The following is a 57,671-nucleotide window of genomic DNA, read 5'->3' as shown; positions in this document are numbered from 1 at the left end:
CCCGGGCGGGAGCCACAGGTCGGCGGCGGTCTCCAGCAGGTTCTCCGCCTCGCCGAGGATGCTGTTGGGTAGCTCCGCCCGCCGCCCCCGCTCCTCGAACGTCTTCTGCAGGTCCCCCATGCGGTCGTCGCCGGGTTGGTGGCCGGCGCCGTTGGGCCCCTTGCCCACCTCGGGAATGTTGTTGTCCAGCTTCCAGTCGCCGCAGCTGCATCTGCCCGGCGGCCGGGTGCCGGTCGTCGACTCGGGCAGGACGGAGGGACCGTGGACGGGGCAGCCCGCGTCGGTGTTGTGCACCAGCAGGTCCAGCGCGCCGGCGAGCACGTAGAACGTGTGCGTCGTGTCGACGGTGAGGTTGTAGACCCGCTCCCGCTCGGTGCGTTCCCGGGTGGCCAGCACGGTCGTGGTCCCCCCGCCGGAGGTGCCCAGTTCCGCGCCGGCGGCCAGGTCGCCGGCCTCGACCCAGGTGCCCTGCTCGGTGGACCAGAACGGGTGGCCGTCGGTGGCGGTGATCGTGGCGGTGGCCGAACCAGCCCCACCGTCGGTGTCCACCTCGACGTCGACCAGTTCCTTGCGCCCCTCGCCGACGATGACGGCGGTGACCGCGAAGGCGCCGGTGCGGCCGGTGGTGGGGTCGGCGGAGAGCACCTTCTCGCCCACCCGGACCTTGCTGATCGGTCTCGTCGAGCCGTCGGCCATGCGCACCAGCGTGTCGCCCGTGAAGCTGTTGCCGGTGGCACAGGAGGCGAGGTCGGCGGCGTCGTCCGCGCGCCTGGTGGCGGGCAGCTTCGATCCGCCACGGACGACGTCGGCGATGTCGTCGCCGTACTTGACGGCCAGGCTCGCTCCCCGTGCCGCGCGCACCGCGCCGCCGCCGACGCCGCCGAGGGCGTAGCCGGCGATGGTCGCCGCGGTCCAGGCGCACGCCTCGAGGTCGCCCTTGGTCACGCAGTCGACCAGGTCGGTGACCCCGACGGCCGCGGCGGCGACACGCAGCGCGTCCTTCACGTACGGCGCCGCCGCCTGGGCGAAGTCCACCACCGCCTCGGTCGCCCTGGAGACCGCCTCAACGACCACGCCGGCCGCCTCGACGGCCGCCTGATAGATGACCTTGGCCGCCTGGACCGTGTCGGCCACCACGTCGCGCACGGTGGCGACCACCGCGGCCGGGATGTGTGCGGCGACCGACACCACCGCCTTGATCGTCGACACGACCGGCTTCAGCACGGCGGCAATGGCCGGAATCGGGTTGTGCCGCGCCACGTACTCGATGGCGGTACGGGCGGTCTGGGTGATCCGCGTCTTCATCTCGTGGACCGCCCGGATCGCCTGCGCCGCCTTCGCCTTCGCCCAGGCCCTCCCCGCCGAGACGGTGCTACGCACCGTCTTGATCGCGCGCGACACCTTGCCGGCCACCCACGCCGTCGCGGATCTGACCTTCTGGCTGACCCAGTTCACGGCCGACCGGGCCTTGTTGTAGAGCCACTTCGCGCCGTTGGAGATCGCGGTGGCCGCCGCCTTGATCGCCGAGCCGATCCGGCTGGCCACGGACTTCACGCCGGCCCAGACGGCGCTGGCCGCCGTCTTCACCCCGGACCAGACCCTGGAGGCGACACTGCGCACCGCGGACACCACTCTGGAGGCCGTCTTCTTGACCTTGTTGACCACGGACTTGCACCAGCCGCAGGAGGGCCAGTACCCGTCCGGGTCGACGTGGGCCAGCGGATCGCCCGCGGCGTAGGTGTACCGGTTGGCCAGGATCGCGTCGCCGGTGCTGTAGTTGGCCGTGTCGCGGGAGACGAACGCGCCCGTGCCGGGCTCGTACCAGCGCGCGCCCATGTCGACCTGACCGGTCGTCGGGTCGGTCCAGTCACCCTGGTAGCCCAGGTCACCCGGGTCGCCCTCGGTCGCGACGACCTTGCCGAAGGGGTCGTAGGCCTTCGAGTCGGCGAGCTTGGTCAGCGTGGTGTCGGCGGGGTCGATGCCGGCCACCACGTCGCCGTGCCCGTCGGTGAGGGCCAGTAGCTGCTCGTTGCCCTGGCCGACGCCGAGGACCTCACCCGTCGGTCCCCGCGAGTAGCGGCCGGCGCCGTCGGTGACGACGTCGTCGGTCATGCCCGCGTAGCCGAAGGAGGACCCGCCACGGGTCGCCACCCGGTTGAGCGCGTCGTAGGCGTACGTCACGCTGCCGGCGGTGGTGAGCCGGTCGAACGCGTCGAAGGCGTACTTCTCGGTCAGCCCGGAGCTGGTCCGCGAGGCGAGCGTGCCGCGCGCGGTGTAGGTGTAGGTGTAGTCCGAATCGGACAACAGGCGGTTGCGCTCGTCGTAGCTGGCCGTCTTCGTGCCGGCCCGGATCCGGTTGCCGGAGGCGTCCCAGGCGTACGCGACGGTGCCCTGCGGGCCGGTCCACGAGGTCAGCCGCCCGGCCAGGTCGTAGGCGTAGGTGTTCCTGCCCGCCCCGGCCGTTCCGGTCGTGGTCTTGCCGACCAGCTTGTCGTCGACGTCGTAGGCGTAGCTGACCGAGCTGACCGACTGCCCGGCCTGGTTGCGGGTGACGTCGGTGCTGACCCGCGCCAGGTTGTCGTAGGTGAACGCGCGGGTGCGGCCGGAGCCGTAGTCAATGCTGGTCGGCTGACCGGCGGCGTCGTAGGTGTAGCGCTGGGTGACGCCGGTGACGCCGTCGCGGACCGCGCTCAGCCGCGTCCTGGTGTAGGTGTAGGAGGTGGTCCCGGACCCGTCGGTGCGGCTGGCGAGCTGGCTGTCGGCGTCGTAGCTGAAGCTGGCGGTGCCGGCCCGGCCGGTGGAGCCGAGCAGGTTGCCCCGGTCGTCCCAGCTGTAGGTGTCGGTGCCGACCGGTGCGGTGGCCCGGACGAGCCGACCGGCCAGGTCGTAGCCGAGGGCGCGCTCCGGGGTGCCGGCCCCGCTGCCGGTCTCGCCGGTCAGCCGGCCCGCCAGGTCGTAGCTGCGGATCCGGGTCACCGCGCCGGGCGAGGTGAGCCGGGTCGGCTGCCCGGCGATGTTGTACGCCACAGTCCAGGTGCGGTCGGCCGCGTTGGGGTGGGCGGTGGTGGCCGGCTCGACCTGCGACTCCAGCAGCCCCCACGTGTTGTACGTGGAGATGGTGCGGTTGCCCCGCCCGTCGGTGTAACGGGTGGGGTTGCCCGCCACGTCGTAGCCGAAGCTGGTGCTGATCGAGGTGCTGGCGGTGGCCGGCTCCACCTGCCGGGACAGGCGGCCGAGCGCGTCGTACTCGTAGGTGGTGGTCACCCCGCCGGGGCTGGCGGCCGAGGTCAGGTTGCCGGCGGCGTCGTAGCCGTAGGTCTGGGTGCGCAGGAGCGAGCCGTCCGGTGCCACGTCCGACTCGGCGGTGATCGACCCGAACTGGTCGTAGTCGATCCGCTCGGTACGGCCCAGCCCGTCGCTGACGCGCACCTGCCGGCCGGCGTGGTCGTAGCCGTAGCTGGTGGCCACCCCCGCCGGGTCGACCACCCGGGTGAGCTGCCCGAGCGCGTCGTACACGTTGGAGGTGGTGGCGCCGCCGGGCGACACGATCGACGTGACGTTTCCACCGTCGTCGTAGCGGTAGTTCGTGGTGAGCGCGCGGGCGGTCGGATACCGCTCCAGCACCGTCGCGGTCACCTGCCGGTCGAGGTCGTCGTAGGTGGCCTCCTTCCGGTTGCCGGTGGGACCGGTCGTCGACAGCAGTTGCCCGGTACGGGTGTAGCTGTAGCGGGTCACCGCCCGGTCCGTGGCTCCGCTCGGCTCGTCCCGGCTGACCAGCCGTCCCAACTGGTCGTACTGGTAGCGGGTGGCGCTGCCCCGGGCGTCGACGGTCTCGACCACGTTGCCGGCGGCGTCGTAGCGGGCCGTGGTGGTGGGCCGCAACGGACTCACCCCGGCGGGCGGCGAGTACGTCGGGGCGGTCCTGCCGACCGGGCGGCCCAGCCGGTTGTAGGCGAAGCTGGTGATGTTGCCCCGGGCGTCGGCCGTGTGCGCGGTCTCGTCGAAGGTGTTGTAGCCGGTGACGGTGCTCGGCGTGACGGTGCTCGGCGCGCCGCCGTTCTCCTCGGCGGCGACCGGCGGGGAGGTCACCCGGATCTGGCGGCCCAGTTCGTCGTGGGCGTAGCGGATCGTGCGCCCGAGCGGGTCGGTGGCGGCGGTCAGCATCCCACGCTGGTCGTAGGTGCTGGTGGTGACCCGGTTGGCGGTGCCGGCGAAGGCCGTCTGGCGGATCGGGTTGCCGCTGTCGTCGTAGGCGTAGTCGACCTGCTCCGGGGTGGTGGAGAGGGTCCACGGCACGTTGGATCCCCGGCCGGCGCGCGTCACCCGGGTGACGTTGCCCATCGCGTCGTACGTGTACGAGGTGGTCAGCGCGGCGCCGCCGGGGTTGACCACGATGCTGGCGATGGCCCCGGTCCTGGTGTACGTCTGCTGGGTGACCGAGGTGCCGTTGGCCGCGGCCTGCCGGGTGCGGTTGCCGGCACCGTCGTAGGTGTTCTCCTCCACCACGTAGTCACGGGTGCCGCCGTCGGGCTTGCGGAAGTTCCTCAGCACGATGCGGTGCAACTGGTCGTCGGCGTAGTGCTGGTATTCCAGGCGCCGGCCCATGGCGTCGGTGTCGCTGACCATCCGGCCGGCGTGGTCGTACGCGTAGGTGTGCAGCACCAGGTAGTCGCCGGTCGTGGGGCCCTCGTCGCCGGCGTACGCCCGCAGCCGGACCTCGGCCAGGGCGTTGCGCGCGGTGTAGGCGTAGTCGTACCGGTTGCCGTTCGCGTCCACCACAGTGGTCTCGTTGCCGAACCGGTCGTAGTTCTTGACCGTCTCGTTGCCCTCCGCGTCCATGATCTTGATCGGGCGGTTGGACTGGTCGTACTCCCACGTGCTGGCGCGGGTCGGATCGTCACCGCGCACGTCGTCGACCTCGACCCGGGACACGTTGCCGTCCACGTCGTAGGTGGTCGTGGAGCGCTTCTGGTGTGCCTGGCCGGTGACGGCGTCGGTGGTGGCCGGCCCGGTGGTGGCGACCAACCGCGACAGCGCGTCGTAGCTGTGGCTGGTGACCACGCCCGCCGGGTAGGCGTCGGAGGTCTCCGTGGCGGTGAGCATCCGGCCGAGCGCGTCGTAGGTGTGGGTGGTGACCAGCCCGGACGGCTTCGTGACCCGGTAGAGGTCGCCGTTCTGGTAGTAGGCGTACCGGGTGATCTTGCCCCGCGCGTCGGTGCTGGTCAGCAGCAGCCCGGCCGGCACGGTGCCACCGCCGTACGCGGCCTCGCCACCGGTGGTGTAGGTGTGCCTGACGGTGCTGCCGTCCGGGTTGACCTGCGTCGCCAGCTCCCCGAACGACGTGTGGGTGTAGCTGGTCCGGTAGGTGGTGTCGGTGGCACTCGCCGAGCGCCCGTCGCGCGACTCGACCGGCAGGTCGTTGCGCGGGTCGAACCTGTCGGTCACCGTCGCCGGATAGGTGGTGTAGGCGGTGTGGCAGACGCCGGCGGTGCGGCACGTCCGCGTGGAGACGACGTTGCCGCGCTCGTCGTGCGTCATCCGCACGGCGTCGCCGTTCTCGTTCGTGACCACCGTCTGGTTGCCCCGGTCGTCGTACTCGAACGTGCGGATCGCCATCCCGTCCAGCGGGTGCCGCACGAACACCGGCCCGCCCGCGTCACCCGGGATGACGGTGCAGAACGCCGGGTCGCCCGGGTCGGGGGTGGAGCAGACCTCGGTCGGCGGCGGTGGCGGTGCCGGGGTGGGCGAGCCGGGCCGGTCCTCCTCGCGCGTCTCCAGGCCGAGCGGGGTGCCCGAACGCAGCAACTGGCCGCTGAGCGCGTCGTACTCGTACAGGTGCGGCCGGTTGCCCGGGTCCAGCACCTGCACGCTGCGGCGCAGGTCGGTGTCGCCGCCGTACACCAGGGGCGCGCCGATGTTCCACGCGCCGCCGTGCCGGTCGGTGTGCCTGGTGACCCGGTCGGCCGCCGTGTCGTAGGTGAACTGCGCGGCGGTCTTGCCGCTCGGCAGGGTCACCGAGGTCAACTGGTTGGTGCCGGTGGCGTACCTGTGGTGCGCGGTGACCGCCGCCTGGCCCAGCGGGTGGGAGTAGACGGCCACCTCGTCGATCGCACCGGCGAAGTACCGGCGCTGCGCCGTGCCCCAGGCCGGCCAGGACGCCGGCGTCGTGGCGTACGCCGCGCCGAGCTGGTTGAAGGTCAGCAGCGAGTGCTCGACCGTCGTGCCGGTGCGCTCGGCCACCTTCGCGCCGTCGAGGTAGAGCGTCTGCACGCCGCCCATCGCCGACAGCACCACGTGGTGCCAGCGCCCGTCGTTGACGGTGGTGGTCGAGGTCAACGGCGCGATCGTGGGGCCGCCGAACTGCCCGCGCAGCCGGCCGTCGGTGCCCACGTACAACGCCGGCACCCCGGTGGTGGAGGTGGCGCTGAGCGCCTTGTCCTGGTAGCCGAGCAGCGGGCCGCCGCTGCCCGTGGTGCTGGCCTTGAACCACAGCTCGACCGCGCCGTCGCGGGCCTTCTTCACCGCCCCCTTGGGCAGGTCGACCATGGAGGAGGTGCCGTTGAAGCCGGCTGCGGTGTTGGTGGTGCCGGTCAGCGCGCTCGGCGCGCCGAGGGCCACGCCCGTGTGGGTGCCGGCGTCCTTGCCCAGGTTGACGGCGACCTCGCTGCCGGCCGCCGTGCCCTTCGGCTCGCCCAGACGCCAGTACGACTCCGGCTTGGCGTCGAGCACCCCGGTGCGGTAGTTCGAGCCGGCCGCGTAGCCGTACCGGGTGCAGGCGTTGCCGGGGGCGCAGACCGAGGTGAGCAGGTCACCGTTGTAGGTGTAGGTCCACGTGGGCGCGACACCGTTGACCGCGTCCGCGGCGACGCCGCTCACGTGCGCGCCGGACCAGGTGAAGGTCAGCGACCGGCCGGCCGTGTTGGTCTGGCTGTTGGCGACGCGCGCCCGGGCCAGCTTCCCGTCGGTGGCGTTGTAGGTGAGCACGATCGAGCGCAGGGCCGCGTCGGTGATCTTCGTGAGCCGGCCGGCGGCGGAGAACTGGTACGTCATCCTCGACTTGTCGACGAGCGTCCAGGCGGTGCCGTTCCAGGTCAGCGCGGCGGTGCGGCCGGACGGGGCGGCGAAGGTGCCGTCGGGGTTGCGCCCGAAGCGCACCTGCTGCCCGTCCGGGTAGGTGACCAGCATGTTGCCGGAGCCGTCCGCGTCGGCGACGACGCGCATGTCGTAGCGGGTCGACCAGCCGGCGCCGAACGCGCCGTCGCGCCGCGGGTCGAGGCTGTTGTAGGTGCGCACCAGGTGCAGCTCGGGACCGACGGTGGTGACCGTGGCGTCCACCGCGGTGGTGGACACGTTGCCGGTCTGGGCGTCGAACTCGCGCTCGCCCGCCGCCGTCGTCGCCCCCGCGATCCGCGAGGTGATCTCCGGCTGCGGGACGGCGGTGAGCAGCACCGAACTCGGTGACGGGACCTCGTTGCCGGCGTCCTTGACGATCACCCGCCACTGGTAGGTCCTGCTCCAGTGCAGCCGGCCGGCCGGCACGGCCCAGGCGGTACCGGCCTGGAAGCCGGAGTCGAAGCAGCCGGTGGTGCCGCCGGACGCGTTCTGCTCGCAGACCTCGAACTTGTAGGTGAGCGTCAGTCCCGCGGGCGCGTCGATGTCCACCGCCCGCGCCCAGAGCTGCGGGGTGAGCGTGGGTGCGGCGTAGCCGTTCGGCGGGTAGAGCTCCTGCACGACCGGCGGGATGTCGGTGACCTCGAGCACCATCCGGGCGGGCGGCACCTGATGGTCGGTGAAGACCGTGCCGCCGGTGCGCACCATGGTGAAATCGAGGAAGTACCGTCCCGGCGGCAGTGCCTTGATGGTCGCGTCGAGGGTGACCTTGGCCCCGCGGGCCACCGGGGCGGCCAGGTTGGCCGCACGCTGCTGGGTGACCGCCGCGCCGGTCTGCGCGTCGTACGCGCGGTAGGCCAGGTAGTAGGCGCCCACCGCCCATGCCTCGGCGCTGCGGTTGGTCACCGTCACGGCGACCCGGCCGTCCTGGTTCTGCAACACCGGCGGGTTCGGCACCGGCTTCGGGATCTCGTAGGAGGCGTTGTACGGGCTGTGCGTCACGTACAACCTCGGCGGGTTGGCCGTCGCGGGCCCGGTGAACCGCTTGCCGCTGAGCGGGTCGGTCGAGGCGCGCAGCGACAGCCCGTGGTTCGGCTGCTCCCCGTTGACCCACCGCTGCACCAGGGCACCGCCGGCGCCGCCCAGGTCGAACGCCTCGGCGGCGAGGGGGCAGGCCGACGCGTCGTCGCCGAACGCGACGTACCCGTGCGCGAACGACCTGCTGGCGAGCGCCGCACCGACCGCCGGCCCGGGGTACGCGTGGCCCGGGCCGGCCGACCAGTCGGCCGTCACGGGGTGCACGGTCACCTCGCGGGCGCGGCAGGAGTCGGCGTCGTAGTTGACCACCTGTAGCTGCGCGCCGTAGATGGTGTGGTACCGCAGCCGGTCCACCAGGGCGCCGAACCTGACGTACGACGCCGCGTTGGCACCGTCCACCGTGCCGACCCGCAGCTCGCTGCCGCCCGAGGCGGAGCCGTTGCCGTGCACGTACATCGCCGAGTCGGCGGCGCCCTCGGCGACCGGCAGCTCGACGGTCGGGTCCAGGCGCACCGGGTAGACCCGGGCCGGGTCGCGCAGCCAGCGGTCGTCGGCGGTGACCCGCAGGGTCTGCGTACCGCCGACGGTGAGCAGCTGGTAGGTGACGGCCGTCGAGGTGACCGGAACGGGCGCGGAGTCGACGACGTAGCCGGGCGGGAAGACGGCCCGCACCGTCCCGGCGGCGTCGGACAACCGCACCGCGCCGTCGCGTACCGCGGCGGTGAGCCCTTCGAGGCGCAGCGGGAAGTCGTAGACCCGCGGGGCGGCCGCCGAGCGCAACACCAGCGTCTCCTTCAGGGCCCCGGGGCGCGACTCCAGCTCCAGGTCCACGCCGGGCAGCACGCCGGGGTAGGTGACCAGCGCACCGTCGACCCGGCCCGGCACCGGCGCGGCGCCGGCCAGCCGGTAGGACACGGACTTGCCGTCGGCGAGGGCGAAGCGGGCCACGGCCGGGGCGTCGGCCCGCGCGGCGAGGTGGAGCCGCACCGCGTCCGCCGTGTTGCGCCAGCCCGCTGTGGCGTCGGCGGTCAGCTTCGGGTCGATCGGTGCCCAGCCGCCGCCGGCGGTCGGGTAGTTGACCGGGGCGGTGGAGAACACGGTGGTCTGGGTGCCGTCGGTGTTGGCGTAGACCTGCCGCCGGGCGTCGCGCTCCTGCGCCAGCTCCCGGCTGCTGCCCGGCTGGTAGCCACGCGCCGGCTTCGCCGGTGGCTGCTGCACGGAGGCCCTGTTGGGCGGGACGGTCGGCTGCTGGGGCAGCGCGTGCTGCGGGTGGCGCGACCGCTGGGAGGCGGGGATCTTCCGGTTCGCCTGCCGGCGCGAGACCTCGTCGGGGTCGGGGGCGCCGTCCCAGCGCTGCCGTGGTGCGGGGGCTGCGCCGTCCTTGCCCCGGGCGGCGTCGGCTACGTCCGAACCCGCCAGGGGACGCTCGATCGGTGTCGGCAGCTCGCCCACGCCGGTCACGGCGATGACGAGGGCCATCGCCGCGGCCAGCGCGGTGGCCAGCATCCGGCTCAGGGGTGGCCGTGCACGCCACAGGTCGGGGAGGGGCTTCCCGGGTCGGTCCTCTGCCGCGCTCCTGTTGCCGTCGTGCATGGCCGACCTCCGTGGCACACCGATCGATCTGACGGCGACGCGGCTCGCGTTGCCGTGAGATGGATATCGCGGCGTACCACCGCGATTCGGCGTCGATACCCAACCGTTATCCACGATGGACGTTCAACCGCTGCCGGTGGTCGGCTGAACGGCGGTGGATCCAGCGGACCACCCGTGACGGACCGGCGCCAGGTCGGGGTGGCGCCGACGGGACGGCTGCCGGTCGCGCAGGCCGACACCGCGGGCCGAACAGATCACCAAAGCACGTACGCCGGACGAGTTGCATCGGTTGAACGGCGTCTTCTCCTGGCGTAAGTAGATCGCTATATCTACATGCGTGACTACTGTCACGTGATCCCCCAGGAGGGCCAGTGAAGAGATCCCTCGCCGCCGTCAGCGTCGCGCTACTCACCAGCGGACTGCTGACCGGCGTCGCCACCACGGCGTACGCGGCACCGGGCGCTCCCGCGCCGGAACCGAGCGCCGTCGCCCGCGCCGAGTCGGCACTACGCGCGAACAGCGCGGCCGTACGCGCCGCAGCGGGCGAAACGTACGCCGTCCACAGCACCAAGGTCGACCCGAACGGGGCGGCACACACCCGCTACACCCGCGCCTACCAGGGGCTGCGGGTCTACGGCGGCGACTTCGTGGTGCACACCGCCCCGGACGGCAGTTTCGCCGGCACCTCGGTCGGTCTGATCACCCCCCTCACGGTCGGCGCCACCCCGCGGGTCAGCGCGGGGAAGGCGGCGGCCGGGGCGAAGGCGGCGTTCGAGGGCACCCTGACCGCCGTGGGCGCGCCGGAACTCTTCGTCGACGCCAGCTCCGGCAAGGGCCGGCTGGCCTGGGAGACCGTCGTCACCGGCTGGCAGCCGGACGGGCAGACCCCGTCGAAGTTCCACGTCATCACCGACGCCACCACCGGCGGCACCATCGGCTCGTACGACGAGATCGAGGCCGTCGCCGGCACGGGCAACAGCGTCTACTCGGGCACGGTCACGGTCGACACCACGCTGTCGGGCAGCACCTACTCGATGGTCGACCCCACCCGCGGCAACGGCTCGACGTGCGACATGAACAACGGCACGTCGACGTGCACCACGGTCACCGACGCCGACAACACCTGGGGCACCGGCGCCGCCACCAACCGGCAGTCCGCCGCCGTGGACGCGCACTTCGGCGCCGCCAAGACCTTCGACTACTTCAAGAACGTGCACGGCCGCAACGGCATCTTCGGCAACGGCCAGGGCGTGCCCAGCCGGGTGCACTACGGCAACAACTACGTCAACGCCTTCTGGGACGGCTCCCGGATGACCTACGGTGACGGCTCGGGCAACGCCAACCCCCTGGTCTCCATCGACGTGGCGGCCCACGAGATGAGCCACGGCGTCACCGAGAACGTCGTCCCCGGCGGCCTCACCTACTCCGGCGAGTCCGGCGGCCTCAACGAGGCCACCAGCGACATCTTCGGCAACATGGTCGAGTTCTACGCCAACACCACCGCCGACCCCGGCGACTACCAGGTCGGCGAGAAGATCGACATCAACGGCGACGGCACCCCGCTGCGCTACATGTACAACCCGTCGCTCGACGGCTCGAGCGACAGCTGCTGGTCCACCAGCACGAAGAACAAGGACGTGCACTACTCGTCCGGGGTGGCCAACCACTTCTTCTTCAACCTCGCCGAGGGCACCGGCGCCACCCCGTACGGCACCTCGCCGATCTGCGGCTCCGCCCCGGCCGTGACCGGCATCGGCCGCGCCACGGCGGAGAAGATCTGGTTCCGGGCGCTGGACGTCTACTTCACCTCCAACACGGCGTACGTCAACACCGCCAACCCGGCCAACACCGCGCGGGCGTACAGCCTGCAGGCCGCCACCGACCTGCACGGCACCTGCTCCACCCAGTACAAGGCCGTCCAGGCGGCCTGGACCGCGGTGAACGTGGCCGGCAACGACACGGCCTGCCCGGTCGGCAACGACTTCTCGGTCTCGCTCTCGCCGACCTCCGGCGCGGTGAACCCGGGCGGCTCGGTCACCGCGACGGTCGCCACCGCCGTCACCAACGGCAGCGCGCAGACCGTGACGTTCTCCGCCACCGGCCTGCCGACCGGCGCCACCGCGTCGTTCAGCCCCGCCTCGGTGACCACCGGCGGTTCGTCGACCCTGACGATCAGCACCTCGGCCAGCACCCCGGCGGGCATCTACTCGGTGACAGTCAACGGGGCCGGGGCGGCGGTGACCCGTTCCGCCACCTACAACCTGACCGTGAACGGGCCGCCCGGTTGCTCGCAGACCAACGGCACCGACGTGACCATCGCCGACAGCGCCACGGTGGAGAGCCCGATCACCATCTCCGGCTGCACCGGCAACGCCGGTTCGGCCAGCACCGTCGCGGTGGGCATCGTGCACACCTACATCGGTGACCTGGTGGTCACCCTGGTCGCCCCCGACGGCAGCACCTACGTGCTGCACAACCGGACCGGCGGCGGCACCGACAACATCAACCAGACCTACAACGTCAACCTGGCCGGGGAGGTCGCCAACGGCACCTGGAAGCTGCGCGTGCAGGACGCGGCCAGCGGCGACACCGGGTACCTGAACACCTGGACGCTGAACCTCACCGGCTCCGCTCCCCCGGCCTGCGGCGGCAGCAACGCCACGAACGTGACGATCACCGACAACGCGACGGTGACCAGCACCGTGCCGGTCAGCGGCTGCACCGGCAACGCCTCGTCCACCAGCACGGTGGCGGTGCAGATCGTGCACACCTACATCGGTGACCTGGTGGTCACCCTGGTCGCCCCCGACGGCAGCACCTACGTGCTGCACAACCGGACCGGCGGCACGACCGACAACATCAACCAGACCTACAACGTCAACCTCTCCAGCGAGGTCCGCAACGGCACCTGGACCCTGCGCGTGCAGGACGCCGCCAGCGGCGACACCGGGTACGTCGACAACTGGACCCTGACCCTCTAGCCGGCAGGGCAGGCGGCGGGCCGGGACCTCCCGACGGAGGCCCCGGCCCGTTCGTCGTGTCCGGCGCGGGCCGCACGGCGGCGGTCAGGGACGGAACCGGTAGCCCATGCCGGGTTCGGTGATGAGGTGGCGGGGACGGGCGGGATCGTCCTCCAGCTTGCGGCGGAGCTGGGCCATGTACTGGCGCAGGTAGTTGGTCTCGTGCTGGTACTCCGGGCCCCACACCTCGTGCAGGAGCTGCCGCTGGCTGACGAGCTTGCCGGGATGGCGCAGCAACTGGTCGAGCATCCCCCACTCGGTGGGGGTGAGCCTGACCTCGGTCCCGTCGTCCCGGGTCACGGTGCGGTCGGCGAGGTCGACGGCGTGCCGGCCCACCCGCACCACGGCGACCGACCCGGCGTCGGTCGACGCGGCGGCGAGACGCCGCGTGACGGCCCGGATGCGGGCGAGCAGCTCGTCGACGCCGAACGGCTTGGTGACGTAGTCGTCGGCGCCGGCGTCGAGGGCGGCGACCTTGTCCTCGCTGCCGGCCCGGCCGGAGAGCACGATGATCGGGACGGCGCTCCAACCGCGCAGCCCCCGGATCACGTCGATGCCGTCGAGGTCGGGCAGGCCGAGGTCGAGCACGACCAGGTCGGGCGAATGACCTGCGGCGGCCCTCAGCGCGGCGGCGCCGGTGGCGGCGAGGTCCACGTCGTAGCCGCGGGCGCGCAGGTTGATCCGCAGGGCCCGCAGGATCTGCGGCTCGTCGTCGACGACCAGGATGCGGGTCATTCCCGCGCCCCGCCGGGCGACGCGGCGGGCAGCCGCAACACCATCGTCAGGCCCCCGCCCGGGGTGGTCTCCGGGGTGATGGTGCCGCCCATCGCCTCGGCGAGGCCGCGGGACAGCGCGAGCCCGAGCCCGACGCCCGTGGTGTTGTCGCGGTCGCCCAGGCGCTGGAACGGCAGGAAGACGTGCTCCCACTGGTCGGCCGGGATGCCGGGGCCGGTGTCGATGACCCGCAGCTCGACCTGGCCGCCGTGCGCGCTGGCGGTGATCATGGGTGGCTGGCCGGGCGGGCTCTGCCGCAGCGCGTTGGCCACGATGTTGACCAGGACGCGCTCCAGCAGTCCGGGATCGGCCCGCGCGGCGGGCAGGTCGGCGGGCAGGTCGGTGGCGACGTCGGCGGCCGGCGCGCCGAGGTCGTCGAGGGCCCGGGGCACGGCGTCCTCGAGGCCGATCGCGGTCGTGGTGACGCCCAGCACGCCAGCCTGCAGGCGGCTCATGTCGAGCAGGTTGGCCACCAGGCGGGCGAGCCGGTCCAGCGACTCCTCCGCCGTGGCGAGCAGCTCGGTGCGGTCGTCGGCGTCGAACTCGACGTCGGGGCTGCGCAGGCTGCTCACGGCGGCCTTGGCGGAGGCGAGTGGCGTACGCAGGTCGTGGCTGACCGCCGCGAGCAACGCGGTGCGCATCCGGTCGGCCTCGGCGAGCGGCCGGGCGGTGGCGGCCTCCTCGGCCAGGCGTTCCTGCCGCAGCGCGACCGCGGCCTGGGCGGCGAACGCCTCGACGATGCGCCGGTCGGCGGCCTCCAGCCGTCGGCCGCTGAGCACGACGGTGAGCCGTTCGTCCACCGGCACGGCGGTCTCCCCCGCGCTCGGGCTGCCCGCCGGCCGGTCGCCGACGCTGGCCACCACCCGCCAGGCGCCCTCGTCGCGGGCCCGGTCGGGCCGCCCCTCGGCCTCCTCGGACAGTTCGAGGACGCTGACCGCGCGCAGCCCGAAGGTCTCCCGCAGCCGGTCCAGCAGCGCCGGCAGCGGCCGTTCGCCGCGCAGCACGCCGCCGGCCACGGTGGCGAGGGTCTGCGCGTCGGCGGACGCCCGGGCGGCCTCCCGGGTCCGCCGGGCGGCCACGTCGACGACCCAGCTCACCGCGAGGGCGACGCCCACGAAGACGCCGAGGGCGAGCAGGTTGTCGCCCTGGGCGATGGTGAGCGTGCGGAACGGGGGGGTGAAGAACCAGTTCAGCAGCAGGGAACCGCCGAGCGCCGCGACCAGCGCCGGCCACAGCCCGCCGACCAGCGCGACACCGACCACCCCGGCGAGGAAGAGCAGGATGTCGTTGGTGAGGCTCAGGTCCGGCAGCACCCGCAGCAGCAGGGTCAGCAGCGGCATGCCCAGGCCGGCCAGCGCGAAGCCGAACAGCCGCCGGCGCCGCGACAGCGCCGCCGGCATCCCGGTCGCCAGCCGGCCCCGGCCGGCCTCCGGATGCGTCACCAGGTGCACGTCGATCGGCCCGGAGAGCGCGGCGGTGGTGACGCCGACGCCCCGGGAGAACAGTTGCGCGAACCGGCCGCGCCGGCTCGCGCCGAGCACCAGTTGGGTGGCGTTGACGCCCCGGGCGAAGTCGAGCAGCGCCGCCGGGATGTCGGTGCCCAGGACGTGGTGGTACGACCCGCCGAGGCTCTCCACCAGGACGTGTTGGCGGGCGAGCTGCGCCGGGTCGGCGCCGGCGAGGCCGTCGCTGCGGGCGACGTGCACGGCGAGCAGGTCGGCGCCCTTGCTGCGGTCGGCGATGCGGGCGGCGCGGCGGATGAGCGTCGCGCCCTCCGGCCCGCCGGTGAGCGCCACCACCACCCGCTCGCGGGCCTCCCAGGTGTCGGAGATGCCCTGCTGGGCGCGGTACGCGTCGAGCTGGTCGTCGACCTTGTCTGCCAGCCAGAGCAGGGCCAGCTCGCGCAGGGCGGTGAGGTTGCCGACCCGGAAGTAGTTGCCCAGCGCGGCGTCGATCTTGTCGGGCCGGTAGATGTTGCCGTGCGCCATCCGCCGGCGCAGCGCCTCCGGGGTCATGTCGACCAGCTCGACCTGCCCGGCGGCGCGGACCACCTCGTCGGGCACCGTCTCGCGCTGGGTGGTGCCGGTGATCTGGGCGACCACGTCGTTGACCGACTCGAGGTGCTGCACGTTGACCGTGGAGAGCACGGTGACGCCGGCGTCGAGGAGTTCCCGGATGTCCTGCCAGCGCTTCTCGTGGCGGGAGCCGGGGACGTTGGTGTGCGCCAGCTCGTCGACGACGGCGACCTCGGGGCGCCGGGCCAGCACGGCGTCCAGGTCCATCTCGGCGAACTCCGCGCCCCGGTAGTGGACGGTGCGCCGGGGCATCTGCTCCAGCTCGCCGATCATCGCGGCGGTGTGCGGCCGGCCGTGGGTCTCGACGAACCCGATCACCACGTCGGTGCCGCGTTCGGCCCGCCGGTGGGCCTCCTCCAGCATCGCGTACGTCTTGCCGACGCCGGGGGCGGCCCCCAGGTAGATGCGCAGCTCTCCTCGTGGCACGGACACCATCCTCCCTGCTGCGGATGTCGCTGGTCAGCCTGTCAGGGGGCCGGGCCGGTTCCGGCCCGGCCCCCGGTTCACCGCTCAGCCGGCGGGGTGCCCCCGGTCGAGGGCGAGGTTGAGTTCGAGCACGTTGACCACGGGCTCGCCCATGAAGCCGAGCGCCCGGCCGGTGGTGTGCGCGGCGACGAGGTCGCGTACCCGCCCCGGGTCGGTGCCCCGCTCGCGCGCGACGCGGGCCACCTGGAGCTGCGCGTACGCCGGGCTGATGTGCGGGTCGAGGCCGCTGCCGCTGGCGGCGACCGCGTCCGGCGGCACGGCGGGCTCGGCCGGGGCGTCGCCGCGCACCGGGGTGGCAAGGCCCCCGGCGGCCAGGTAGTCCACGCCGGGCCGCGCCAGGCTCACCGCCTTCCCCTCGTACGTGGTGACGAACGGTGTGGCCGGGGCCACCTGGTTGACGCTGACCACCCGGGTCACCGGGCCGGTCAGCCCGCCGGCGCGGAACACGGCCAGCACCGCGCCGACCCCGTCGGCGGTGCAGTAGGGGCGTCGCCCGTCGACGCCGTTCAGCTCGCCCACGGCCTTGCTGCGGGCGCAGACCTGGGTGAGCAGGCTCGGGGTGGACTCCCGCGGGTCGACGGCGATGGTGTCGACCACGCTCTCCGGGCCGAGGTTGCTGGCGGCGCTGGCCGTGGGGTCGTAGCCGTCGCCGGCGGCCGAGGGGCGGGACTGGAAGTAGCGCGGGACGGGGTTGCCGTCGGCGTCGGTGAAGGACTGGCCGAGCAGCGCGCTGCCGACAGTGGTGCCGTTCGCGGTGAGCAGTGAACCGCCGGCCCTGCCGGAGAGGCCGGGCAGGGTGCCGGCGCCCACCAGGGCGAGCGGGTAGGCCAGGCCGAGCAGCACGGTGAGGACCAGCAGCGTACGCAGTGCGGCGAGGTGCTGGGAGAGCCAGTTGGGCAGGCGCATGGTCAGATCCCCGGAATGAGCTGGATGAGCAGGTCGATGAGCTTGATGCCGACGAACGGCACGACGAGGCCGCCGAGGCCGTACCGCAGCAGGTTGCGGCTGAGCAGCTTCGAGGCGCTGGCCGGGCGGTACCGCACACCCCGCAGGGCGAGGGGGATCAGCGCGACGATGACGATCGCGTTGAAGATGACCGCCGAGAGGATCGCCGATTCGGGGCTGGACAACCGCATGACGTTCAGGGTGTCCAGGCTCGGGTAGATGCCGGCGAACATGGCCGGGATGATCGCGAAGTACTTCGCGATGTCGTTGGCGATGGAGAACGTCGTCAGCGCGCCCCGGGTGATCAGCAGTTGCTTGCCGATCTCCACGATCTCGATGAGCTTCGTCGGGTCGGAGTCGAGGTCGACCATGTTGCCGGCCTCCTTCGCGGCCGACGTGCCGGTGTTCATCGCGACGCCGACGTCCGCCTGGGCCAGCGCGGGGGCGTCGTTGGTGCCGTCGCCGGTCATCGCGACGAGGCGGCCACCCTCCTGTTCCTTGCGGATCAGGGCGAGCTTGTCCTCGGGGGTCGCCTCGGCGAGGAAGTCGTCGACCCCCGCCTCCTCGGCGATCGCCCTGGCGGTGCGCGGGTTGTCGCCGGTGATCATGACGGTCCGGATACCCATCCGGCGCATCTCGTCGAAGCGCTCCCGCATGCCGGACTTCACCACGTCCTTGAGGTGGATCACGCCGACGGCGCGGGCCGCCTGGCCGTCGACGTGCTCCGCGACGACGAGCGGGGTGCCGCCGGTGCCGCTGATCGCGTCGACGATCTGGCCGACCTCCTCGGTGGGGTGGCCGCCGTTCTCGCGTACCCACTTCATGACGGCGGCGGCGGCGCCCTTGCGGACCCGCCGGCCCGGCCCGGTCGCGCCGCCGTCCACGCTCGCGTCGGGGGTCAGGTCGACGCCGCTCATCCGGGTCTGCGCGGTGAACGGCACGAAGGTGGCGTGCGGGATGAGCCCCGGCTCGCGCTCGCGCAGCCCGAACTCGTTCTTGGCGAGCACCACCACCGAGCGGCCCTCGGGGGTCTCGTCGGCGAGGCTGGACAGCTGGGCCGCGTCGGCGACCTCGGCGGCGCTGCGTCCGGCGACCGGGACGAACTCCGCGGCCTGCCGGTTGCCCAGGGTGATCGTGCCGGTCTTGTCCAGCAGCAGGGTGTTGACGTCGCCCGCCGCCTCCACCGCCCGGCCGCTCATGGCGAGGACGTTGCGCTGCACGAGGCGGTCCATGCCGGCGATGCCGATCGCCGACAGCAGCGCCCCGATGGTGGTGGGGATCAGGCAGACCAGCAGCGAGGCCAGCACGATCCCGCTCACCCCGCCGTCGGTGATCGCGGCGGAGTCCGGTGCCGCCGCCTGCCAGCCCTTCGCGAAGATCGCCAACGGCTGGAGCGTCACGACGGACAGCAGGAAGATGATGGTCAGCGCGGCGAGCAGGATGTTCAGGGCGATCTCGTTGGGCGTCTTCTGCCGGTTCGCGCCCTCGACCAGCGCGATCATCCGGTCGATGAAGCTCTCCCCCGGCTTCTGGGTGATCCTGACGACGATGCGGTCGGAGAGCACCTTCGTGCCGCCGGTGACCGCGCTGCGGTCACCGCCGGACTCCCGGATCACCGGGGCGGACTCGCCGGTGATGGCCGACTCGTCCACGCTGGCGATGCCCTCGACCACGTCGCCGTCACCGGGGATGACGTCGCCGGCCTCGACCAGCACGACGTCGCCCTGGCGGAGTTCCGCGGCGGGCACGGCCTCGTCCCGGTAGGTGTTCGCGGCGGCGCCCGCCGCCCAGCCGTTCAGCCGGACCGCGATGGTGTCCTTCTTCGCCTGGCGCAGGGTGGCGGCCTGCGCCTTGCCCCGGCCCTCGGCGACCGCCTCCGCCAGGTTGGCGAAGATCACGGTCAGCCAGAGCCAGACCGTGATGGCCCACGCGAAGACGGAGGGCTCGCCCACCGCGAGGACCGTGGTGAAGACCGCGCCGATCTCGACGATCAGCATCACCGGGTTGCGCCACAGGGTGCGCGGGTCGAGCTTGCGCAGCGCGTCGGGCAGGGAGCGCAGCAGTTGCCTCGGGTCGAGCAGGCCGCCGCCGGCCCGGTTGCCCTGGGTGGCGGGGGCGCCGGCGGTCGGCTGTCCGCCGCTGCCGGAGGTCACGGGCGGGACGGGCATCTTCTCGTTCCTCATGGTGGTCACAGCCCCTCAGCCAGCGGGCCGAGAGCGAGTGCGGGCAGGAAGGTCAGCGCCACGAGGATCACCGTTACGCCGACGACCATCCCGACGAAGAGCGGTCGGTGGGTGGGCAGGGTCCCCTCGGAGGCCGGTGTGGGTGCCTGCCGGGCCAGCGAGCCGGCCAGGGCGAGCACGAAGATGATCGGCAGGAACCGGCCCAGCAGCATGCACAGCCCCAACGCGGTGTCCCACCAGGTGGTGTTGACCGTGATGCCGCCGAACGCGGAGCCGTTGTTGTTGCTCGCCGAGGTGAACGCGTAGAGCACCTCGGAGAGCCCGTGCGGGCCGACGTTCAGCGCCGTCGCGTCGTTGCCGGTGGCGAAGGCGGCGGCGGTGCCGGTCAGCACCAGCGCCGGGGTGACCAGGAAGTAGAGGGAGGCGAACTTGATCTCCCGCGCCCCGATCTTCTTGCCGAGGTACTCCGGGGTACGGCCGACCATCAGACCCGCCACGAAGACGGTGATCACGGCCAGGATGAGCATGCCGTACAGGCCGGAACCGGTGCCTCCGGGCGCGACCTCCCCGAGCATCATGTTGACCATCGGCACCATGCCGCCGAGCGCGGTGTACGAGTCGTGGAACGAGTTCACCGCGCCGGTCGAGGTGAGCGTCGTGGCGGCGGCGAAGGTGGCCGAGTTCGACACGTCGAAGCGCGCCTCCTTGCCTTCGAGGGCCGCGCCGATGGCCTGCGGCACCGTGCCGCCGCCGGCCAGCTCGAAGACGTTGGTCAGGGTCACGCTGGCCAGGGCGAGGAGCGCCATCACCGCGACGATCGCGTAGCCCTGCCGGTGCTGGCCGACCATCCGGCCGAAGACCCGGGGCAGGCTGAACGGGATCAGCAGGATCAGGAAGATCTCCAACCAGTTCGTCCAGGCCGTCGGGTTCTCGTACGGGTGGGCGCTGTTGGCGTTGTAGAAGCCGCCACCGTTCGTACCCAGTTCCTTGATCACCTCCTGGCTGGCGACCGGTCCCCCGGTGATCGTCTGCGTGCCGCCGGTCAGGGTGGCCGCCTCGGTGCCGCCGGAGAGGTTCTGCACCACCCCGCCGAACATCAGGGCGAGCGCGCCGAGCACCGCTATCGGCAGCAGGATCCGCAGCACGATGCGGGTGAGGTCCACCCAGAAGTTGCCCACCTGCCCGGTGCGACTGCGCGCGAAGCCGCGCACCAGCGCCACCGCCACGGCGACGCCCACGGCGGCGGAGACGAAGTTCTGCACCGCCAGGCCGGCCATCTGCACCAGGTGACCCATGGTCGACTCACCCGAGTACGACTGCCAGTTCGTGTTGGTCACGAACGACACAGCCGTGTTCCACGCGCCGTGCGGCACGACCGCGTCGAGGCCCAGCGACAACCACAGCCTGTCCTGCACCCGCTGGAAGGCGTACAGGAACAGCAGCGACACCGCGGAGAACGCCAGCACACTGCGGGCGTACACCCCCCAGGACTGCTCCGCCGCCGGGTTCGCCCCGATCAGCCGGTAGATCCCCCGCTCCACCCGCGACTGCCGGGTGCCGGAGACCGCCCGGAACATGTGGTCGCCGAGCGGCTTGTAGACGGCCGCCAGGGCCACCACCAGGGACAGGACGAAGACGACGCCCGCCGTTGTCATGGTCATCAGAATCGCTCCGGAAACAGCAGGGCGGCCACCAGGAAGGCCCCCAGGCCGATCGCGAGCACCAGGCCCACGGCGTTGACGGCGTTCACAGCTTCTCCACCGCCCGCACCACCAGGGCGAGCGCCACGAACAGCGCCACCGTCAGCACCACGAACACCACGTCAGACACTGCTGACTCCTCTTACCGGAAGTGACTCGGCACGACCGCCATCCGGTCGCGCCGGGCAATCGAAACGCCTCCCGGGCCCGCCGGACAGGGGCGTTGACGCATCCGTGACGGCCCCCGGCGGATTCTTGACGCCCTTTTCACGCGCGGCCCTGATCAGGTGAAACGCGTCACCCGGGCGCGCGGGGCGGCTCCCGCGCGGCGGGCGGGGGCACGGCGGTCCGCGTCGCCCGTTCGCGGGCGACGCGACGAGGTCGGCCGCGACTCCCGCCGCGGACTTCATGATCCAGATGCGTCCGGTTCGGTGGCGCGATACGGTCGACACGGGTCAAGACATGCGCCCTCCAGGCCCCCCCGGATCACGTCCGATCTCGGGAAGGACCTCCGCCGATCCTCATCGGAGGTGTCATGTCGCACACCCGTCTCGTCGCCGAGTGGCCCCGAATGGCTCCGGACGACCCCATCATGTCCCTGGCCCTCACGAGCGAGGGGTCCGCGAAGCGGATCACCGTCCGCGGCGAGATCGACATGAGCAACGCGCACCTGCTCGTCGAACTCGTCCAACACGTCGTCGGGCAGCGGCCGGCCCGCCTGGCGCTGGACCTGTCGGGGGTCGCCTTCTTCGGCGCGCACGGCATCAGCGCGCTGCTGCAGGCGCAGGGCGCGGCCGCCGACGCGGGAGTCCCCCTGGCCCTGGTCAGGCCGGCCCCGTGCGTGGCGTACATCCTCGCGGTGACCGGCGCCCTCGGGGAGTTCGACCTGCCGGCGGCCGGCGACGGAGCCGACCTGCGCCGCGCCGACGACAGGCGCGACGGCCACCGGGACGCGCTGCCGGCCGCGCCGTACGGGGATCCGCCGCTCCTGCTTCGACGCGTCGGGTCGGCGGCGGACGCCGGGGCACCGACGACGCGGGACGCGGCACCCCACCAGCGCGTCCTCGACCGCATCCGGCGCTCGACGCCGCTCGACGTACCGCAGCCCGTCCCCTCGAACACGGAAGTGTCATGATCGAAAACCTCCCCTTCCGCCACCGCCGGTCCCGGCTGGCGGCGGTACCGACGCCGGCCCGGGTCCTGTCGCTGGCCCTGGAGAACATCCCGGACGGTGGCGTCCGGACGAGAGTCGTCTCGGTCGGCGGCGATCTCGACATGAGCAACGCGCACCTCCTGGTCGGGTTCGTGGCGCTGGCCATCGGGCACCAGCCGACCCAGGTGGTGCTGGACCTCTCGGCGGTCACGTTCTTCGGCGCCGACGGCACCCGCGCCCTCGAGAAGGCCGACCGGATGGTGACCCGCACCGGCGGCCGGCTCACGATCCGCAGCATGAGCGCCGGCGTCCGGTTCGTCCTCGCGGTGACCGGCCTCGACACCCGGTTCGCCGTGCGCGAGGCGCCCGCGCCGCGCCCGCCCGCCCCGGCGTCCGCTGCCGACTCCGCCGCGGGTCCGGCCGCCCCTCGCCGCAACCAGCGGGCGGGTGGCCGATGGCGCGGGCCCCGGCTCACGTGCGACTGACCGCGGCACCGCTTCGTCGTCAGCCGGGCGCCGGGTGGGCGGTCCCCGTCGTGCTCTCCCGCACGACGAGCCGGAACGGGGTCTGCACCGTCAACGCGCCGGCCACCGCCCTGCCCTCGATGCGGGCGACGAGCCGGCGCACGGCCAGGCCGGCGATCTCCTCCTTGGCCGGGGCGATGGTGGTCAGGGTGGGGCTGCTGTAGCGCCCCTCCTCGATGTCGTCGATGCCCACCACCGCGACGTCGCCCGGGACGTCACGGCCGGCCCGCACGGCGGCGCGCAGCGCGCCGATGGCGATCAGGTCGTTGTAGCCGAGCACCGCGTCGGGCGGCTCGTCGAGGGCGAGGAGGTGCCGCATGGCGCGTACCCCGTCCGACCGGCCGAACTGCGCGGTCACCGCGACCAGTTCCGCCCGCCACGGCAGCCCGGCCTCGGCCAGCGCCTCCCGGTAGCCACGTACCCGCAGGTGGGCGGCTTGCCGGTCGTCATCGAGCCGGGCGCCGATGAAGGAGATCCTGCGCCGGCCGGCCGCCACCAGGTGTCGGACCGCGAGGTGGCTGGCGGCCACGTTGTCGATGGCGATGTGGTCGTGCGGCGCGTCGTGGACGCCCTCCCCGATGAGCACCAGGGGGGTGTCGCTGCCGCGGCCCAGCACCTCGTCGCGGCCGACGCGCACCGGGCTGAGGATGAGGCCGTCGATGATGTGCCGCTGCGCGCCGTTGAGCAGCATCAACTCGGCGTCGCGGTCGGCGGCGGTGTTCTCCATGACCAGCGTGTAGCCGAGGCTGGTCGCCTCGCGGATCGCGATTTCGGCCAGCTCGGCGAAGTAGGGGTTGGTGAGTTCCGGGACCGCCAGGGCGATCAGGCCGGTCCGCCCGCGACGCAGGTGCCGCGCGCTGAGGTTGGGGGTGTAGCCGAGTTCGTCGATGGCCCGCTGCACCCGTCGCCGGGTGTGCTCCCCGACCGGGCGGTAGCCGTTGACCACGTTGGACACCGTGGCGAGCGAGACGCCGGCCCGCTCGGCGATGTCCTTCAGGCTGACACCCACGTGCCGGCCCCCTCGCGGTCCGCCCGGGCGCACCGCGCGCGTGCGGCCCCGCTCACCGCAGCCCCCGGAACGGGTACGGGGTGGCCGCCCGCGTGCTGACGCTCATCCGGTGACTCCTCGGGGCGCGCGCTGCTGGTCGGGCGGCCCGTCGCGCGAGCCCGTCCCCACCAGGAAGAACGACGGGCAGAACATCGATGGATCGCTATTGACGCACCGCCCTTCCGACCTCTATAACGTTATAGAGGCGCTCGCGGATGTCAATATGGTCGCGCCGGAGCCCCGTAGCGAATCCGCCGACACCTGCGCGCGACATCAGCGCCCGCCCGGGCCGCACCGCTGCGCCCGCCACCCGGCCGCACGGGCCGCTCCTCCCGCCCGCGCCGGCCCGTCCACATCGGAGACGGCATGACACGTCACGCCCGCGTCCGCATCCGCGCCCTGCCGCTGATGGCCACCCTCACCCTGCTCGCCGGCCTGCTCGCGCCGGTGCCCGCCGCACAGGCCGCGCCGCCGAAGACTCCCCCGCTGACCACCCCGTGGACCAGCCAGGCCCTCGACGGCACACCGCTGCCGGAATACCCGCGACCCCAGATGACCCGGCCCGACTGGCTCAACCTCAACGGCGAGTGGCAGCTGCGCCAGTCCGCCACCGACGACGCCCCGCAGTTCGGCACCGACCTGCCGCAACGGGTCAACGTGCCGTTCCCGGTGGAGAGCGCCCTGTCCGGCATCCAGCGGTCCGCCGACGACGACCGCCACTACCTGTTCTACCGGCGGACCTTCACCGCCCCCGCCCACTGGTCCGGCCGACGCACCCTGCTGCACTTCGGCGCCGTCGACTGGCAGAGCACCGTCTGGGTCAACGGCACGCGGGTCGGCGGGCACACCGGCGGCTACGACGCGTTCACCTTCGACGTCACCCCGCACCTCGGCGGCGGCACGAACGAGATCGTCGTCAAGGTGTGGGACCCCACCGACAGCCGGCAGAACGGCAGCCTGCCCCCGCTCGGCAAGCAGACAAAAAGCCCCGGCGGCATCTTCTACACCCCGAACTCCGGCATCTGGCAGACCGTCTGGCTGGAGCCCGTCCCGGCCGCGTCGATCAGCCGCGTGGACGTCCGCCCGAACCTCGCCACCAACACCCTTCGGGTACGCGTGTCCACCCGCGGCAACGTCACCGGACACACCGTACGCGCCGAGGCGCTCGACGGCACCACAGTGGTCGGCTCGGCCACCAGCGGCTTCACCGAGTTCGCCGTGCCGGTGCCGAACGCCCGCCGCTGGTCCCCGGACGACCCGTTCCTCTACCACCTGCGGGTGACGTTGCGCGGCCCCGGCGGCGTCCAGCGGGACCGGACCACGCACTACTTCGGCATGCGGGAGATCACCACCGGCATGGTCGGTGGAGTGCTGCGCCCCAAGCTCAACGGCCAGTTCGTCTTCCAGACCGGGACCCTCGACCAGGGCTACTGGCCGGACGGGCTCTACACCGCCCCCACCGACGCGGCCCTCGCCTTCGACCTGCAGAAACACAGGGACCTCGGGTTCAACATGGTCCGCAAGCACATCAAGGTCGAACCGCAGCGGTGGTTCTACCACGCCGACCGCCTCGGCCTGCTGGTCTGGCAGGACGTCCCGTCGCTGACGGCCCAGAACGTCGACCCCGACGACGCGCAGCAGGCGCAGTTCGAGGCCGAGGCACGGGAGATCGTCGACGAGCACCGCAGCTCCCCCGCGGTGGTCGCCTACACCGTCTACAACGAGGGCTGGGGCGAGCGCGCGCTCGCCGACACCCGGCGGGTCGGGCAGAACGTCAAGAACCAGGACCCGACCCGACTGGTCAACGTGCACAGCGGCTACAACTGCTGCCAGTCCCTCGGCGACCCCGGCAACGGCGACATCGACGACTGGCACGTCTACCTCGGCCCCGCCTCGCCGAGCCCGTCGGCCACCAGGATCGCCGTGCTCGGCGAGTACGGCGGCCTGGGGCTGCGCGCCCCCGGCCACGAGCACAGCCCGAGCGGGGAGTTCTTCGCCTACGAGTGGCAGCCGAACTCCACCGCCCTCACCGACCGGTACGTCGGCCTGGTGCGGGGCGCGCAGAACCTGATGCTCGGCACGGGCCTCAGCGCGTCGATCTACACCGAGATCACCGACCTCGAAGGCGAACTGAACGGCTTCCTCACCTACGACCGCCGGATCGTCAAGATGGACGAGGCCCGGGTCCGCGCGGCCAACCGGGCGCTGATCGACGCCTCCCGGTCCCTCGGCGGAAGCCAGCCCGTCGCCCTACCGGTCGACACCCGGCGATCGTTGCGGGTGACCACGCCGGGCCACCAGAACCGCTACCTGCGCCACCAGAACGGCCTCGCCTACACCGAGGTGGTCGACGCGGACAGCGACGCGCTGCTCAGGAACGACGCCACCTACACGATCCGGGCGGGCCTGGCCGACCCGAACTGCCGCTCCTTCGAGTCGGTCAACTTCCCGGGGCAGTACCTGCGCCACGCCGAGTCCCGGGTGCGCAACTCCCCCGACGACGGTTCGGCGCTGATGCGCGCCGACGCCACCTGGTGCGCCCGCACCGGGCTCACCGGCGGCGGCGTGTCCCTGGAGTCGTACAACTTCCGGGGTTCGTTCCTGCGCCACCACGACTCGCAGGTCTGGCTCAGCAACGGCGCCGGCGGGGCCGCGTACCACACGCCCGCCCTCTGGGCCGCCGACAGCACCTGGCACGTCGCCGCCCCCTGGGCCCCCTGACCACACCGCCCGGGCCGGCCCGCACGGACCGGCCCGGGTCCGGCCCCCGGAGCGGAGCCACCGTCGCCTCAGGCTCGGCGTCCGTTCCTCGGCCGGCACGTGCACCGGCCCGGCTCGCAGGCCGAGGACCGCCACTAACCGCGGGACCGGCGGGCCCCGACGAGCCCGGTCCGCCGGGTGACGACCACGGCGGCGACGGCGGCGAGCAGGGCGACGGCCGCGGCGACGAGGTAGGCCGTCACCTGTCCCCGGGCGGTCGCGTCCAGCGACCGGGGCGCGGGGCCCGCGGCGATCGACGCCCCGGCCAGCAGCACGGCGATGCCCACGGCGGTGCCGATCTGCGCGGCGGCGTTCAGGATGCCGCCGTACAGGCCGGCGTTCTCGTCGGTCACGGTGCTGGTGCCGTGGGCTGTCGACGCGACCGACGCGACGGCCAGGCCGGCACCGGAGAGCACCAGGCCCACCACGAACAGCGCCAGCGCACGCCGACCGACAGCGACCGCACCCACCGGCATGGCGACCGCGACGACGACCAGTCCGGCCACCATCGCCCACACCCGGCCGAGCCGGGCGACCACCGTCGAGGCGGCGGCCGAGCCGAGCGCGACCGCGACGCTGAACGTCAGGAAGACCATCCCGCTGGCCCCCGCCGACAGGTCGAGGACCTGTTGCAGGAACAGCGTGCCGACCACGTTGGCTCCGCTGGTGGTGAAGGTCAGCACCAACGCGACGATGCCGCCCAGCGCCAGCGACGGCACCGACCACACCCACAGCGGTACGAGGGGATCGGTCACCGACCGCTCCACCGCGAGGAACGCGACGGCGAGGGCCACCGACGCCAGCACCGGCAGCCACACCGTCCAGTCGGCGAAACCGTGCTCGCCGGCGCGGGTGAAGCCGAGGATCAGCAGGACCACCGTGGCGGTCGCGAGGCCCGCGCCGACGACATCGGTGCGGCCGGCGGAGCGCTCCGTCCTCTCGATGGCGCCACGCGCCAGCAGCAGGACCGCCACCCCGAGGGGCACCAGGGCGGCGAACAGCCAGCGCCAGCCGACGGCCTGGGTGACCAGCCCGCCGAGGACGAACCCACCGCCACCGCCGAGCGCGCCGCACAGCGTCCACGCGCCGAGCGCGCGGTCGCGGCGCGGCCCCGGTGGGAACGCGGCGAGCAGCACCGCCAGCGCCGCCGGCACGGCGACGGCCGCGCCGATTCCCTGCAACGCCCTGCCGGCGAGCAGGACCACGCCGTGCTGCGCCAGCGCACACACCGCTGACGCCACGGTCACCACCAGGGTGCCGGCCAGGAACGCCGTCCGCCGGCCGAGCGTGTCGACCACCCGGCCGCCGGCGATGAGCAGCCCACCGAAGAACAGCGGGTACGCCGCGGCGACCCACGACAGCGTCGCCGGATCGAGCGCCAGGTCACGCTGCACCGCCGGCAGCGCGACCACCAGCACCGTCACACCGAGCACGTCGACGAACTGCACGCTGCACACCAGCGCGAGCACCAGCCCCGCCCGGCCCGCGTCCGTCACGTTCACGTGCCGCCCCCTCCCGATCAGCGGCGGCGGTCGGCCCGCCGGTACGGCAGCCCGTTGAGGAGCACGTGCGTGACCTCACCGGTGTGGTCGTCCCGGACGGCGCCGAGGCTGATCCGGTCGCTGCCGGCGTGCGGGCGCCAGGGTGGCGCCGCCCGGTCCGCCGGGGTGGCGGCGGCGGCCCAGACGTCGGCGGCGGCGGGCATCATCGACACCGTGCGGTCACCGGTGATGATGTCCAGGTTCGCTCCGTCCGAAACCAGCCGCAGGCCGCTGCCGCTGGCCGGGCGTTCGTAGCGGCCCTCCGGCACGGGGCCGACGGGGGCGGTCGGCGCGGGACGGGTCCAGTCAGGCGGTCGGGCACCCAGTTCGGCGAGCAGTTCCTCGATCACCCGGTAGCGGGCCTCACGCAGTTCCTCACCGCGGTTGTCGGCCCAGGCCAGGCCGATTCCGCTGGCCGGGCAGCAGAGCAACTTGGTCCACATGCCGTCGTAGAAGCCCTCGTGCCCGAAGCGCAGGTCGGCACCGGCGCGAGGGCCGAGGTAGAGCCCGAGACCGTAGTGCAGGTCGACGTCGAGGCGGACGTCGGCCTGCGGCCGGCGCAGCTCGCCGAGGCCCCGGGCGCTCCGGTCGGCGGCCATGTGGGCGGCGCCGACGCGCGCCAGGTCGAGCACCGTGGACCAGCACTGGGAGGAGGGCGCGTGCTTGGCCGCCACCCGGGGTTCGTGCACCACCCGGGCGTGGCCCGCGTCGAGCCGGTGGTGCTGCAGGAGCGGATAGGTCATCGCGACGGCCGGGTCGTGGAAGGTGCGGGTCAGCCCGAGCGGTTCGGCGACCCGCTCCGCGAAGAGCCGGTCGAAGGCGGTGCCGGTGCGGCGTTCCAGCAGGTGGCCCGCCACGGTGAAACCCAGGTTGCTGTAGGCGTAGACCTGCCCCGGGCGGCCGACCAGCGGGGTGCGGGCGGCCTCCACCCGGGCGGCGACGGCCACGGCGTCCGGATCACGGCCGCAGCCGTCGTGCAGCACCATGTCCGGAATGAAGCCGGCACGGTGGCTGAGCAGGTGGCGCACGGTCACCGCGGGGGTGTCGTGCGGTCGCCGGAGTCGGAAGTCGGGCAGGGTGGCGGCCACCGGCTCGTCCCAGTCCAGCTCGCCGGCGGCGACCAGGACGGCGGCGAGCGTGGCGGTGAGCGTCTTGGCCGTGGAGTAGACCCGGAACACCGTGTCGGGACGCAGAGCGGCGTCCGGCTCCTCGACCGACCGGAGCCCGGCCGCCGCGGCGGTACGCGGACCGTCGCGGTCGAACACCACAGCCATCGCCCCGGGTACGTCGTTCTTGATCCGGAACTCCTGCAGTGCCTCGGTCAGTTCCCGTTCCCCGATCACGATGCCACCACCCGGGCCGGCAGCAGGCCACCGCGCGCGCGGATCACGGCGGCACGCACCGCGTCGACGAGGTGCGCGACCTGCCCGTCGGTCATGGTCGGATAGATGGGCAGGTTCACCAGCTCGTCGAACCAGATCCGCTCGGCCGTCGGCGCCTGCCCGTACGCGCCGCCACGCAGGCGCCACTCCGGAAGCAGGTGCAGCGGGAAGTAGCGGAGGATCATCTCCACCCCGTGCTCGTGGTGCAGCCGACGTACCACCTCGTCGCGCAGGCCGGGCGTGGCGTCGGTGATCCGCAGCGTGTAGAGGTGGTAGGAGTGCACCGTGCCGGGCAGGTCCCGGTGCGGGACGACGCCGGGAAGGTCGGCGAGGCCCTCGTGCAGTCGGGCGGCGATCTCTCGCCGCCGGGTCACCATCGCCGGCAGCTTCGCCAGTTGGGTGCGCCCGACCGCCGCCGCCGGTTCGCTCATCGTCGCGTTCAGGCCGCCGTACCGGATGGCGGTGCAGTCGTGGGTGTACGCGTTCTTGGCGTGCCGCTGCGGGTCCTCGGGGCCGGGCGGTCGACGGCCGCCGAAGTCCGGTGGCGTCGTCCGGGGCCGGAAGTCCGCGTCGGGTTCCATCACGCCGATCCGGCGCAGCGTGTCGGCCCACCTGTCGTCGCGGCACGTCACCATGCCGCCCTGGCCCATCGTGGACATGTTCTTCAGGCTGTGGAAGCTCCAGCAGCCCAGGTCGCCGATCGTGCCGACGCCGTGTCCGTGGTACCGGGTGCCGAGGGCGTGCGCGCAGTCCTCCAGCAGCACCAGCCCGCGCCGGCGCGCCACGGCGACCAGGCCGTCGAGGTCGGCGGGAAGGCCACCGTAGTGCGTCACGTAGATCGCCCGGGTACGCGGCCCGACGGCCCGGTCGACCGCCTCCGCGCTCAACGCCAGGGTGTCCGGGTCGATGTCGGCGAAGCGTACGCCGACCGGCCGGGACAGCAGGGGCGTGACGGTCGACTGGAAGGTCAGCGGGGAGGCGACGACCTCGTCTCCGGGCCGCAGACCGAGCACGTGGGTGGCCAGCTCCAGGGCCATCGTGCAGCTCGTGGTCGAGACGGCGTGCCGCGCGCCGGTGTGGCGGGCGAACTCGTCCTCGAACGCGCCCCGTTCCCGGCCGTCGGACAGGTGGGCGTCGGAGCGGAGCAGCCGGGTCACCGCGGCCACGTCGGCCTCGTCGAACACGCTGCCCTGGCCGTGGTAGGGCACGACGAATGGGTTCGTCACGTCCAGCACCCCCCGCTCAGGCCGCCGCCGACGCGCCGGCCGGCGTGTCGCGCTGGAAGACGGTCGGCACCGCGGGCAACTCCGGCCGGGCCCCGAGCAGGGCGGCCAGGGCGGCGATCCCCTCGGCCAGCGGCACCCGGGGCCGGTGTCCCAGCGCCCGCAGCCGGCTGACGTCGGCGACGTGCCGGTAGCTGTCCTCCAGTGTGCTGAGGTCGCACTCCATTCGCGCCGGGGTGCCGGTGACGTCCCCGATGAGGGTCACCAGTTCCCGCATCGACGTCTCCGTGCCGCTGCCGAGGTTGTAGCACTCGCCGACGGCGCCCCGTTCGGCCATCCGGACCAGCCCGGCCACCAGGTCGCCGACGTGCGAGAAGTCGCGGGTCTTCGCGTCGGGGTCGCCCACCACCGGAATCGGCAGCCCGTTGAGGTGCCAGCGCAGGTACTGCGACACTTCTCCGCCGGCGCGGCGTGGGTCCTCGCGCGGCCCGTAGATGGTGAAAGCGCGGCCGACCACGGCGGGCAGCCCGTAGGACTCCACCATGCTCGCGGCGACGTGCTCGCCGCTGAGCTTGGAGGCCGCGTACGGCAGGAACGGGTTCAGCGGGTGCGTCTCGGCGATGGGATGGGTCTGCGGACGTCCGTAGACCATCGCGGACGACAGGTAGACCACCCTGCGCACCCCCGTGTCGAGCAGGGCCTCGAAGAGGTTGAAGGTGCCCTCCGCGTTGGTCTCGAAGTCGAAGCGGGGGTGATCGACGGAGATGGTGCCGCTGGCGTTGCCCGCCAGGTGGAACACCACGTCGGCGGGGACCAGCGCGGCCCGCACCGAGGCCGGGTCGCGCAGGTCCACCGGCCGGTAGCCGACACCGGCGGGAAGGGTGCCGTCCGGCGCGGTGACGTCCAGGACGGTCACCGTGGCCCCCCGCGCGACGAGGTCGTCGACCAGGTGCGAGCCGACGAAGCCCCGGCCGCCCGTGACCAGGGTCCGGGTGCCCGGGCCGATGTCGAGGTTGTCGTTGCCGTTGCCGTTGCCGTTGTCCGTCAACTGTTTCTCCGCTCTGCGAATCGACCGGTTCCAGCCGGCCGGGAGGGGTCAGGTGTGGGCGACCGCGATCACCGGACCTGGGCGGTGGGCGGATCGCCCACGGCCGGGGCCCGGTCGGTGGCGGCGCGCAGTGGCGCATGGTCGGTCCAATCGCGTCAGCTCGGCGCCCTCCCCCGAACGGCGGAGGGCCCCTCCCACCGAATGACACGGCACGACCCGCTGACAACCGGATGTCCACTTGCTGCCTCAAACACGGTTGGCAGCAACAGAGCATCGGGTTGTCGGCCGATCGACGTGGCGTCCAGGGTCGAGTCGGAAGGAGGACGCTTTCGTGACCGGTCTGCCGCGAACCGAGCCCACCGCGCCCGGGCCGACCACCGGCGCGCCGCGCCGCGTACGGCGATGGTGTCCCGCCTCACCGCGACCTCCCCCGCGACACCTGCGGCGGGCCGGTACGCTTGATCGGGTACAGACTGTGCGCATATGTCCGCCATTTCGAGGGGTGACCATGCCCGATCACGCGTCCGGCCGCATCGACCTCGCACGCCTACAGGAAGTGCTCGACGGCCCCTGGGCCAAGGTGCGCAACGCCCACCGGGAGCACCTCGACGAGCGTTTCCTGCCGGTGTACGGCGAGACCGGCGACCAGGCGCGGGAACGGATCAGCCGGCTGCTGCACGAGCTCCCCGTCGAGCTGGGCACGGCATCGGCCTTCCCCAGCGAATACGGCGGCGGCTCGGACGTCGGCGGCTCGATCGTCGCCAGCGAGATGCTGGCGCAGGTCGACCTGTCGCTGATGGTCAAGGCCGGCGTGCAGTGGGGCCTGTTCGGCGGCGCGGTCGGGGCCCTCGGCACCCGGCGCCACCACGACGCCTACCTGCGCGACATCATCTCGGGCAAGATCTTCGGCTGCTTCGCGATGACCGAGACCGGTCACGGCTCCGACGTCCAGCGGCTGCGCACCACCTGCACGTACGACCCGCAGACGCAGACCTTCGACCTGCACACCCCGCACGAGGCGGCCCGCAAGGACTACATCGGCAACGCGGCCCGCGACGGGCGGATGGCGGTGGTCTTCGCGCAGTTGATCACCAACGGGCGGCGGCACGGCGTACACGCGTTCCTGGTCCCCATCCGCGACGCGCAGGGCAACCCGATGCCCGGCGTGAGCATCGGCGACGCCGGCCACAAGGCCGGCCTGCTCGGCGTCGACAACGGGCGGCTCAGCTTCGCGCACGTGCGGGTCCCGCGCGACATGCTGCTCGACCGCTACGGTCAGGTCGCGGCCGACGGCACGTACTCCAGCCCCATCGAGAACGACTCGCGGCGTTTCTTCACGATGCTCGGCACCCTGGTCCGGGGGCGGGTGAGCGTGGGCGGCGCCGCGGCGGCAGCCACCAAGTCGGCGCTGACCATCGCGGTGCGCTACGGCGACATCCGCCGCCAGTTCGACACCCCCGACGCCGACCGGGAGGTGCTGCTCAACGACTACCTGGCCCACCAACGCAAGCTGCTGCCCGCCCTGGCCACCACGTACGCGCTGCACTTCGCCCAGGCCGAGCTGGTCGCCGCGTTGAGTGAGGTGCAGGGCGGCGACGGGCCGGTCGACGAGCACCGGCAGCGGGAGTTGGAGTCCCGGGCCGCCGGTCTCAAGGCCGCGCAGACCTGGCACGCCACGCGCACCATCCAGATGTGCCGCGAGGCGTGCGGCGGCGCCGGCTACCTGGCCGAGAACCGGCTGCCCAGCCTCAAGGCCGACACCGACGTCTTCACCACGTTCGAGGGCGACAACACGGTGCTGCTGCAACTGGTCGCCAAGGGGCTGCTCACCGGCTACCGCGACGAGTTCGGCTCCCTGGACGGCTGGGGCCGCGCCTCCTTCGTCGCCGACCAGGTCCGCGACATGGTCCTCGAGCGCACCGCCGCGCGGTCGCTCATCGAGCGGCTGGTCGGCGCCGTGCCCGGCCGCGACGACGAGGTCGCCGTCACCGACCGCGGCTGGCAGCTCAAGGCCTTCGAGGACCGCGAGCGGCACCTGCTCGACGGCGCGGTACGCCGCCTGCGCAACGGCGCGGCCACGAAGAAGGACCGCCCCTTCGACATCTTCAACGACGTGCAGGACCACGTCCTCGCCGTCGCCGCCGCGCACATCGACCGGGTCACCCTGGAGGCGTTCGTCGCCGCCATCGAGGACACCACGGACCCGGCGGTCCGCGCGCTGCTCGCCCGGGTCTGCGACCTGTACGCGCTCAGCGTCGTCGAGGCCAACAAGGGATGGTTCCTGGAACACGGCCGTCTCACGCCGGCCCGCTCGAAGGCGGTCACCGGCGTGGTGAACGGCCTGCTCAAGGAGCTGCGCCCGCACATGCGCACGCTCGTGGACGGGTTCGCCATCCCGGAGGCGTGGCTGCACTGCGCCATCCTGCGCGAGGAGCCCCTCCGGCAGGAGAGCATGGCCGCCCAGGATGCCGCCGATGAGCAGCAGGCGGCGACGCGACGGTGACCGCCCAGCGCTCCGGCGCTGACGGGCGGGCGGAGCCGCCGCGGCGGTTCCGCCCGCGCCGCCTCAGAACGGGCTGTTGCGCGCCGAGTTGGCGCCGACGAGCACGGCCCGGTCCCACCCGGCCCGGAGGAAGCGGTCGATCCCGTCGGGGTCGGGCGGGCCGGTGGCGGTCGGATCGATCCCATAACCCGATCGCCAGGCGTCGATCGCGGCGGCCAGTGCCGCGGGGGCGGCGACCGCGGCGCTACGCCGCTGCGGCAGGGCGGCGGCCTGTGCTGCGACCAGCGCCGGTGCGGCGTTCCCCCGGTGCTGGCTGAACGCGATGCCGATCGCTTCCCGCTGTCGGGCGTCCGCCACGATCCAGCTGCCGGTGACCACGGCGCAGCCGGCGGCGGGCACGACGGAACCTCCCCGGAAGCGGGCCCCGGCACGGTTGCCGACTTCGGCGAGCGGGCCGCGCGCGTGCAGCAGGAGCTGAGCGGCGAGGTGGGCCGCCTCGGCGTTCTCCGCGGTGTCCAGGTGCAGCGGGATGCCGACGTAGACGCGGCTGTCAGCGCCGGCCAGGTCCGTCCGAGGGCCGGGGTGTCCGTCCGCGGGCTCGGTCGTGCCCGGTTCGGGCGCCGCGCGGGGTGGCCCCGTGGCGTCCGCCAGGAGGGGAAGCCACGCCTCCGCCGGCCGGGGGCCCACGATCACCAGCCGCTCGGGGTGGTTCGCCTCCCGCCGCGACGCGTGCGCCCGCAGATCCTGCGCCCCGATGGCCGAGACGCCACCGATGCGGCACTCGTCGAACCGCGCCAGTCGGTGCCGCCGGGTGGCCAGTGCGGCCAGCTTGTGGCCGGCGACGAGCAGCGGGTTGCCGAACCACTCGGACAGTTCGACATCGATCGCCCGGCACTCCCGTAACCGGACGTCGTCATCGATCCTTCCGGCGGCGAGCAGCGGGGAGACGGCCGCCAGCGCCGTGACCAGTTGGCCGTCGTGGCCCGCCAGCACCGTGGCGGAGACGTTCATCGTGTCCGCGTGGGTCTGGGCGGACGCCACCATGGGCGCGGTCACGATCGTGCGCAGGGTCGCCAGATACAGGTGTTCGTGCAGGTGGGCCACGCCTGGCGCGTGTGCGGGGTCGTGGCCGAAGCCGCGCGCGTAGGTGGCGACCAGGGAGGTGACCGGGGACTGTGGCCGATGTGCCAGGAACACCGTGGTGCCCCGGCCCGGCAGTTGCAGGATCTCACCATCCATGGACGGCCTCGCGAAGGTGGACGACTGTCGGTTCGGGCAGGTCGCCGACCACGGCGACGGCAGGAACGCGCCGGTCGGCGGGTACGTGGGAACCGCCGCCCCCGGGCTGGAACGGGTCGTCCGAGGGTTGGATCGCCTCGTGCAGCGCGACGCTCTGCCGCAGGTGGGGCACCTGCGCGTCGGGGATGCCGGCGTCCCGGATGTCGCGCAGCAGGTCCCGCACCGTCTCGACGAGCGGCACCACGTGCTCGGCCACGGTGCTCAGACCGACGCTGAGGCAGGCGGTGCCGTGTTCGCGCACCGGCAGGGCCGCCGCGGCGTAGTACGGCACCTGACGCTGCGCGAGCATCCGGACGAGTACGCCGGGAGCGCCGACCCTGCCCACGTACGCCGCCGCGAAACGCGCGCAACCCGCCGCATCCGCTCCGCCGGGCCAGGGAACCTGCACCCCCACGGCGAGCCGGTGCTGGTTGCGGGCACCGTAGTAGAGGCCGCCACGCCAGGCGAGCGGATCCTGGTCATCGTCGCGATCCCCGCCGGTGCGCAGGGAAGCGATGATGTCGCGGGCGCGGTCGACGATCTGCTGATCGGTGATCGCGGCAGCCGCCGCTGCGCTGGGTAGCGCGGCGACGCAGGATTCGCCCCAGGCGGCCAGGTGCAGTGCCCGCTGGAGCAGCCAGCCACGATCGCCCATCCGTTGGGCGCGCTGCGTGACGAGCGCCCGCCGCAGGGCAGCCAGGTCGACGTTGCGCAACCGCTCGTCGAGCACGTCGGGGCCGGTCTCCGGGGGCATGCCGACCGCCGAGCTGCGATGGCCCACCCGGTACGCGTCAGGCCCGAAGAGGGCGGCGCAGGCCAGGGCTGTCAGCCCGGTCGCGTCCGGCGTCTCGGTGGCCGTCCCCCAGGGGATCCGGCGCACCGTACGGTGGGGGCGCGGCACGGCGCCCATCTGGCCCAGGGACACGAAGCTAGTCATGGCTGCCGCCCGTGGCCGCGCTGTGGCGCGGCGGCAGCAGCACCGTGGTGATCACCAGGTTCGCGGCTCCCGCGACCAGCAGGATCAGCGCGGGACGCGCCGTGAGATCCCCGACGAAGGGGATGGCCACGTAGGAGACGGTCATCAGCAGGTTCAGCATCGCGCGGCGGAACGCGAAGACGCGGCCGATGATGTCGTTGGACGTCAGGGACTGGTAGACCACAGTCGCCGCACCGGCGATCATCACGTTGCCGGCTCCACCGAGGAGGCCGACCACGACGACCGCGGCCCAGCTCCACGACCGGCCGCTGAGCAGCAGCGCGACGGCTGCCACGGCGGACACCGCCGCCCCCACCCAAAGGACCAGTGGTTGCCGGGTGGACCGGGCCACGATCAGCGAGGACGCGACGATCCAGCCGATGCCGGCCAGCGTCTGGTAGATGGCCGCCGCGGCGACGCCGAGCGTCTGTTCGAACACCGCCAGGGCGACGACCACCTCCGAGCCGAGAAACAGGAAGTACGACGCCTCGGCGAGCGCCACCCGGCGCAGCTTCGGGTCGATGGTCCTCCAGCGCAGGGGCTCCAGCCGCGTCGCCGCCCGGTCGCCGGCGGGGGTCGCCGTGCGGCGCCCGGCCCCGGTCGGTGCGGGACGCAGCAGGGTGGCGATGAGTCCCGCCACGACGAACGAGGCGAGGTTGACCCACAACGCGGCTTCGATGCCGACCCCGGCCGAGAGCGCGGCGCCGATGAGTGGGCCGAGGCTCATGGTCGCGCCGAAGACCACCTCGAACCGGGCGATCACCGGTCGGGCGTCGTCTCCGGCCAACCGCTCCTTGAGCATCGCCTGCACGGCGGGAATGGACGCGCTGCCGACCGCCTTGAGCAGCGCCACGACGACGTAGACGACCGTGAGGTTCCCGGCGCGTACCGCCCCGATCAGGACCAGCACCAGCAGCGCGCAGAGCAGCTCGCAGCCGATGAAGACCAACCGCCGGTTGAACCGGTCGACGATCCGGCCGGCGAGGGGCGCGCAGACGACCACCGGCAGGGTGCCGACGGCGAAGGTGATGCCGGTGGCCGTGTAGGAGCCGGTCACCGACAGCACCCACAGCGGGAGGGCAAGGTTCTGGACGTAGTTGCCGATCAGGGAAGAGGCGTTCGCGAGCAGCAGGATCCGCCATGCCTGCCACGGCCCGGCCGCGCGGGCGGGGGCTGCGGCGGTGACCGGTGGACTGTCAGTCGCCACGTGGGTCGTTCCATCCGAGGCCGCGGGCGGCGAGCTGGGGTTTCGTCGTCCGCGCGGGCGCCAGACCGAAGTGCGCGGAGAACCTGTCGGCCACGCCGGCCAGCACGTCCAGGTCGATACGGCTCGCCTGGTTGACCTCCACCTCCACCACGGCGAAGGTGTTCACCAGCTCCGACCTGGCGTCGCGCAGCTCGATGGCGTCGCAGCTGACGGCGACCGTCGCCTGCTGCTCGGAGAGCAGGGCGGCCTTGGTACGCCGCTGTGCGAGGTATCCGAACACCCGCAGCTCACCGAGGGCGGGGACCCGGCGCGACAGGTGCTGCCCGGGCCGCCCGGCGAGCGCCTGCGCGCTGGACAGGGCCTTCACGTCCGGCACGTACTCGGTCATCTCCAGCACGTCGCGGCGGCCGTCCACCCACTGGATGGTCTCCTTCGCCACCAGCCAGGACGGGCCCTGCCCCCGGTTCACCAGCGCGGTCAGGGAACAGTTCGCGGCCGTCAGCGACCACTGCCCGTCATCGAAACACAGCGTGTGCTGGAGGATCGCCGCCTGGTCGGCCAGCCGCAGGCCGGAGATCTGGATCAGCCGGTTACGCAGTTCGACGTGCGCGGCGGCATCGGCCAGCGACGTCACCGGCACGACCCACCGGTATTCGTGCTCCACACCGACCCTCGGTATCCGCAGGATGCGCTCCGCTGCCGTCATGCCGTCATCCCTACGAGTCGGTGAGTCGAACCGGCGTACTCCTGGTCGGAGAGGCCGCCCACGGTGAAGACGTCGATCCGGTCGGTCGGGACCGCGAACAGCTCCGCGCAGGTCGCACGCACCACGGCCGCCGTCGACGGTGGCGGCCGGAAGTGACCGGACTTGGTGTTCGCCACCACCGCGTGCACCCGTGGACCTCCGATCAGCACGATCTCGCCTGCCGTGCGTACCCGCAGCCGGTCGGGAACCAGCATGGGGTGGGCCACGGGGACACCCTCGACCTGTGACTTCGCCCGGCCGAAGATGAGTTCGCGGAAGGTGAACTGCCGCCGCCAGATGAGCAGTTGCCCTCGGTCGTCGATCACGAACATGTGCGGCGCGCCCGTGGCGAAGTCGGCCGGGACCTCGGCGGACCGGACCCGCCAGGTCTGCTCGACCGCCCGGTGGGCCGCCACGGCGTAGCGGTCCTCGAACACCGCGCGATCGAACTCGATGACCAGCGGGTCTCTCCGCACCACCCGGGTGGGGTGGTCGTGGCGGACTGTCAGTTGCCGCGCGTAGGCGTTGCGGATGTCCTCGGCGGCCCGGTCCAGTTGGTCACGGGGCGGGGGCGTCGAACCGGCGGCCAGGTGCACGTGCCACAGCCGGATCAGTTCCTCGTACTTGAGGAAGACGACGGCCTGGGAGGAGGGACCGTACTTGACTGCGGCCTGTTCGGCCGCCACGCGCAGCTTGGCGGCCTCGGCGAGGTAGTCGTCAGCGACCATTGCTTCAGCGCTCCCTTGACGGCAGAGGGGCGCCCGGCCCTGGGAAGGGCCGGGCGCCGGGGTAGGGACCTGATCGGTTACCGATCAGGACCAGGTCTCGCCCGCCTGCACGGACGCCAGGGCGTCCAGGCCGTCCTCGGTCTCCTCGAGGGACTCGATGACCTCGATGATCTCCGCAACCTGCTCCATTGTGGGTTCCTCCTCTCCGGGTAGGTCGTGCGTGCACTTTCCGGGGTCTGACCGGTCAGACCCAGGTCTCTCCGGCCTGCACGGACGTCAGGGCGTCCAGGCCCTCGTCGGTCTCCTCGAGGGACTCGATGACCTCGATGATCTCCGCAACCTGCTCCATGCTGGCTCTCCCTTCGAATACACCGGCCGACGAACGGATCAGCGGGCGTAACCCGCCTGCCCCCGTACCGATCTGCTCGCTTCCGGCTGCCATCAGCTTCCACAGATCCTGCATCGCATCGTCATCCACCTTTCATCCACCGCCGTTGACCTGGGACAACCGGGTTCAACCAAGTACACGACCCGCTGTGGCGTGCTCATGCCGCCCGGCGCTTCTCGGCCAGTTCGCCAAGCAGCCTCGCCATGGCCGCCTCACCCGCCGCGTCGTTGTTCTGGCGATAGGCCTCCTGTGCCTGCCGGAACCAGGTGGCGGCGTCGGTGCGGTTGCCGGAGCCGAGCACCGCGTGCCCGACCCGAGCGAGGGTGTCCGCCTCGGCGGTACGGAACCCGGACTGCCGCATGAGGGCGAGCCCTTCATGCAGGTACTCCAGGGCTTCGGCATAGGCGCGTTTCCGGACGAACAGCGCGCCGATGCTGCTGAGGATCGCGGCCTCGTGGTGCCGCAGGCCGCCCTCACCGGCCAGCTCGCGGCCGGTCTTCAACCGTTCCAGCCCGGCGTCGATGTCGTCGAGGGCCACCAACGCGTCCGCGGAGTTGTTGAGGGCGTGCACGACGAGAGTGGTGTTCCGCGTGGCCCGGGCGAGTTCGAGCGCCCGCTCGTACTCGGTCAGCGCGTCGCGGTACCGGCCCTGCGTCTCGTAGACGAAGCCGAGGCCCAGCAGGGAGCCGGCCGCGCCACCCGGATCTCCCTCCCGCTCGTAGAGACCGGTGGCGAGACGCAGGTGGCCGGCGGCGGCGTCGAGGTCGTGGGTGACGGCGAGCGCACCGCCGAGGGCGTGGTGGAGGTGGGCGCGCAGGAGCGGCTGGTCGATGCGGTGCGCGTTCTCCGCACACCGCTTCCAGGCGTCCACGTCGGCGGTGGAGAAGCCTGACCGCACGAAGTAGCTGTGCAGGTGGTACATCAGCTCCACCGCCCGGTCGGTACGGTGGCGGACCGCCACGGCGGTGATCGCCGCCAGGTTGTCGCTCTCCTCGTCGAGGAAGTTGATGGCGTCGACGTCCTCCACGAACGGCTTGACGAACGTCTCCGCCCGCGCGGACGCGCCGGCGAAGGCGTTGCGGTCGGGCCGCAGCACGCGGTTGGCCATGGCGGCCACGGACAGGTACCAGCCCAGGAGACGGTCGACGGTCTCGGCAGGCGGGTCGTCCTGGGCCAACTCCTCCAGGCGCTCCGCGGCGAAGGATCGGACCAGGTCGTGCATGGTCAGGTAATGGTCGCCGGTCTCGGTGACCAGGTGCAGCCCGATCAGGTTGTCGAGGCCGCGCCGCACGACGGGCAGCGGGAGCGCCGCGATCGCCGCCGCCAGCTCCGGCCGGATCCGCCGGCCCGGGTGCACCGCCAGCAGGCGGAAGAGCCGCGCATCGTCTGCCGGGAGCGTCGCGTAGGCGTTCGCCAGCACTGATCGCACACTGCGCGAGTCACCGTCGATGGCGAACCCGTCGAGTGACCCACCGTCGCAGGAGAGGTTGGCGGCTAGGTCCTCGACCGTCAGGGAGGACTCCGCCACCATCCGGGCGGCGAGGATCCGCAGGGCCAGCGGCATGCCGCCGCACAGATCGAGCAGACCGTCCAGCGCGCGACTGGCGCTCGCCGACGCCGCGCCGGTGGTGCCGACAAGGATCGAACGGCTCTCCGCCCGGCTCAGTCCGCCCAGTGCGAGGCCCTTGACGGCGACCCGGGTGTGCAGCGCCGCCAGGGCGTTGCGGCTGGTCACGACCAGCTGCGAGCCACCGCCGGGCGGCACGGCCGGCAGCACCTGATCGATGGTGCCGGCGTTGTCCAGGACGAGCAGGACCTTCTTGTCGGCGATCACCGAGCGGTACAGCGCGGTCCGTCCCTCCAGCGTGGCGGGGATCTTCTGCGGCGGCAGGTTCAGGCTCTCCAGGACGTGCGCGAGCACGCTGCCCGGCGACCGGCCGGCGTCCGTGCTGTGCCCACGCAGGTCGAGGAACAGGTGACCGTCCGGAAAGCGGTCCCGGACCTGGTGCGCCCACTGCACGACGAGTGAGGTCTTGCCCATCCCGGCCGCGCCGGCCACGACGAGCACCTGCGCCTGCCCGCAGTGCCGCGTCAGCAGCGCCAGCGCCTCCTGGCGGCCGGTGAAGGAGCCGTCGAGCGGAGGAAGCTGCCTCGGAACCGGCGGCAGGGCGGCGGGGACGGTCGGCGGCGGGGCGGCCGTGCTCGTTTCGGGCACCGCCGGACCCAACAGGTCCAGGTCGTTCTGCAGGATCTTCCTGTGTAGTTCCTGTAGCTCCGGGCCAGGATCGATGCCGAGTTCGTCGTTCAGCCGGGCACGCGCTCTCTGGTAGGCGTGCAGCGCCTCCGTCTGCCGCCCCGTGCGGTAGAGCGCCGTCATGAACAGCCCGATGAGCCGCTCGCGGAACGGAAACTCCGCGACGAGCGCGGCCAGCTCCGTCACCACACGGGCGTGCAGGCCGGCTTGCAGCTCCAGGCGTATGCACCGTTCCCAGGCCGCCGGCCGCTCCTCGTTGATGAGCAACGCGTTCTCCTGGACGACCCGGGTGTCGCTGCCGGCGAAAGCGGGACCGCGCCACAGCGCCAGCGCCTGCCGCAGTCTCGCGACGGCCGCGAGCAGATCCCCGGCCTCGGCGAGCGCACCGGCCTCGGCGACCATGCCACGGAAGAGGTACAGGTCGATCTGGTTCAGCTCGACGTCGAGCGAGTAGCCGGCTCGTGCGGTACGAAGGACCTCTCTCGCCGTGGACACCCCGGCGCCCAGCCAGGCCTTGCGTAGCTGCGACGCGGTGTTCTGGACCTGCCGGTCCGCTGAGGTGGGCGGCTCGCCGTCCCAGAGCGCCTCGGCCAGCGCGCCGATCGACACGAGCGTGTTCGGGGTCAGCAGCAGACGCGCGAGGAACCGCTCCTGGCGGGGCGATATCGGGGGGAGCCGGCGCGCCGACGACCATATCTCTAGATTCCCGAGCAGTTTGAACTTCATCTACCCCACCTTCGACAGACAGCCCTACGCCCGCCGCGCGGAGGACCTGCCGAGTGGTCCCGTCGTGTCCCTGGCCGACCGCCCCCGCGCCGCCCTGCTCCTGGACCTACGAAGTACGCCTACCAGCCACGCGCCCGCCACTCGGGGAGCGCCGGCCGCTCGGTGCCGAGCGTGGTGTCCCGACCGTGTCCCGGATAGACCCAGGTGTCGTCCGGCAACCTGTCGAAGATCTTGTTTTCGACATCGTCGAAGAGGCAGGCGAAGGCGCCGGAATCACCGAAGGTGTTGCCGAGTCCCCCCGGAAACAACGAGTCCCCGGTGAACAGGTGCGGGTGGCCGCCCGGGTCCTCATACAGCAGGGCGACTCCCCCGGGCGTGTGCCCGGTCAGTCGGATCACCCGTAGCTCGAACGCACCGCAGGTGATCGCGTCGCCGTCGTGCAGCGCGACGTCGGTGCGGACCGCGATGCCGGGCGCGTCGGGCGCGCCAGCATAGGTCGTGGCGCCGGTGGCGTCGACCACCACGGCGAGCGCGTGCTCCCAGTGGTCCCAGTGTTGGTGCGTGGTCACGACGGCATCCAGGCGACGGTCGCAGAAGTCCAGCAGGACGTCCGGCTCACTCGCCGCGTCGATCATCAACTGTTTCCCCGTCGACCGGCATCGCAGCAGATAACAGTTGTTGTCGCCGGGCCCCACCGAGACCTTGCCGATGGTCAGCGCGGAAAGCTCACGAACCCCTGGGGCCAAGCCGGAGTATCCCGTCATGCCCGCAACAGTACCGGCGTCGATCTATGCCTGGTGCCGTCAGCCGGCTGTCGGCACGACCCCGAAGCAGACGACCGTCCGGCATGGCGTCCGTCGCCGCCGGTGTGGTCGGTGGGCCGTCCGGCGTACCCGCTGGCGTGGCGACGCGCGTCGCTGCCGCGATGGCCGCCGCCTCCGCCTGCGTCAGCGCCGCACCCGCCAGCGTTGCCCGCGCGTACGCCTCCGTCTCGTCGCCCGGTCCCCCACCCATCGGCCGCCGCCCTACGCGTCGGCGGCCGGGTCGGGCGGTGGCGGGGCCTCGCCGGAATCCTCAGCGTCGGCGCATGATCGCGTAGACCATCCTGCTGCTCGCGAACTCGGAGACGGTGACGAGTTCCCAGCCGAGGCTCTCCAGTGCCTCAGCGGCTGCCACGGCACGGGTGACCTGTTCGGCGCCGATCCCGCGGTGGGACAGGATGGACAGCAGCCGGTACGGGTAGGCGCGTAGGTCGACGTGGTTGCCGAAGACAGCGTCGGCGGTGAGAGTGCGGGTACGCACGACGTGTTCGAGGGTTTCTCGGGTGGCCATGGCGAACCCTACCTGGCACTGACGATGCGCCGGACCGACCCGTGGCGCCGGCCGGGGGGCCGGCACCCGTGCGTGGGTCAGTTCTTGACCTTCGCATGGTCGAAGAGGTCGGCGACGTCCTCGTCGAAATAGGGACCGTACATGTTGCCGGAGAACTTGTAGGAGGCCACCGAGTTCACGTGCCCGAAGCCCTGGGAGTTGTTCCAGGCCCGCAGGAACGGCCCGCCGCTGGTGCCCTCGTTCAGCGGGCAGTCCATGAGCTTGACCCGCTGGCTCCCGGCGGCCTTCGTCGTGCTCTGGCAGTAGTGCTGCCATCTGCCGTCGAAGGGCGCGGCGCCGGGATAGCCGAGCAGGGTGACGGCGACGCTGCGGGGGTAGTTGAAGCTGATGCCCTCCCCGCCGGTGACGTCCACCAGCCGATCACCGTTACGCGGCCACACGGTGACGAAACCGTAGTCCCACCACAGGATGTCGTGGTTGACCCAGCCCTTGGTGGAGGTCTTGCTCCGGGCGCTCCACAGCCCCCAACTGGACGGGCCGTCGGCGTAGTTCGGAGCGAAGACCCAGTTGGTGTACCAGTTGTCGGAGCCGTCGCCGGGGTGCAGGCAGTGCCCGGCGGTGGAGACCAGGTTCGCCTTGGCCGTGTTGACCGCGCTGGCGGAGCAGAAGTGGTCGTCGCCGTTGACGTCGGTGAAGAAGACCCGCCCGACACCGGGTGACGGATTGACGGACTGCGGCCCCGCCCCGGCGGACGCGTTCCGGGCCGGGACCGATGGACCGAGGACCGCCGGGCTCGTGCCGCGCGGAGCGATCGGCTCCGCGCCCGAGCGCGGTTCACCGACCCGACCCGGCCGGTCCGCGGCCTCCCCGGCCAGTTCCTCCTCGCCCACCGGCGGTTCCAGCGGCGTCGCGGATCGCATCCGCTCCGGCGTCCAGTACGCGTCGGCCAGGGCCTGCGCGCTCGCCGCGTCCCGGATCGGTCGGCCGTGGAACGTCCCCTCCGCCCCGGCCGGTGCCCCGTTTGGTGTGGTGGTGGCGCTCGCCTGTGCCGGTGTGCCGACCAGAGCGAACCCGCAGAACATGGCGGTGACCGCCGAGATGATGCCGTGACGCCTTCGCACCCGATCCTCCTTAGGAGCCGACCCGGGTGACCATCCGTCACCGGCCCGGCACAGGCGACGCTAGAAGGCTGACCCGCCACCCAGCAGGGGTCTGTCGGCATTGGTTCACCGACATGTACCTGCTTGCGACCGGCACGCCACTGCCACACTGCCGGTGCCGGCCGCCGCGTGGCGGGCCGGTGCCACCACGGCACCGGCTACTTCGGCAGGTCGAACGCCTCCGCGAGCAGCCTGTGGGATTGGCGCCGGGCGGCGGGATCGGCGATGAGGTCCTGGATCATCAGTTCGTCGGCGGCGCTCTGCTCGATCATCTGCTCCAGGATGGCGCGGACCTCAGCGGGCCCACCGGCGACGAACCTCGGCCACCGGCCGTCGACGATCTCGGTGGGCTCGGCCTCCTCGGCCGGTGTGAGCTCCCGTGCCGCCTCGTCGGCGGAGGGCACCATGACCGATCCCGCCGCGCGCCCGGCCCGGGTGAGCCGGGCATAGAACCCCTTGGCGGAGCCCACCAGGTGGCGGGCCTCGGCGCCGGTGTCAGCGACGGTGACGTTGACGGCGAGGATCGAACGCGGCGACTCCAGACCGAAGCCCTGGGGCTGGAAGGCGTCGCGGTAGCGTCGCAGGGCTGGTGCCGCCGCCGGCGGGTTGATGAACCCGGCGAAGGTGTAGCCGATGCCGAGCCCGGCCGCCAACTCCGCGCCGTTCGGGCTGGAGCCGAGCAGCCACGTCTGGGGGGCGGAGGGCACGCTGGGGGCGAGCGGATGCCCGGCGAACGGGTGACCGTCCGGAAAGGTCCCGTGCAGCCACGCCAGGGTCTCCAGCACCTGCTGCGGATGATCGGCCTGCGCGGGGTGCTGCCGGTTCTGCTGCAAGGCCAGGTCGATGATCGGCCCGGCGGTGGCCCGTCCCATGCCGAGGTCGACGCGCCCGGGGGCCATCGCCTCGAGCTGCTTGAACATCTCGGCCACCTTGAAGGGGCTGTAGTGGTTCATCAGCACCGCCCCCGACCCCAGCCGGATGCGGGAGGTTTGCACGGCCGCCGCGGCGATCAGCAGCTCCGGATGGTGGGAGGCGCCCGAACGGCTGAGGTGATGCTCGGCGAACCACACCCGGTGGAATCCCAGCGCCTCGGCGTGCCTGACGGACTCCAGGGAGTCGGCCAGCGCGTCCGTTTCGGTGGTGCCGGGGGCCACGGTGCCCAGATCGACGATCGACAACCTCACGGGTGGACACTCCTCATCATCGGGCGGACGGGCATGATCGAACCTACGCCAGATAGTTGGCTGGCCCAAACTTTGTTTGTCGATGACGGTGCCGCTACCGTGTCGGGCATGACCGATCAGGCGGCCCTCGACGACCTGGAGCGTTCGCTGGCCACAGTGCTGCGGATGCTGACCGACCGCGTCACCACGAGCGATCTGGCCGCGCGTTGCGGCTACGACCTGCCGCCGGCCTCCTGGGCGCTGCTGGAGCATCTCGACGCGCACGGCGCACTGCGGGTCTCGGACATCGCCGCCTGCCACGGCGTCGACGTCTCCTCGATCACGCCCCGCCTGAAGCGACTCGAGAACGCCGGTCTGGTCAGCCGTGGACGGCTCCCCACCGACGCGCGTGCGTTCCTGATCCGCATCACCCCCGCCGGCTCCCACGCGCTGGAGAGCATCCACTGCGCTCGCCGGGAGATCCTGCGGGATGCCCTCGACGCCACCGGCCTCGATCGCGTGCCCGCCGCCGTGGACGTCCTGCACAGCATCGCGGTGCACCTGTCCGCCCAGGCACCGGATCCGCTGCCCGCCTCACAACACGCGGGATGACCCGCTGGCCGACGCCTGCGGCGGCAGGCGGGCGGAGCGCACCGGCTCGCTACGCGGTCTCCCGACACGGAACACCGCAAGTGGTGTCGCGCCGACGCGAGCCGCCAGGCCGGCGGCGGTGGCCGGGCAGTCGACGAGCTGGCTGAGGGGGTGCACGGCGAGGTCGTGGCGCGCCAGCGTCAGCCACGTACGCATGAGGCGGCGCCCCGCCTGGCGCGGATCCTCCCCCCGGCTGGTGAGGACCAGCACGCTGCCGTCGTACCGCAGCAGGTTTCGGCCGCTCCCGGCGAGGAGCGCGGCCAGGCCGAGGTGCCGGGTCACCGGGTGGGCGCGGAGGGCGGCGGACAACAGGCGCGCCTCGACGCGGCTCAACCCCAGGGCGCGGTCGGTCAGCCCGTCACGGTGGTACCGCGGGTCGCGCGGGTCCAGCCGCAGCCACGCACGCAGCTCCAGCACGACCTTCCGGGTGGAGTACGTCCACCGGTCGGCGGCGAGCAGGTCGCGGGCGAGATCGCGACTGGGAACGTGCGCGACGCCGGGCTCCAGGGCGGCGCGGATCGCGGGATCGACGACACCGGGCGCGTACGGGCCACGGGCCACGCGTCGGCCGTCGACGTCGGCGGCCGTGAACGGGGTGCGGTAGCGGGCGGCCGCCTCGACGAGCCTGATCCGCAACGGGTCGCTCAGGTCGCAGGTCACGGCCAGGCCGGCGTCGGCCGCGACGATCAGGCAGGTCTCGACGAACGCTCCCAGCCCGAGCGCCAGGTCCCGGCGGGTCGGGTCCGACGCGGGCAGGGCACGTGCCGGGTCGACGCCGACGAGGACCTGGTCGGGGCGGTAGTCGAGCGTCCAGGGCTGGGTGTTGTGCGCGCTCGGCGACCGCCGGAACACCGCCTCTCGCGCGCGCAGCTCGTCGACCCAGGTCATGCGCCGGTCCGCTCGTAGAACGTGTAGCCGTGCAGCGGCCGACCGCCGGCGCGGCGGTACTGCGCGGTGGACGCGGCGTTGCCCCGCTCGACGAAGGTGCTGCGCAGCGCCTGGTACCCGCCGGCTTCCAGGTTGCGGTGCACCTCGCGGGCCAGCAGGGTGAGGTAGCCTCGGCCCTGCTCGTCGGGGACGGTGCCCTTGACGACGAGGACCGCGTCGCGGCGGTACCGCGATCGGGTGGCGAGCAGCCGCAGCTGGTTGACGATCCCCAGCCGGCCACGGACCGTCATCAGGAACGCGGAGATGTCCGGCACCGCGACGACGAACGCGACAGGCCGGCCCGCCTTCTCCAGCCACAGCAGCAGCCCCTCGTCGAGCAGGAACGACAGCCCGTCGGTCTGCTCGGCCAACTGCGTGGCGGAGATCGGGGTGTAGTAGCCGAGCTGGGCGAAACTCGCGTTGAGCATGTCGCGCAGGATGGGCAGCTGGTCGCGCAACCGGCGGCGTGAACCGTGCCGGATCTCGAGGCGCTCCGCGGTGACGCGGGAGTCGTCGAAGGTGAAGGCGGCCGCCGAGCCGGGCACGTCCACGATCCAGGTGTCGGCCTCGAAGCGGCGGGTGAAGCCGTGCCGCTCGTACATCGCGGGGTAGTAGTCGGGGTTCCACGCCGAGTCGACGAAGCCGCGATCGGCGTGGCCGCCGGTGATCACGCCGCCGGTCTGGTTCGGCAGCAGCCCGACCGGGCCGAACAGCGCACGCCCACCGGAGCGCGCCACGACGACGTCCATGAGCGCCGCGAACACGGCATCGTCGTCGGCGAACTCGGTGTGCCCGAACAACTGCCGCGGACCGACCTTGGCGTCGAACGCCGCGTCGCGGTGCACGCCGGTCCGGCCGATCGCCCGCCCGGCGGCGTCGCGCACGAGGTACAGCTCCGCGCTGCGGCGATGCGCGGCGATCACCGACGCCGGCAGCGGGACGTAGCGGTCGCGGGGGTGCAGGCGCAGCGGAAGGTCGAGGAAGTCGCGCAGGTCGGCCCGCGAGGCGACCGGTACGGCCTTCACGGCCGGTGCACCGGCGGGCCGTCGACCTCCGTGGACAGCGCGGTGAACGTGGGGACGTGTGCCATCCCGTCGCCCTCGGCGCGCCAGACGCCGTTGCTGTACCCGTGCGGTGCGGCGTCGTAGAGCCGGATGAAGCCGGCGGTCGCGTTGCGGGTGCCGTCGGTGACCCAGCACATGAGGTCCCGGTGGTGCCTGCTGCGGGCGAACTTCAACAGCGCGTCGCGGTCGCTGAAGAACGCGATGGTGCCGAGCGTGAACGGGAAACGGTAGTAGACGGTGTGCCACCGGTACCCGGTCATCCGCTTCATCTGGCGCACCATCCTGAGCCACCGGCCGGTGAGCCTGACGATCGATGTCAGCCCGGCGTACCGGGTGGCGCCGACGAACATGGCGGTCGCCTGGCCCGCCGGCGGCGCGGCGGAGAAGTCGGTCGTCCTCACGCGGTACCACCCTTCACGAGGTAGACATTCTTGATCTTCGTGTTCGTGCCGGCGAACGGGCCGGTGCCGTAGTCGTGCACCGTGACGCGCAGGTCGGCGGCGGACGGGTCCTCGGCGAGCGATTCGGCGACGTCGCGGCTCACCGCGACGAGGTGTCGCAGGACGCCGGCCCGGCAGGCGTCGGCGAGCACTGCCCGCTGGTCCTCGTCGAGGGTGGTGCCCTCGCGCAGTTGCAGGTTGACGGCCGGGCGGCATTCGAGGTCGGAGCGTTCGTCCAGTTCGAGGCAGAAGCTCTGGAGCAGGTGCGCGTACGGATTGCGGTGGTAGAGGCCGTACTCGACGTCCTGTGGGTAGATGTTCGCCCCCATGTACGAGATCGTGCTGTCCCTGCGCCCGTACAGGAAGAGCAGTGGCAGTCGCATCCGGTCCACGGCGAAGGCGGCCCACGCCTCGGCGCGTGCGGCCGGGTCGGTGATCGCGGCCATGACATCGGCGAAGGTGGCCAGGCGGCCCTCGTCGCCGATGTTGTAACGCACCTTCGGGTTGAGCACGGCCATCGAGTTGATCGTGCAGAGGATCTCGGAGTCGGCCGTCGTCTCCAGGTACGTCTCCAGTGGGTTGTACTGGAACACCATGGGCAGCCGGTGCTCGTCGGGCCCGAGCAGGGCGGCGCGCAGGGCGGCGTCGGTGCGCAGGCGACGGCGCACCCAGACGCTGAAGTCGCTCTCCCCCGCCATGCCGATGGTGAGGTCGCTGGCGCCGTAACCGGAGCGGACCTTGCGGAAGCGCCGCTCCAGGTAGCCGCGGAGCGCCTCGGTCATCCCCTCGCCCCCGACGAGCCCCGAGATGCGGTACTCGTGCCACGGGAACCCCTGCGCGTCCAGCTCGTCGAGCAGGTGCTTGAGAAACGGTGGGTACGCGGTGACGATGTAGTCGAAGCCGGGCCCGAAGTACCGCAGCGTGTCGATGATCTTGCCCAGGTCCGGGCCGGTGTTCTTCACCATCGCGATCTGGGCCATGGCGATGCCGGTGTTCGTGCCGGTGGCCCACGCGCCCATCGAGTACGCGTTGATGACGAAACGGCGCTTCGACGGGAAGACCATCGTCGCGTACCCGGCGAGGTTCTTGTGCACCGAACGCAGCTCGCGGCGGCTGCGGATCCAGTTGTACGGCTGCCCGGACGATCCGGACGACTCGTCGACGACACTGCCGGCGATCTCGAGTACGCCGTGCCAGCAGCGCAGGTGCTCCGGGTACGCCCGGACGTAGGACTGCTTGTCGGTGGGCGGGTAGCTGGTCAGGTCGAACCACCGGAACGTCCAGCCGTTGTCGCCCAGGAAGCGGCGGTACGCCGGCACGTCGAGCGCCGCGAACTGGCAGGTCATCCACGCGTGCAGGCGGGCGAACCGACCCATGTGCGGGCGGTAGTTGCGCGCCATGAGCCGCCACACCGCCGGATGCACGCGGTACAACGTGTAGAGCCCGCTGAGTGTGAAGCTCACGAACCGTAGCGTCCACTGGCGGAGGAAGGACATCACGGACCAACACTAGGAGCCGTGCGGGGCCGACCGCCTCGGTGCGCGTACTCAGCCGGCCTGGGTAGGCGACACCAGGGACGGCGGGTCAGCCCCGCTCGTCGCGCGGCAGGCGTACGCCGCCGGAGATGTCACGGGCCTGGACCACGGTGCCCGACACGTCGCCGTCGACCCGGTTGAAGACGCCGAGATCGGGCCGGCCGGCGTCCCCGCCCGCCGGGACGTCCGCGGCCTCGGCGTCCGGGCGCGCGGACTCCCGCACCGGGGCGTCCGCGGCCGGCGCGCCGGGGCGCGCGGATTCCCGCACGGGGGCGGCCGGACCTGCCGCCCGCCGGGCGAGACCGGCGCTGACGACGGTCAGGACGACGACGCCGACCCAGAGCGGCCAGGACGCCGGGGACTCGGTCGCGAGGTTGATGACCGCGGCGAGCGCGGACGAGACGACGGCCACCGCGGCCACTGTCGACCACTTCATGCTTTCCTCCCGGCGTCGCGGCCGCGACGGCGTGCCGAGCCGCGGCACGACGCCCTCGATCTCGGTCTCGATGATGGCGATGTCGTTGCCGATGCCGACCACGAGCGTTCCGCGTTCACCGAGCGCGAGCCCCCGGCAGGTGTCCGGCAGCAGGATCTCGTCGAGAACCGCGCCGGTGCCCAGGTCGACGGTGACGACCGGGCCCGCGTAGCCGGCGGCCAGCATCACCGGCCGCCCCGCCAGCACGCCCGAGGCGAGGAAGTGGACGGTGCCCGTGCCGGTCGCGATCGTACGCAGCACCCGGTGCTCGACCGCGTCCCAGACCCGCAGCGCTCCCCCGGCCTCGGCCAGCACCACCACCGGCCGACCGTCGACGACCGCGGTGGCGACGGCGGGCGAGGCCGCCGGCGCGATCCGGGCGAGGAGCGTACCGTCCGCCAGATCCCAGAGCCCGGCCACGAAGATGTCGCCCGCGCTACGGTGCCCGCTCAGCACCACGGCCGCCGGCCTGGCGCCCACCTGTAGCAGCGCCACGGCGGCCGGCCTGTCGATGGTGTCGCGTCGCTCGTCGTCGCTGTCCACGGCGATCGGCCGACCGAGGGTCCTGCCCGTGGCGAGGTCGTACAGCCGCAGGAGTTTCCCGTCCGACACGAGCGCCGCGATCGGACGCCCGCCACGCCGTCCCGTCGTCCCCGCGGCCACGCTCGCGGCGAAGAGCGGCTCGCTCGGGTCGCGGGTGTGCAGGGGCACGGACGCCTCGCCACCGGGGTGCCAGATCCGGGCGAAGCCGATCCCCGCGAGCAGCACGAAGAGGCGACCGTCGCGCTCGTCGATGCCGGCGGCGGTGGTGAAGTTGACGGTGGCCCGGGCGATCGCCCGACGCTCGCGCAGGTCCCACAGGAACGCGGTGTGGTCCAGCCCGACGGACAGCGCCAGGCGGTAGCTGCCACCGTCGAGCACAGCCAGCTCCACGACCTGCTGTCCGTGCCCGCGTGCCGGGTCGCCCAGCCGCTGCTCGGCGAGGGTCAGGTCCCACAGCCGTACGCTGCCGTCCCAGCCGCCGCCGGTCACGGCGACGGGGCGGCCGTCGACGTCGGTGACGGCGACCGCCTGCGTGCCGCCGGTGTGTCCCGTCAGCGGCCGGCCCAGCGGGCTCAGATCCGTCAGGTCCCACACGATCAGCGTGGTGTCCTCGTCGTCGGGGCCCGGCTGGTTGTGCCCCGCCGAGGTCACCGCGACGGGCCGGCCCGCCAGCTCGGCTACGGCTACCCCGGAGACCGACCAGCCGTGGTCGGCGCGGGGCTCGGCGATCTCGCGGCGGGTACGCAGGTCCCAGAGGCGCACCATGCCGGTCTCGTCCGCGCTTCCGGTGACGATCACGCAACGCCCCGCTACCTCGGTCACCGCCAGGTGGAAGACCGCCCCCGCGTCCATCGCCGGACCGGCCGGGCCGGCGGTCCGCAGGTCCCAGACCCGTACCGTGGAGAATCCGCCGGTGATCGCGAGGGGAACGCCGTCCAGTTCGGTGACCGCGAGGCCGTACAGGTTTTCGCCGATCGGGCCCGCGAGCAGGTCGTGGCCGCGCAGATCCCAGACGTGCATCCCCGCGTGCCCGACGCTGATCCACACCGGCCGGCCGTCGAGCCGCGTCACCGCGACCCCGTGGATGGCGTCAGCGGGCCCGGTCCGCCGCTCGGCGATGAGGCGCGCCGCCAGCAGATCCCAGATCTGCACGCGGTTTCCGCCGCCGGCGACGGCCAGCAGCCGGCCGTCGAGCTCCGCCAGCGCCAGCGCCGGCGACTGGTAGGCCGACCACGGCAGCCCGGCGATGGTGCTGCCGATCGGCCGCTGGTCGGCGACGTCCCAGAGCCGCATGCGGCCACCCTCGCTGCCGCTGAGCGCGACCGCTCGGCCGTCGAACGTCCCGGCCGCGATCGAGCTGATGTTGCCCTGCCCGGCGTGCAGCGTGGCCAGCAGGGCGCTGTGCTGGCGGGACCCGGTGGCGAAGCGCACGGGCCACTGCGTCGATTCGCCGGTGAGCTGCGCGTGCAGGTCGCGCGCCCCCATCCGGGCCGCGTCGAGGGCCAGCACGCGGGCGCGGGCGCCCGCGTCGAGGTCGCGGTGCACGGCGCTGGACGCGCGGTAACAGGCCGCCGCCAGCCGCCCCGGCGCGCTCTCCGCCTCGTGCAGAACGGCGAGCAGCGGGTTCGGGTCGGCGTGCACGAGGAAGCCGCCTTCCACGATCAACTCGTCGAGGGCTCCGGCACGGGCCGCGTGCCAGGCGAGCTGGGACTTGACGTACGGGTCCGCGTCCGCCCAGGCCCGGTGGCCGTTGCTCAGCGCCACAGTGGACCGTAACGCCTTCGCCACGGCCCTGTCCGGTGCCGGAAGCACGCAGTTCTGCCGCAGATGCTCGTCGAGCACCTCGTGGTAGAGGCGGTAGGTCGCCGTCCCGTCGGGACGGATGCTGGTCTCGACCAGGTAGGTGGCCGCGCTGTCGAACACCCGGTTGAGTTCGGCCGGCGGCACGGCGTGGCCCGCACTCAGCGCCTCCGCGACCCGCGACCACAGCTCGTTGCGGGGCAGGCCGCTCCCGGTGGCGAACGCGAGCGCCGTGAGGACCCGTTCGACCAGGGCCCGGTCCGGCCCGAACACGTCGAGGTACTTCTCCATGGCCTCGCCGAGCGTCGAGGGCAGCCCGCCGCCGTCGTCCTGGGCCGCGACACCCGGCAGCAGGAGCCAGCGGCTGGTGAGCTGGGCGACGAGGAAGTTGTGCCGGGAACGCGAGGCGACGTCCGCGGCGACCCGGGCGGCGCGCTCGGCGTCCCGGTAGCGGCCGTCGGCGTCCTCGGCCGCGATGCGGCGGGCCACGTACTCGACGATGTCGTCACGGCGCAGGTAGCGCTCCGACTCCAGGTCGATCACCGGCGTCGACGCGCCCCACACCCGCTGCACGCGGGATCGCAGGCTGCCCGGCGGCGCGGCGCGGACGCCGACGACGACGCGCGCGACGTCCGCGCCCGCGAGTTCGCTCAGCAGCCGCGCGATCCGCAGCGACTCCTCGACGGTGGCGGCCTCGTCGAGCGCGTCGCACAGCACCGTCACTGCCCGGCCCGCCGCCGCCCGCCGTTCGCGCAACGCGACGAGCAGTTCCCCCGGGTCGGTCGCCCGCACGTCGCAGAGCGCGGCGAGTCGGGCCACGACGTCGTCGAGGGTCAGGGCACGCAGGTGAAGGGCCACGTCGACGGCGCCGGGCGTGGGTCGCGGCCCGTCGGTGGGCATGCTCGCCGCCCACCGCTCGTCCGCGCCCACCAGGACGTGGGCGAGCACCGCCGACTTGCCCGTTCCCGGCCCGCCGGTGACCACCAGCAACGGCGGCCCACCGGCAAACCACGCGCAGATCTCCCGACGGGCCTCGACCCGGCCGGTGAAATACCAGGCCCCGGTGTCGGAGGCGATCTCGGAGCCGCGCGCCCGGGCAAGCCAGTGGGTCCGCACCGCGGGGTCGTGGTCGAGGCGCCAACCCAGCAGGCCCCACAGCCAGGGCCACGACCGCAGCAGGAGCGCCAGCGGCAGGACCCTGGCCCCGTCCGGGTGGGGGGCCAGCAGCCCCACGACGGCGTCGACGTCGCGGTCGAACACCGGGGCTCCGGCGAACCCCGTCGCCGGCCAGGGCCCGCCGTCCACCCGTACGCCGAAGAGCTGCCCGCCGGGGCCCACCGGCCCGCCGAGCACGCCCTGCACGGTATCGGCCACACCGGCCGCGCCGCCCTCCCCCGCGCCCACCGCGCCGTCCGGGAAGCCGTGGGTGACGAACGCGTGGCCCTCGCTGAGCGTCGGCGCGGCCAGCGGCGCCGCGACGACGTCGACCGGCTCGGTCAGCTCCAGCAGGGTCGCGTGCGGCCCGCGCTGCACGGCGGCGGCCGGGCGCCCGTCGGGCCCGCCGAAGGGCAGGTCGACGAGCACCTCGTCGGGCACCGATCCGACGACGACGATCCGGCGCTGGTCCACCAGTAGCCCGAGGCCTCCGCCGGACAGCCGGGCCAGCCAGGACGGTCGCTCTGCCGCCCGGCTCCGTGCGGAGCCGACGCGGCGGGACGGGACATGGATGTGGACACCGCCGCTGATGGCGCCGGCCTGGATCAGGTGGCCCGAGACGTCACCGGTCACGATGTTGACCGTGCGTTCCGGATCCCGCCCGTCCATGAGCCCATCATCGCAGCGGGCGCAAGCAGGTGACCACCGTCCGTCACCGCCCTCGGGCGCTGCGGGCCACGGGCGCTGGCCCGAAAACAACGAAGGCAAGGAGAGAAACTCCTTGCCACCATCAACATATATCGCATCCCCGGGCTTGCGGCAAGACCCCGGTCCTGGCGCACAATCCTCGGCCAAGCGCAAGAATTGGCACACAATGGGGGATTCATGTTTGATGTGATCATCGTCGGTGGCGGGCCGACCGGCATGATGCTGGCGAGCGAGTTGCGCCTGCGGGGCGTCGACGTGCTCGTGCTGGAGAAGGAGGCCGAGCCGCCGCCGTTCGTGCGGTCGCTCGGACTGCACGTACGCAGCATCGAGGTGATGGATCAGCGGGGGCTGCTGGAGCGGTTCCTCGCGGCCGGCAGGCGATACCCGATGCTGGGGTTCTTCGCGGGCATCGAGAAGCCGGCGCCCACCGGCCTGGACACCGCCCACGGATACGTGCTCGGCATTCCGCAGACGCTCACCGACCGACTGCTCGCCGAGCACGCGGCCGAGGTCGGCGCCGAGATCCGGCGCGACTGCGCGGTGCACGGGCTGGCGCAGGACGACGACGGCGTGACAGTCCTCGCGGGACCCGGATCCGCCACGCCGTTGCGGGCACGGTATGTCGTCGGCTGCGACGGTGGGCGCAGCACGGTCCGGAGACTGCTCGGGGTCGGATTCCCCGGCGAGCCGTCGAAGATCGACACGCTGCTGGGCGAGCTGGAGGTGACGGCGTCCCCGGAGGACATCGCCGAGGTGATGACCGAGGTACGCAGGACCGAGAAGCGGTTCGGGATCGGGCCGTCCGGCAGGCCGGGGGTGTTCCGGGCGGTCGTGCCGGCGGAGGGCGTGGCCGAGGACCGCTCGGTGCCGCCGACGCTGGAGGAGTTCAGGCGCCAGCTGCGCAAGTACGCCGGCACCGACTTCGGCGTGCACTCCCCCCGCTGGCTGTCGCGCTTCGGCGACGCGACCCGCCAGGCCGAGCGCTACCGGGTCGGGCGGGTGTTCCTGGCCGGGGACGCCGCGCACGTCCACCCCCCGATGGGTGGGCAGGGGCTCAACCTCGGGATCCAGGACTCGTTCAACCTGGGTTGGAAGCTGGCGGCGGCCATCGACGGCTGGGCGCCGGACGACCTGCTGGACAGCTACGAGTCGGAGCGGCATCCGGTGGCCGCCGACGTGCTGGAGAACACCCGCGCGCAGATGCAGCTGACGATCAACGAGCCCGGCCCGCAGGCGGTCCGGCGGTTGCTGTCTCAGCTCATGGACTTCAACGACGTCAACCGGTTCCTGATCGAGAAGATCACGGCGATCGGCGTCCGGTACGACTTCGGCGCGGGCCACGCCCTGCTCGGGCGGCGGCTGCGCGACGTACAGCTCAAGCGTGGGCGCCTGTTCGAGCTGATGCGCACCGGCAGCGGGCTGCTGCTCGACCAGACGGGTCGGCTTTCGGTCGACGGCTGGGCCGACCGGGTCGACCACGTCGCCGACGTCAGCGAGGAGCTGGACGTGCCGGCGGTGCTGCTGCGGCCGGACGGGCACGTCGCGTGGGTGGGCGAGGATCAGCGCACGCTCGAGGTCGCACTGGCCAGGTGGTTCGGCGTCGCGGGAGCGCCGACGGCCGGGTGAGTCGAGCCCGCGGCGGCATCGGCCGCGAGATCGCGCAGCGTGCACGCCGGCGCGTCGGTCGACTGTCGTCGACGCGCCGGAGTCGCGCAGGTCGTAGCGCACGACATGCCGGCCGCCGCAAGCGAGCGCCGCGCAGAGCGCAGGCGGTCACAGGGGCCCCAGCACGGCGTCCGGTTCAGCATCCAGCGTCAGCGTCTCCAACACGGTCAGCAACTGGCGTTCCTCGTACCTGAAGTGCGACTCCATGATCGCCGCCACCCCCTCCAGGTGTCGGTCCAGTTCCTCGGGCGCGGCCTCCCGAGCCACCGCCTCCCCCAGCCCCGCCAGCAGGTGCGCGATCATTGAATGATCCTGCTTGAGGTGGTGCAGCGCCTCGCGCAACCCGGGGTGCTGTTCGGCGATCGCCGGGAACAGGTCGCGGTCCTCGCCCTCGTGGTGGGCGGTCAGCGCGGCGCAGAACCCGTGACAGAACAGCAGCAGGTCCCTCGATGCCGCCTGCGCCGGCGCGCCGGCCGCCAGCGCCTGCCGGGTCACCCTCAACGCCTCACGCAACCTGCCGTGGACGCTGCGCAACTCCCGGCTCCAGGCCACCAGCCTGGTCTTCTCGCCCTCACTCACAGGTGACGGGCCAAGGGGCGACGATCATCATCGGCGGGCTCCTCCGGTCCGGCGCCTCCATGTCTG

Annotated in this window: 35 protein-coding genes (1 of these 35 running past the window's edge); 7 read left to right on the top strand and 28 right to left on the bottom strand. The window is 72.7% G+C overall.

Going from position 1 to position 57,671, the window contains the following annotated elements; translation table 11 throughout:
• On the bottom strand, positions 1 to 9,654 hold the 5' portion of the coding sequence (locus tag ACQ452_RS12095; RefSeq protein ID WP_433393186.1) for a polymorphic toxin-type HINT domain-containing protein. It extends 6 nt beyond the left edge of the window; only the first 9,654 of its 9,660 coding nucleotides appear in the window; it begins with the start codon at positions 9,652 to 9,654; its stop codon lies beyond the left edge, outside the window.
• 458 nt (positions 9,655 to 10,112) lie between these two features.
• On the opposite strand from ACQ452_RS12095, the gene ACQ452_RS12090 reads away from it, so the two are divergent.
• Positions 10,113 to 12,722 carry a proprotein convertase P-domain-containing protein gene (locus ACQ452_RS12090; protein WP_433393185.1) on the top strand — a complete coding sequence of 870 codons (2,610 nt, stop codon included), beginning with the start codon at positions 10,113 to 10,115 and terminating at the stop codon, positions 12,720 to 12,722.
• An 84-nt stretch (positions 12,723 to 12,806) separates the two neighbouring features.
• On the opposite strand, the gene ACQ452_RS12085 is transcribed toward ACQ452_RS12090, so the two are convergent.
• The 6 genes from ACQ452_RS12085 to kdpF all read right to left on the bottom strand — a co-directional run bounded on the left by ACQ452_RS12085 (position 12,807) and on the right by kdpF (position 20,974).
• Positions 12,807 to 13,496 carry a response regulator gene (locus ACQ452_RS12085; RefSeq protein ID WP_433393184.1) on the bottom strand — a complete coding sequence of 230 codons (690 nt, stop codon included), beginning with the start codon at positions 13,494 to 13,496 and terminating at the stop codon, positions 12,807 to 12,809.
• Complete coding sequence (locus ACQ452_RS12080; protein WP_433393182.1) at positions 13,493 to 16,036, bottom strand: DUF4118 domain-containing protein; 2,544 nt, start codon at positions 16,034 to 16,036, stop codon at positions 13,493 to 13,495. Before ACQ452_RS12080 ends, ACQ452_RS12085 begins: the two co-directional genes overlap by 4 nt.
• Positions 16,037 to 16,120: 84 nt before the next feature.
• Positions 16,121 to 17,002, bottom strand: a complete 882-nt coding sequence (locus ACQ452_RS12075) for a potassium-transporting ATPase subunit C (RefSeq protein ID WP_433393180.1) — start codon at positions 17,000 to 17,002, stop codon at positions 16,121 to 16,123.
• Positions 17,003 to 17,004: 2 nt separating this feature from the next.
• Positions 17,005 to 19,209 carry a potassium-transporting ATPase subunit KdpB gene (gene kdpB / locus ACQ452_RS12070; protein ID WP_433393178.1) on the bottom strand — a complete coding sequence of 735 codons (2,205 nt, stop codon included), beginning with the start codon at positions 19,207 to 19,209 and terminating at the stop codon, positions 17,005 to 17,007.
• 20 nt (positions 19,210 to 19,229) lie between these two features.
• The gene (kdpA, locus tag ACQ452_RS12065; protein ID WP_433393176.1) at positions 19,230 to 20,885 is read right to left on the bottom strand and encodes a potassium-transporting ATPase subunit KdpA; all 1,656 of its coding nucleotides are present in this window, start codon (positions 20,883 to 20,885) and stop codon (positions 19,230 to 19,232) included.
• Complete coding sequence (gene kdpF, locus ACQ452_RS12060; RefSeq protein ID WP_433393174.1) at positions 20,885 to 20,974, bottom strand: K(+)-transporting ATPase subunit F; 90 nt, start codon at positions 20,972 to 20,974, stop codon at positions 20,885 to 20,887. Before kdpF ends, kdpA begins: the two co-directional genes overlap by 1 nt.
• A gap of 485 nt (positions 20,975 to 21,459) precedes the next feature.
• Here kdpF and ACQ452_RS12055 point away from each other — a divergent pair, with 485 nt between their 5' ends.
• Positions 21,460 to 22,059 (top strand): STAS domain-containing protein, encoded by a 600-nt coding sequence (locus ACQ452_RS12055; RefSeq protein ID WP_433393172.1) that lies wholly within the window; start codon positions 21,460 to 21,462, stop codon positions 22,057 to 22,059.
• A complete protein-coding gene (locus ACQ452_RS12050) occupies positions 22,056 to 22,562 on the top strand; it encodes an STAS domain-containing protein (protein WP_433393171.1) in 507 nt (168 codons plus the stop codon). Before ACQ452_RS12055 ends, ACQ452_RS12050 begins: the two co-directional genes overlap by 4 nt.
• 19 nt (positions 22,563 to 22,581) lie before the next feature.
• On the opposite strand, the gene ACQ452_RS12045 is transcribed toward ACQ452_RS12050, so the two are convergent.
• A complete protein-coding gene (locus ACQ452_RS12045; protein WP_433393169.1) occupies positions 22,582 to 23,610 on the bottom strand; it encodes a LacI family DNA-binding transcriptional regulator in 1,029 nt (342 codons plus the stop codon).
• A 405-nt stretch (positions 23,611 to 24,015) separates the two neighbouring features.
• Between ACQ452_RS12045 and ACQ452_RS12040 the strand changes: the two genes are divergently transcribed.
• Positions 24,016 to 26,370, top strand: a complete 2,355-nt coding sequence (locus ACQ452_RS12040) for an AbfB domain-containing protein (RefSeq protein ID WP_433393167.1) — start codon at positions 24,016 to 24,018, stop codon at positions 26,368 to 26,370.
• A 134-nt stretch (positions 26,371 to 26,504) separates the two neighbouring features.
• Here the strand turns inward: ACQ452_RS12040 and ACQ452_RS12035 are convergent, their stop codons facing one another.
• From ACQ452_RS12035 to ACQ452_RS12020, 4 genes are read right to left on the bottom strand one after another with little or no spacing between them, the layout of a single operon-like run.
• Positions 26,505 to 27,911, bottom strand: coding sequence for an MFS transporter (locus ACQ452_RS12035; protein ID WP_433393166.1), 1,407 nt, complete (start codon positions 27,909 to 27,911; stop codon positions 26,505 to 26,507).
• Positions 27,912 to 27,928: 17 nt separating this feature from the next.
• On the bottom strand, positions 27,929 to 29,293 hold the full coding sequence (locus tag ACQ452_RS12030) for a serine hydrolase domain-containing protein (protein WP_433393164.1): 1,365 nt from the start codon (positions 29,291 to 29,293) through the stop codon (positions 27,929 to 27,931).
• Positions 29,290 to 30,558 carry a DegT/DnrJ/EryC1/StrS family aminotransferase gene (locus ACQ452_RS12025; protein WP_433393162.1) on the bottom strand — a complete coding sequence of 423 codons (1,269 nt, stop codon included), beginning with the start codon at positions 30,556 to 30,558 and terminating at the stop codon, positions 29,290 to 29,292. Before ACQ452_RS12025 ends, ACQ452_RS12030 begins: the two co-directional genes overlap by 4 nt.
• 16 nt (positions 30,559 to 30,574) lie before the next feature.
• Positions 30,575 to 31,603, bottom strand: a complete 1,029-nt coding sequence (locus ACQ452_RS12020; protein WP_433393160.1) for an NAD-dependent epimerase/dehydratase family protein — start codon at positions 31,601 to 31,603, stop codon at positions 30,575 to 30,577.
• A gap of 508 nt (positions 31,604 to 32,111) precedes the next feature.
• Here ACQ452_RS12020 and ACQ452_RS12015 point away from each other — a divergent pair.
• Positions 32,112 to 34,106 (top strand): acyl-CoA dehydrogenase family protein, encoded by a 1,995-nt coding sequence (locus tag ACQ452_RS12015; protein ID WP_433393158.1) that lies wholly within the window; start codon positions 32,112 to 32,114, stop codon positions 34,104 to 34,106.
• Positions 34,107 to 34,169: 63 nt separating this feature from the next.
• Here ACQ452_RS12015 and ACQ452_RS12010 read toward each other — a convergent pair whose 3' ends face one another.
• The 10 genes from ACQ452_RS12010 to ACQ452_RS11965 all read right to left on the bottom strand — a co-directional run bounded on the left by ACQ452_RS12010 (position 34,170) and on the right by ACQ452_RS11965 (position 46,084).
• The gene (locus tag ACQ452_RS12010; RefSeq protein WP_433393156.1) at positions 34,170 to 35,345 is read right to left on the bottom strand and encodes an insulinase family protein; all 1,176 of its coding nucleotides are present in this window, start codon (positions 35,343 to 35,345) and stop codon (positions 34,170 to 34,172) included.
• The gene (locus ACQ452_RS12005; protein ID WP_433393154.1) at positions 35,335 to 36,321 is read right to left on the bottom strand and encodes a hypothetical protein; all 987 of its coding nucleotides are present in this window, start codon (positions 36,319 to 36,321) and stop codon (positions 35,335 to 35,337) included. The genes ACQ452_RS12010 and ACQ452_RS12005 overlap by 11 nt, the downstream gene beginning before the upstream one ends.
• Positions 36,314 to 37,567: an MFS transporter gene (locus tag ACQ452_RS12000; protein ID WP_433393152.1), complete on the bottom strand. Its 1,254-nt coding sequence runs from the start codon at positions 37,565 to 37,567 to the stop codon at positions 36,314 to 36,316. The genes ACQ452_RS12005 and ACQ452_RS12000 overlap by 8 nt, the downstream gene beginning before the upstream one ends.
• Complete coding sequence (locus tag ACQ452_RS11995; protein WP_433393150.1) at positions 37,557 to 38,273, bottom strand: hypothetical protein; 717 nt, start codon at positions 38,271 to 38,273, stop codon at positions 37,557 to 37,559. Before ACQ452_RS11995 ends, ACQ452_RS12000 begins: the two co-directional genes overlap by 11 nt.
• Positions 38,270 to 39,040, bottom strand: a complete 771-nt coding sequence (locus ACQ452_RS11990) for a hypothetical protein (protein ID WP_433393149.1) — start codon at positions 39,038 to 39,040, stop codon at positions 38,270 to 38,272. Before ACQ452_RS11990 ends, ACQ452_RS11995 begins: the two co-directional genes overlap by 4 nt.
• Before the next feature lie 545 nt (positions 39,041 to 39,585).
• The gene (locus tag ACQ452_RS11985; protein ID WP_433393147.1) at positions 39,586 to 42,408 is read right to left on the bottom strand and encodes an AfsR/SARP family transcriptional regulator; all 2,823 of its coding nucleotides are present in this window, start codon (positions 42,406 to 42,408) and stop codon (positions 39,586 to 39,588) included.
• Between the two features lie 119 nt (positions 42,409 to 42,527).
• Entirely contained in the window at positions 42,528 to 43,172 is a 645-nt protein-coding gene (locus ACQ452_RS11980; RefSeq protein WP_433393145.1) for an MBL fold metallo-hydrolase, read from the bottom strand.
• A 310-nt stretch (positions 43,173 to 43,482) separates the two neighbouring features.
• Positions 43,483 to 43,740: a transcriptional regulator gene (locus ACQ452_RS11975; RefSeq protein ID WP_433393143.1), complete on the bottom strand. Its 258-nt coding sequence runs from the start codon at positions 43,738 to 43,740 to the stop codon at positions 43,483 to 43,485.
• Positions 43,741 to 43,817: 77 nt separating this feature from the next.
• Complete coding sequence (locus tag ACQ452_RS11970; protein ID WP_433393141.1) at positions 43,818 to 44,861, bottom strand: trypsin-like serine peptidase; 1,044 nt, start codon at positions 44,859 to 44,861, stop codon at positions 43,818 to 43,820.
• A gap of 197 nt (positions 44,862 to 45,058) precedes the next feature.
• On the bottom strand, positions 45,059 to 46,084 hold the full coding sequence (locus tag ACQ452_RS11965; protein ID WP_433393139.1) for an MsnO8 family LLM class oxidoreductase: 1,026 nt from the start codon (positions 46,082 to 46,084) through the stop codon (positions 45,059 to 45,061).
• Between the two features lie 108 nt (positions 46,085 to 46,192).
• Between ACQ452_RS11965 and ACQ452_RS11960 the strand changes: the two genes are divergently transcribed.
• Entirely contained in the window at positions 46,193 to 46,675 is a 483-nt protein-coding gene (locus ACQ452_RS11960; protein WP_433393137.1) for a MarR family winged helix-turn-helix transcriptional regulator, read from the top strand.
• On the opposite strand, the gene ACQ452_RS11955 is transcribed toward ACQ452_RS11960, so the two are convergent.
• The 5 genes from ACQ452_RS11955 to ACQ452_RS11935 all read right to left on the bottom strand — a co-directional run bounded on the left by ACQ452_RS11955 (position 46,658) and on the right by ACQ452_RS11935 (position 55,322).
• Positions 46,658 to 47,602 carry a hypothetical protein gene (locus ACQ452_RS11955; protein ID WP_433393135.1) on the bottom strand — a complete coding sequence of 315 codons (945 nt, stop codon included), beginning with the start codon at positions 47,600 to 47,602 and terminating at the stop codon, positions 46,658 to 46,660. The two genes, ACQ452_RS11960 and ACQ452_RS11955, sit on opposite strands and share 18 nt — an antisense overlap.
• A complete protein-coding gene (locus ACQ452_RS11950) occupies positions 47,599 to 48,666 on the bottom strand; it encodes a hypothetical protein (protein WP_433393134.1) in 1,068 nt (355 codons plus the stop codon). The genes ACQ452_RS11955 and ACQ452_RS11950 overlap by 4 nt, the downstream gene beginning before the upstream one ends.
• Positions 48,663 to 49,106, bottom strand: coding sequence for a DUF4188 domain-containing protein (locus tag ACQ452_RS11945; protein WP_433393132.1), 444 nt, complete (start codon positions 49,104 to 49,106; stop codon positions 48,663 to 48,665). Before ACQ452_RS11945 ends, ACQ452_RS11950 begins: the two co-directional genes overlap by 4 nt.
• A complete protein-coding gene (locus tag ACQ452_RS11940) occupies positions 49,103 to 50,608 on the bottom strand; it encodes a phenylacetate--CoA ligase family protein (RefSeq protein WP_433393130.1) in 1,506 nt (501 codons plus the stop codon). Before ACQ452_RS11940 ends, ACQ452_RS11945 begins: the two co-directional genes overlap by 4 nt.
• A gap of 121 nt (positions 50,609 to 50,729) precedes the next feature.
• Positions 50,730 to 55,322, bottom strand: a complete 4,593-nt coding sequence (locus ACQ452_RS11935; protein WP_433393128.1) for a hypothetical protein — start codon at positions 55,320 to 55,322, stop codon at positions 50,730 to 50,732.
• Between the two features lie 216 nt (positions 55,323 to 55,538).
• On the opposite strand from ACQ452_RS11935, the gene rox reads away from it, so the two are divergent.
• The gene (gene rox, locus ACQ452_RS11930) at positions 55,539 to 56,987 is read left to right on the top strand and encodes a rifampin monooxygenase (protein ID WP_433393126.1); all 1,449 of its coding nucleotides are present in this window, start codon (positions 55,539 to 55,541) and stop codon (positions 56,985 to 56,987) included.
• Between the two features lie 147 nt (positions 56,988 to 57,134).
• Here rox and ACQ452_RS11925 read toward each other — a convergent pair whose 3' ends face one another.
• On the bottom strand, positions 57,135 to 57,605 hold the full coding sequence (locus ACQ452_RS11925; protein ID WP_433393125.1) for a hemerythrin domain-containing protein: 471 nt from the start codon (positions 57,603 to 57,605) through the stop codon (positions 57,135 to 57,137).
• Between the last annotated feature and the right edge of the window lie 66 nt (positions 57,606 to 57,671).

The organism is Micromonospora sp. KLBMP9576 (assembly GCF_050941805.1).
GTDB lineage: Bacteria > Actinomycetota > Actinomycetes > Mycobacteriales > Micromonosporaceae > Micromonospora.
Note: the sequence above shows the minus strand (reverse complement) of the source record. Positions and strands in the feature narration are given on the sequence as shown.

Coding starts and splice junctions, on each gene's coding strand:
- ACQ452_RS12085 (WP_433393184.1), bottom strand. CDS start 13,496: ATGACCCGCATCCTGGTCGTCGACGACGAGCCGCAGATCCTGCGGGCC.
- ACQ452_RS12075 (WP_433393180.1), bottom strand. CDS start 17,002: ATGCGCCTGCCCAACTGGCTCTCCCAGCACCTCGCCGCACTGCGTACG.
- kdpB (WP_433393178.1), bottom strand. CDS start 19,209: ATGCCCGTCCCGCCCGTGACCTCCGGCAGCGGCGGACAGCCGACCGCC.
- kdpA (WP_433393176.1), bottom strand. CDS start 20,885: ATGACCATGACAACGGCGGGCGTCGTCTTCGTCCTGTCCCTGGTGGTG.
- ACQ452_RS12055 (WP_433393172.1), top strand. CDS start 21,460: ATGTCGCACACCCGTCTCGTCGCCGAGTGGCCCCGAATGGCTCCGGAC.
- ACQ452_RS12050 (WP_433393171.1), top strand. CDS start 22,056: ATGATCGAAAACCTCCCCTTCCGCCACCGCCGGTCCCGGCTGGCGGCG.
- ACQ452_RS12040 (WP_433393167.1), top strand. CDS start 24,016: ATGACACGTCACGCCCGCGTCCGCATCCGCGCCCTGCCGCTGATGGCC.
- ACQ452_RS12015 (WP_433393158.1), top strand. CDS start 32,112: ATGCCCGATCACGCGTCCGGCCGCATCGACCTCGCACGCCTACAGGAA.
- ACQ452_RS12010 (WP_433393156.1), bottom strand. CDS start 35,345: ATGGATGGTGAGATCCTGCAACTGCCGGGCCGGGGCACCACGGTGTTC.
- ACQ452_RS12005 (WP_433393154.1), bottom strand. CDS start 36,321: ATGACTAGCTTCGTGTCCCTGGGCCAGATGGGCGCCGTGCCGCGCCCC.
- ACQ452_RS11995 (WP_433393150.1), bottom strand. CDS start 38,273: ATGACGGCAGCGGAGCGCATCCTGCGGATACCGAGGGTCGGTGTGGAG.
- ACQ452_RS11990 (WP_433393149.1), bottom strand. CDS start 39,040: ATGGTCGCTGACGACTACCTCGCCGAGGCCGCCAAGCTGCGCGTGGCG.
- ACQ452_RS11985 (WP_433393147.1), bottom strand. CDS start 42,408: ATGAAGTTCAAACTGCTCGGGAATCTAGAGATATGGTCGTCGGCGCGC.
- ACQ452_RS11980 (WP_433393145.1), bottom strand. CDS start 43,172: ATGACGGGATACTCCGGCTTGGCCCCAGGGGTTCGTGAGCTTTCCGCG.
- ACQ452_RS11975 (WP_433393143.1), bottom strand. CDS start 43,740: ATGGCCACCCGAGAAACCCTCGAACACGTCGTGCGTACCCGCACTCTC.
- ACQ452_RS11960 (WP_433393137.1), top strand. CDS start 46,193: ATGACCGATCAGGCGGCCCTCGACGACCTGGAGCGTTCGCTGGCCACA.
- ACQ452_RS11955 (WP_433393135.1), bottom strand. CDS start 47,602: ATGACCTGGGTCGACGAGCTGCGCGCGCGAGAGGCGGTGTTCCGGCGG.
- ACQ452_RS11935 (WP_433393128.1), bottom strand. CDS start 55,322: ATGGACGGGCGGGATCCGGAACGCACGGTCAACATCGTGACCGGTGAC.
- rox (WP_433393126.1), top strand. CDS start 55,539: ATGTTTGATGTGATCATCGTCGGTGGCGGGCCGACCGGCATGATGCTG.